General features: G+C 51.3%; 52 protein-coding genes and 1 pseudogene (1 of these 53 only partly in view). 46 read left to right on the top strand and 7 right to left on the bottom strand.

Annotation, left to right across the window (positions count from 1 at the left end; translation table 11 throughout):
* The 17 genes from brxL to NOS26_RS08020 all read left to right on the top strand — a co-directional run.
* Positions 1 to 1,269: the 3' portion of a BREX system Lon protease-like protein BrxL gene (brxL, locus tag NOS26_RS07940; RefSeq protein WP_255917523.1), read on the top strand. The gene continues 174 nt to the left of window position 1, outside the view; 1,269 of the gene's 1,443 nt are visible here — the last part of the coding sequence; its start codon lies beyond the left edge, outside the window; it ends in the stop codon at positions 1,267 to 1,269.
* A gap of 2 nt (positions 1,270 to 1,271) precedes the next feature.
* The gene (locus tag NOS26_RS07945; protein WP_255917524.1) at positions 1,272 to 1,469 is read left to right on the top strand and encodes a hypothetical protein; all 198 of its coding nucleotides are present in this window, start codon (positions 1,272 to 1,274) and stop codon (positions 1,467 to 1,469) included.
* A 14-nt stretch (positions 1,470 to 1,483) separates the two neighbouring features.
* The gene (locus tag NOS26_RS07950) at positions 1,484 to 2,599 is read left to right on the top strand and encodes a cysteine desulfurase family protein (RefSeq protein WP_255917525.1); all 1,116 of its coding nucleotides are present in this window, start codon (positions 1,484 to 1,486) and stop codon (positions 2,597 to 2,599) included.
* Between the two features lie 5 nt (positions 2,600 to 2,604).
* On the top strand, positions 2,605 to 2,826 hold the full coding sequence (locus NOS26_RS07955; RefSeq protein WP_255917526.1) for a hypothetical protein: 222 nt from the start codon (positions 2,605 to 2,607) through the stop codon (positions 2,824 to 2,826).
* 276 nt (positions 2,827 to 3,102) lie between these two features.
* Complete coding sequence (gene rplM / locus NOS26_RS07960) at positions 3,103 to 3,543, top strand: 50S ribosomal protein L13 (protein ID WP_255917527.1); 441 nt, start codon at positions 3,103 to 3,105, stop codon at positions 3,541 to 3,543.
* 22 nt (positions 3,544 to 3,565) lie between these two features.
* The gene (rpsI, locus tag NOS26_RS07965; protein WP_169013516.1) at positions 3,566 to 3,958 is read left to right on the top strand and encodes a 30S ribosomal protein S9; all 393 of its coding nucleotides are present in this window, start codon (positions 3,566 to 3,568) and stop codon (positions 3,956 to 3,958) included.
* Between the two features lie 275 nt (positions 3,959 to 4,233).
* The gene (locus tag NOS26_RS07970) at positions 4,234 to 4,554 is read left to right on the top strand and encodes a P-II family nitrogen regulator (protein ID WP_255917528.1); all 321 of its coding nucleotides are present in this window, start codon (positions 4,234 to 4,236) and stop codon (positions 4,552 to 4,554) included.
* Between the two features lie 31 nt (positions 4,555 to 4,585).
* Positions 4,586 to 5,479 carry a branched-chain amino acid ABC transporter permease gene (locus NOS26_RS07975; RefSeq protein ID WP_255917529.1) on the top strand — a complete coding sequence of 298 codons (894 nt, stop codon included), beginning with the start codon at positions 4,586 to 4,588 and terminating at the stop codon, positions 5,477 to 5,479.
* Positions 5,480 to 5,488: 9 nt separating this feature from the next.
* Positions 5,489 to 6,460, top strand: a complete 972-nt coding sequence (locus NOS26_RS07980; RefSeq protein WP_255917530.1) for a branched-chain amino acid ABC transporter permease — start codon at positions 5,489 to 5,491, stop codon at positions 6,458 to 6,460.
* Positions 6,435 to 7,202 carry an ABC transporter ATP-binding protein gene (locus tag NOS26_RS07985; RefSeq protein ID WP_255917531.1) on the top strand — a complete coding sequence of 256 codons (768 nt, stop codon included), beginning with the start codon at positions 6,435 to 6,437 and terminating at the stop codon, positions 7,200 to 7,202. Before NOS26_RS07980 ends, NOS26_RS07985 begins: the two co-directional genes overlap by 26 nt.
* A gap of 11 nt (positions 7,203 to 7,213) precedes the next feature.
* On the top strand, positions 7,214 to 7,918 hold the full coding sequence (locus NOS26_RS07990; RefSeq protein WP_255917532.1) for an ABC transporter ATP-binding protein: 705 nt from the start codon (positions 7,214 to 7,216) through the stop codon (positions 7,916 to 7,918).
* Positions 7,919 to 7,961: 43 nt separating this feature from the next.
* The gene (locus tag NOS26_RS07995; protein WP_255917533.1) at positions 7,962 to 9,134 is read left to right on the top strand and encodes an ABC transporter substrate-binding protein; all 1,173 of its coding nucleotides are present in this window, start codon (positions 7,962 to 7,964) and stop codon (positions 9,132 to 9,134) included.
* Between the two features lie 168 nt (positions 9,135 to 9,302).
* A complete protein-coding gene (locus tag NOS26_RS08000; protein ID WP_255917534.1) occupies positions 9,303 to 10,376 on the top strand; it encodes a PucR family transcriptional regulator in 1,074 nt (357 codons plus the stop codon).
* 154 nt (positions 10,377 to 10,530) lie between these two features.
* Positions 10,531 to 11,853, top strand: a complete 1,323-nt coding sequence (locus NOS26_RS08005) for an aminotransferase class III-fold pyridoxal phosphate-dependent enzyme (RefSeq protein ID WP_255917535.1) — start codon at positions 10,531 to 10,533, stop codon at positions 11,851 to 11,853.
* A 188-nt stretch (positions 11,854 to 12,041) separates the two neighbouring features.
* A complete protein-coding gene (locus NOS26_RS08010; protein WP_255917536.1) occupies positions 12,042 to 13,139 on the top strand; it encodes an iron-containing alcohol dehydrogenase family protein in 1,098 nt (365 codons plus the stop codon).
* A 201-nt stretch (positions 13,140 to 13,340) separates the two neighbouring features.
* On the top strand, positions 13,341 to 15,530 hold the full coding sequence (locus NOS26_RS08015; protein ID WP_255917537.1) for a DUF3656 domain-containing protein: 2,190 nt from the start codon (positions 13,341 to 13,343) through the stop codon (positions 15,528 to 15,530).
* 20 nt (positions 15,531 to 15,550) lie between these two features.
* Complete coding sequence (locus NOS26_RS08020; protein ID WP_255917538.1) at positions 15,551 to 17,914, top strand: endonuclease MutS2; 2,364 nt, start codon at positions 15,551 to 15,553, stop codon at positions 17,912 to 17,914.
* Positions 17,915 to 18,190: 276 nt separating this feature from the next.
* On the opposite strand, the gene NOS26_RS08025 is transcribed toward NOS26_RS08020, so the two are convergent.
* A complete protein-coding gene (locus tag NOS26_RS08025) occupies positions 18,191 to 19,117 on the bottom strand; it encodes a hypothetical protein (protein ID WP_255917539.1) in 927 nt (308 codons plus the stop codon).
* 212 nt (positions 19,118 to 19,329) lie between these two features.
* Here NOS26_RS08025 and NOS26_RS08030 point away from each other — a divergent pair, with 212 nt between their 5' ends.
* The 14 genes from NOS26_RS08030 (at position 19,330) to NOS26_RS08095 (ending at position 31,352) form a co-directional block, all read left to right on the top strand.
* Positions 19,330 to 19,893, top strand: coding sequence for a sulfite exporter TauE/SafE family protein (locus tag NOS26_RS08030; RefSeq protein ID WP_255917540.1), 564 nt, complete (start codon positions 19,330 to 19,332; stop codon positions 19,891 to 19,893).
* Between the two features lie 62 nt (positions 19,894 to 19,955).
* Complete coding sequence (locus NOS26_RS08035; RefSeq protein ID WP_255917541.1) at positions 19,956 to 20,345, top strand: nuclear transport factor 2 family protein; 390 nt, start codon at positions 19,956 to 19,958, stop codon at positions 20,343 to 20,345.
* 381 nt (positions 20,346 to 20,726) lie between these two features.
* Complete coding sequence (locus tag NOS26_RS08040; RefSeq protein WP_169013509.1) at positions 20,727 to 21,365, top strand: NAD(P)-dependent oxidoreductase; 639 nt, start codon at positions 20,727 to 20,729, stop codon at positions 21,363 to 21,365.
* 31 nt (positions 21,366 to 21,396) lie between these two features.
* On the top strand, positions 21,397 to 22,290 hold the full coding sequence (locus NOS26_RS08045; protein WP_255917542.1) for a Sir2 silent information regulator family NAD-dependent deacetylase: 894 nt from the start codon (positions 21,397 to 21,399) through the stop codon (positions 22,288 to 22,290).
* A 741-nt stretch (positions 22,291 to 23,031) separates the two neighbouring features.
* Positions 23,032 to 24,951 (top strand): tetracycline resistance ribosomal protection protein Tet(W), encoded by a 1,920-nt coding sequence (tet(W), locus tag NOS26_RS08050; RefSeq protein ID WP_002586627.1) that lies wholly within the window; start codon positions 23,032 to 23,034, stop codon positions 24,949 to 24,951.
* Between the two features lie 50 nt (positions 24,952 to 25,001).
* Positions 25,002 to 25,769 carry a class I SAM-dependent methyltransferase gene (locus tag NOS26_RS08055; protein WP_002586626.1) on the top strand — a complete coding sequence of 256 codons (768 nt, stop codon included), beginning with the start codon at positions 25,002 to 25,004 and terminating at the stop codon, positions 25,767 to 25,769.
* Between the two features lie 171 nt (positions 25,770 to 25,940).
* Complete coding sequence (locus NOS26_RS08060) at positions 25,941 to 26,363, top strand: sigma-70 family RNA polymerase sigma factor (protein ID WP_002586616.1); 423 nt, start codon at positions 25,941 to 25,943, stop codon at positions 26,361 to 26,363.
* Positions 26,356 to 26,568, top strand: a complete 213-nt coding sequence (locus NOS26_RS08065) for a helix-turn-helix domain-containing protein (protein ID WP_002586615.1) — start codon at positions 26,356 to 26,358, stop codon at positions 26,566 to 26,568. The genes NOS26_RS08060 and NOS26_RS08065 overlap by 8 nt, the downstream gene beginning before the upstream one ends.
* Positions 26,569 to 27,065: 497 nt before the next feature.
* Positions 27,066 to 27,464 carry a plasmid mobilization relaxosome protein MobC gene (mobC, locus tag NOS26_RS08070; RefSeq protein ID WP_002596229.1) on the top strand — a complete coding sequence of 133 codons (399 nt, stop codon included), beginning with the start codon at positions 27,066 to 27,068 and terminating at the stop codon, positions 27,462 to 27,464.
* On the top strand, positions 27,436 to 29,061 hold the full coding sequence (locus NOS26_RS08075) for a relaxase/mobilization nuclease domain-containing protein (protein WP_002596230.1): 1,626 nt from the start codon (positions 27,436 to 27,438) through the stop codon (positions 29,059 to 29,061). The genes mobC and NOS26_RS08075 overlap by 29 nt, the downstream gene beginning before the upstream one ends.
* Complete coding sequence (locus tag NOS26_RS08080; RefSeq protein WP_002596231.1) at positions 29,051 to 29,437, top strand: cysteine-rich VLP domain-containing protein; 387 nt, start codon at positions 29,051 to 29,053, stop codon at positions 29,435 to 29,437. Before NOS26_RS08075 ends, NOS26_RS08080 begins: the two co-directional genes overlap by 11 nt.
* A gap of 72 nt (positions 29,438 to 29,509) precedes the next feature.
* Positions 29,510 to 30,304, top strand: a complete 795-nt coding sequence (locus NOS26_RS08085) for a replication initiator protein A (protein ID WP_006356266.1) — start codon at positions 29,510 to 29,512, stop codon at positions 30,302 to 30,304.
* The gene (locus NOS26_RS08090) at positions 30,301 to 31,143 is read left to right on the top strand and encodes an ATP-binding protein (protein WP_002596233.1); all 843 of its coding nucleotides are present in this window, start codon (positions 30,301 to 30,303) and stop codon (positions 31,141 to 31,143) included. Before NOS26_RS08085 ends, NOS26_RS08090 begins: the two co-directional genes overlap by 4 nt.
* 14 nt (positions 31,144 to 31,157) lie before the next feature.
* Positions 31,158 to 31,352, top strand: a complete 195-nt coding sequence (locus NOS26_RS08095; RefSeq protein WP_002596234.1) for a transposon-encoded TnpW family protein — start codon at positions 31,158 to 31,160, stop codon at positions 31,350 to 31,352.
* Between the two features lie 64 nt (positions 31,353 to 31,416).
* Here NOS26_RS08095 and NOS26_RS08100 read toward each other — a convergent pair whose 3' ends face one another.
* Complete coding sequence (locus tag NOS26_RS08100) at positions 31,417 to 31,617, bottom strand: hypothetical protein (RefSeq protein WP_002596235.1); 201 nt, start codon at positions 31,615 to 31,617, stop codon at positions 31,417 to 31,419.
* Between the two features lie 225 nt (positions 31,618 to 31,842).
* Here NOS26_RS08100 and NOS26_RS08105 point away from each other — a divergent pair, with 225 nt between their 5' ends.
* Together NOS26_RS08105 and NOS26_RS08110 are read left to right on the top strand one after the other, a co-directional pair.
* Entirely contained in the window at positions 31,843 to 33,459 is a 1,617-nt protein-coding gene (locus NOS26_RS08105; RefSeq protein WP_002596236.1) for a recombinase family protein, read from the top strand.
* A 117-nt stretch (positions 33,460 to 33,576) separates the two neighbouring features.
* Positions 33,577 to 34,257, top strand: a pseudogene (locus NOS26_RS08110) (protein-ADP-ribose hydrolase); the annotation flags it as partial.
* A 68-nt stretch (positions 34,258 to 34,325) separates the two neighbouring features.
* Here NOS26_RS08110 and NOS26_RS08115 read toward each other — a convergent pair.
* The 3 genes from NOS26_RS08115 to NOS26_RS08125 all read right to left on the bottom strand — a co-directional run bounded on the left by NOS26_RS08115 (position 34,326) and on the right by NOS26_RS08125 (position 37,125).
* Positions 34,326 to 35,663, bottom strand: a complete 1,338-nt coding sequence (locus NOS26_RS08115) for an S-layer homology domain-containing protein (protein ID WP_255917543.1) — start codon at positions 35,661 to 35,663, stop codon at positions 34,326 to 34,328.
* Positions 35,664 to 35,896: 233 nt separating this feature from the next.
* Positions 35,897 to 36,619 (bottom strand): NAD-dependent protein deacylase, encoded by a 723-nt coding sequence (locus NOS26_RS08120; protein ID WP_255917544.1) that lies wholly within the window; start codon positions 36,617 to 36,619, stop codon positions 35,897 to 35,899.
* Between the two features lie 14 nt (positions 36,620 to 36,633).
* Positions 36,634 to 37,125 (bottom strand): HD domain-containing protein, encoded by a 492-nt coding sequence (locus tag NOS26_RS08125; protein ID WP_255917545.1) that lies wholly within the window; start codon positions 37,123 to 37,125, stop codon positions 36,634 to 36,636.
* 169 nt (positions 37,126 to 37,294) lie between these two features.
* Between NOS26_RS08125 and NOS26_RS08130 the strand changes: the two genes are divergently transcribed.
* The 3 genes from NOS26_RS08130 to sstT all read left to right on the top strand — a co-directional run bounded on the left by NOS26_RS08130 (position 37,295) and on the right by sstT (position 43,334).
* The gene (locus NOS26_RS08130) at positions 37,295 to 38,701 is read left to right on the top strand and encodes a sodium:alanine symporter family protein (protein ID WP_255917546.1); all 1,407 of its coding nucleotides are present in this window, start codon (positions 37,295 to 37,297) and stop codon (positions 38,699 to 38,701) included.
* A gap of 327 nt (positions 38,702 to 39,028) precedes the next feature.
* Complete coding sequence (ileS, locus tag NOS26_RS08135) at positions 39,029 to 41,824, top strand: isoleucine--tRNA ligase (protein WP_255917547.1); 2,796 nt, start codon at positions 39,029 to 39,031, stop codon at positions 41,822 to 41,824.
* 265 nt (positions 41,825 to 42,089) lie between these two features.
* Entirely contained in the window at positions 42,090 to 43,334 is a 1,245-nt protein-coding gene (gene sstT, locus NOS26_RS08140; protein WP_255917548.1) for a serine/threonine transporter SstT, read from the top strand.
* A 422-nt stretch (positions 43,335 to 43,756) separates the two neighbouring features.
* Here the strand turns inward: sstT and NOS26_RS08145 are convergent, their stop codons facing one another.
* Positions 43,757 to 43,966 (bottom strand): DUF1858 domain-containing protein, encoded by a 210-nt coding sequence (locus tag NOS26_RS08145; protein WP_169013501.1) that lies wholly within the window; start codon positions 43,964 to 43,966, stop codon positions 43,757 to 43,759.
* 82 nt (positions 43,967 to 44,048) lie between these two features.
* A complete protein-coding gene (locus NOS26_RS08150) occupies positions 44,049 to 45,368 on the bottom strand; it encodes a metallophosphoesterase family protein (RefSeq protein ID WP_255917549.1) in 1,320 nt (439 codons plus the stop codon).
* A gap of 509 nt (positions 45,369 to 45,877) precedes the next feature.
* Here NOS26_RS08150 and trpS point away from each other — a divergent pair.
* The 10 genes from trpS (at position 45,878) to NOS26_RS08200 (ending at position 57,443) form a co-directional block, all read left to right on the top strand.
* Positions 45,878 to 46,864 (top strand): tryptophan--tRNA ligase, encoded by a 987-nt coding sequence (gene trpS, locus NOS26_RS08155; protein WP_014016159.1) that lies wholly within the window; start codon positions 45,878 to 45,880, stop codon positions 46,862 to 46,864.
* Between the two features lie 245 nt (positions 46,865 to 47,109).
* Entirely contained in the window at positions 47,110 to 48,330 is a 1,221-nt protein-coding gene (locus NOS26_RS08160; RefSeq protein ID WP_014016160.1) for an aspartate aminotransferase family protein, read from the top strand.
* A gap of 85 nt (positions 48,331 to 48,415) precedes the next feature.
* The gene (locus NOS26_RS08165; protein WP_014016161.1) at positions 48,416 to 49,009 is read left to right on the top strand and encodes an AAA family ATPase; all 594 of its coding nucleotides are present in this window, start codon (positions 48,416 to 48,418) and stop codon (positions 49,007 to 49,009) included.
* Positions 49,010 to 49,022: 13 nt separating this feature from the next.
* On the top strand, positions 49,023 to 51,605 hold the full coding sequence (locus NOS26_RS08170) for an iron-containing alcohol dehydrogenase (RefSeq protein WP_255917550.1): 2,583 nt from the start codon (positions 49,023 to 49,025) through the stop codon (positions 51,603 to 51,605).
* Positions 51,606 to 51,761: 156 nt separating this feature from the next.
* Positions 51,762 to 52,163, top strand: coding sequence for a hypothetical protein (locus tag NOS26_RS08175; protein ID WP_014016163.1), 402 nt, complete (start codon positions 51,762 to 51,764; stop codon positions 52,161 to 52,163).
* A 14-nt stretch (positions 52,164 to 52,177) separates the two neighbouring features.
* Positions 52,178 to 53,488, top strand: a complete 1,311-nt coding sequence (locus NOS26_RS08180) for a nodulation protein NfeD (protein WP_072982509.1) — start codon at positions 52,178 to 52,180, stop codon at positions 53,486 to 53,488.
* 14 nt (positions 53,489 to 53,502) lie between these two features.
* Positions 53,503 to 54,543 (top strand): flotillin-like protein FloA, encoded by a 1,041-nt coding sequence (gene floA / locus NOS26_RS08185; protein WP_014016165.1) that lies wholly within the window; start codon positions 53,503 to 53,505, stop codon positions 54,541 to 54,543.
* Positions 54,544 to 54,552: 9 nt separating this feature from the next.
* Complete coding sequence (locus tag NOS26_RS08190) at positions 54,553 to 54,951, top strand: hypothetical protein (RefSeq protein WP_054336957.1); 399 nt, start codon at positions 54,553 to 54,555, stop codon at positions 54,949 to 54,951.
* A gap of 16 nt (positions 54,952 to 54,967) precedes the next feature.
* Complete coding sequence (locus NOS26_RS08195) at positions 54,968 to 55,699, top strand: alpha/beta fold hydrolase (RefSeq protein ID WP_014016167.1); 732 nt, start codon at positions 54,968 to 54,970, stop codon at positions 55,697 to 55,699.
* Positions 55,700 to 55,955: 256 nt separating this feature from the next.
* Positions 55,956 to 57,443: an amino acid permease gene (locus NOS26_RS08200; RefSeq protein ID WP_072982511.1), complete on the top strand. Its 1,488-nt coding sequence runs from the start codon at positions 55,956 to 55,958 to the stop codon at positions 57,441 to 57,443.
* The last annotated feature ends 228 nt before the right edge of the window (positions 57,444 to 57,671 follow it).

Consider the following 57,671-nt stretch of genomic DNA (forward strand, 5'->3'; position numbering starts at 1 on the left):
CAATATCTTCCAAAAAAGGATGAATGGCTGCGCATCAAAAACCAAATCACCTATGAAAATGAACGGGTTAAAATACTTACAAAAATAAGTGTGGATATAGATATCAAGACTGGAGAAATTTCCTTTGCCCTTCCGGATTTTGATTTGACTCATAAGGAAACTATTATAGAACCGATTGTCTGGGAACGATATAAAGATGAACTTACCCAGAGTCAGGAGACATGGGGAATTGTTGAACTTGGTTATAGGTTTCCAGATGATACGGCGAGACCTAAAATATCTGGTAAAATTAAGATGACAGGCTTCACCAGTTTTCGCCCTTACATTGCTGATCTTGACTATTACAAAGATGCTCGTTCTGAATTTTCAGTTTCGGAATGGATCGATGTCTTACTCGGGGCAATTGATTATAATGCAAATGGGTATAAAGATGAAAACGAGAAGTTGGCTATGTTGACACGTTTGCTGCCATTTTTGGAAAAAAGATTGAACTTGCTTGAACTGGCTCCTAAAGGCACAGGAAAGTCTTATGTATTCGGTAATATTAGCAAGTATGGTCTTTTGACGGATGGTGGTAAAATTACTCGTGCAAAAATGTTCTATGACACTGCCCGTCATACTCCTGGATTCGTTGTTGGAACAGATTACGTTGCCATTGATGAGGTGAAACTTGTAACATTTAATGATGTTAATGAAATGCGCTCTATTATGCAAGGTTACATGGAAAGAGGACACTTCAATATCGGTGGGTATGAAGGGGAATCTTCTGCTGGAATTGTTCTTCTTGGAAATATTTCTATAGACAATATGGATGAATATAAGAGCATGTTTTCAGAACTGCCATCATTATTTCAGGAAAGTGCACTTGTTGACAGAATTCATGGGTTTATCAAGGGCTGGGACATTCCAAAGATGAGTGATAGCTTGAAAGTCTGTGGCTGGGCTCTGAATACGGAGTATTTTTGTACTGTAATGCATATGCTTCGAGACGATGCCAGTTACCGTGCTATTGTAGATGAACTTGTAGAAGTTTCTGGAAACGCTTATGTGCGACATACAGAAGCTGTAAAGAGAATTGCAACTGCATACCTCAAGTTACTCTTTCCGAATGTTAAGACCGTTAATGATGTGAATCGACGGGATTTCAATCGGTACTGCCTTCGTCCGGCTATTGATATGCGAAAGATTATATGGCGTCAGCTTTCTATTCTTGATTCAGAATATAAGAACGATGACAAGCAGATGCCGTCATTTACTATAAAGGGGTAGTTATGAATTATGAATGCATTGTTTGCGGCAAAAAAAAATTAGATAAAAATACAATTGGAATTAATAAAAAGCTGTTGGGGAAAGAAATCGAAAATTTTTATTGCATGGATTGCCTTGCAGATTATCTGGAATGTACGGTAGATGATTTAAATGATAAAATTGAAGAATTCAAAGATGAGGGATGCACTCTCTTTGAGTAGGGAGATGGAACTTTATGATTTATGCTGATAATGCTGCTACAACTAAATTATGTGAACAAGCTTTCGATGCTATGAAGCCTTATCTCCTTGATCAATATGGAAATGCTTCTCAGCCGTATGTGTTTTCTAGAGCATCGAAAAAAGCACTTCGTTCAGCTCGTGAATCAATTGCCGAATGTATTGGGTCTCTTCCAGAAGAAATTTATTTTACTTCTGGCGGTACAGAAAGTGATAACTGGGTTATTAAATCGTCGTTATTTATGGGAAAAAGAAAAAATGGGGTTCTTACATCCTCTATAGAGCATCATGCGATACTCAATTCGTGTCGAACGGTGGAAGAACTTGGAATCCCCGTTGCTTATATTCCTGTAGACACAGAAGGTGTTTTGCATCCTTCTGCGTTGGAAAGTAAGATATCTGCTAACACGGGCATTGTATCAATTATGTATGCAAATAATGAAATTGGGACAATTGAACCGATTCATGAACTGGCCCGTATTGCACACCACTATGGAAGTGTTTTTCATACTGATGCGGTACAGGCTATGGGGCATGTACCGATTAATGTTCATGATGAGGGCATTGACCTACTTTCTGCCTCAGCGCATAAATTTAATGGGCCCAAGGGCATTGGCTTTTTATATATGAAAAAAGGGATAAATTTGCATCCTTATGCTGACGGTGGATCTCAGGAAATGGGATATCGCGCCGGGACGGAAAATGTGCCAGCAATTGTAGGGATGGCAGTAGCTCTTAAGAAAAATATAGATCAAATGGCGGAAAAGAAGAAACGGCTTTTGTTGATAGAAAAAACTTTTTTAACCGCACTTCATGAATTTGATCTTGATTTTATACGTAATGGAGCTAGTCGCCATCTTCCAGGGAATGTAAATATTTCTTTTTATAAAGCTGATGGAGAAATGTTGTTACATCGTTTGGATTTAAAAGGCATTTGCGTTTCAACAGGTTCGGCTTGCGATTCGGTTAATACACAAATTAGTCATGTTCTGCAAGCTATTAATACTCCAAAAGATTATGCAGAAGGAACTATTAGAGTTACATTTGGTGCGGATAATACTGAAAAAGATGCTATTGAAATAGCAAAAGCGATAAAGGCGATATTAAAGTGAGAAAAATGCCTATCGTTGATAAGGAAAAAATAATAAGGATAAATGAAGAAAAGGGTGACATAATGGCAGAGAAAACACGGGAAAAAACAAAAGTATTCCAGATTCGAATTGAAGAAAAACTGTTAAATGAATTTAACGAGGTAGCAGAGACGTATTGTGTTAACAAATCGGCATTGATACGTTCGTGGATAGAGCGGTATGTTGATCAGCATCGCAAGGCTGAGTGATGCTAAAAAATATTCAGAAAAGCAACCCCTCAGACCGCCTGCGGCGGCCAGCTCCCCTATTATGGGAGCCTTTCTAGGCGCTCCTGCGCCTTACTATTCTGAGTCTGTTGCAGCGGTACGCTGCATCTGAGTCTGAGTTTAAAAAAAGTGCTTGACAAGACATTTCCAAATCTGTAAAATAAATAAGTAAGCTTTTCACTTGGACTCCACTTAGCCCCGGAGAAAGAGCACCAAAAGCTTGGTCAGTTAGTTAAATTCAGGGAGGAATTACACAGCATGAAAACTACATTTATGGCTAATGCAGGCAACATCGAACGCAAATGGTTTGTTGTTGATGCTGAAGGCCAGACATTAGGCCGTCTTGCTGCCGAAGTAGCTAAAATTCTTCGGGGAAAACATAAACCTACTTTTACCCCGCATGTTGATACAGGCGATTATGTAATCGTAGTAAACGCAGCAAAAGTTAAATTAACTGGTAAGAAAATGATCCAGAAAAACTATTTCCATCATTCCGGTTATCCCGGTGGAGCAAAATTCACTCAGGCCGGCCATATGCTCGAAGCACATCCGGAACGCGTTGTAGAAATGGCAGTTCGCGGCATGCTCCCGAAAAACAAATTGGGTGAACAGATGTATCGCAAACTGAACGTTTATGCAGGTGCTGAACATCCGCATCAGGCACAGAAACCTGAAGTTTTGAAGTTAAACATTCGCTAATTAATACCGGGAGGAAGATTTCATGGCAGTAGCACAGTACTACGGCACTGGCCGTAGAAAGACATCCGTTGCTAGAGTTCGTCTGGTTCCGGGTCAGGGTAAAATCACAGTTAATAAAAAAGAATTGAACGAATATTTCGGTCGTAAAACACTGGAATTGGTTATTCGTCAGCCGCTCGTACTTACTGGCGTAAACGAACAGTATGACGTCATCGCTGACGTTAAAGGCGGCGGCCCGTCCGGCCAGGCCGGCGCAATCCGTCACGGCATCAGCCGTGCCCTTTTGGAAGTCGACGGCGATTTCCGTCAGGCTCTCAAAAAAGCTGGTTTCCTCACACGCGACCCGCGTGAAAAAGAACGCCGTAAATACGGTCTCAAGAAAGCTCGTAAGGCTTCCCAGTTCTCGAAACGTTAATCTTTTTTCAAGAGATTTTCGAAAAACCTATGCAATTAAAAGTCGCATGAACATTATCGTTCATGCGACTTTTTTTGATATAAATATACAAATTATTCTTTGTGCAAATGTATAAAAAAGATGAGCGTTTTATATATTGAAGTCATAGGTTATACGTTTTATACTGTAGCTATCAAAACAAAAGCAGCGCCGCTTACAATAGAAGGTAAACGGCGCTGCTTTTGTTTTATAAATAAAAATGATTATACGGTTATTAAAAGTCAGGGGTGAGATACATGATTGAAATTAAAGCCATCATAAGGCGGGAACGCCTGCAGATTGTGAAAGAAAAACTGGCAGAAAAAGGATTTTATGGATTGACTCATTGGCATGTTATGGGACGCGGTAAGCAGCGCGGTGTACGGATTGAAGGCGTCCAGTACGACGAACTGCCGAAAGAAATGCTTTATATTGTTGTTCATGACGAACATAAGACGGAAGTGCTGATGACGATTATTCATGCAGCTCGACTGAATCAGCGGGGCAATCCTGGTGATGGCCGTATTTTTATCAATAAGTTGGAAGAAGGATACACGATCAGCGACCAGCTGCTTTAATTATCATCGATTTAAAAAGGGGGCAGTCATTATGGATGGAAATTTTGCATTACAGTTTGGACAGCAGTTAATCAACGGGATTTCCCTGGGCAGCATCTATGCATTGATTGCCTTAGGATATACGATGGTTTACGGTATTATGAAGCTGATTAACTTTGCGCATGGCGATATCTATATGGTCGGTGCTTACGCTGGTTTTTTTGCAGCGACAGCAACGAATTTACCTTTTATTGCCTGTATTATTTGCGCGATGGCAGTTACGGGGGTATTAGGCATCGTTATCGAACGGTTGGCTTACAAACCTCTGCGGCACAGTCCTAAGATTGCTATTTTGACGACAGCGATTGGGGTCAGCCTTTTTTTGGAATATACGACGATGCTGATCCTCTCACCGCAGCCGCGGACATTCCCGCAGTTAATCAATAATACCATTTATAATTTTGGCGGCCTTGTGATTTCCCTGCAGCAGATTATTATTCTGGTGACGGCCGTTATCTTGATGATTTTTTTGACCTATGTCGTTAATTATACCAAGATGGGTAAAGCGATGCGGGCTGTTTCTTACGATCCCGATGCAGCTCAGCTTATGGGTATCAATGTCGATAGAATTGTTTCCTTTACGTTCTTCATTGGCTCGAGCCTGGCGGGGGCTGCCGGGGTGCTGGTAGGAATTTATTACAATTCCATTGAACCGTTGATGGGTATCATGCCGGGCATGAAAGCTTTCATTGCGGCGGTACTGGGCGGTATCGGCATTATTCCCGGTGCTATGACCGGCGGTATTATTCTTGGCATTGTGGAAGCACTGGTCAGCGGTTTCATTTCTTCGACTTTCCGTGATGCTGCAGCCTTTGCTATTTTGATTATCATTTTGCTGATTAAACCTACGGGCCTTTTAGGTAAAAATGAACGTGAGAAAGTGTAGGTGATCATCATGATAAAAAGCTTAAGAAAAGAAGATGCTTTATACTTTGTGATTTCTGTCGCTGTCTTTGCGATTCTTCAATTCCTCATGTCAGAACGCATCGTATCTTCGTTTTGGCGCCTTAATATCACTGTTATTTGCCTGAACGTTATTTTAGCATCCAGCCTGAATCTCATCAACGGTATCACTGGTCAATTTTCCTTAGGTCATGCCGGCCTGATGGCTGTTGGGGCTTATGTATCTGCTGTTTTTACTCTTTTCCTGCATACACCGTTCCTTGTAAGCCTTATTGCCGGAGCGGGTGCAGCGGGGCTTTTGGGGTTCCTGATTGGCGTACCGACGTTGCGGCTGGAAGGTGATTATCTTGCTATCGCTACGCTGGGGATGGGGGAAATTATCCGCATCTTTATTTTAAACATACCGCAGGTCGGAGGTGCTTCGGGTTTATCAGGGATTCCCAATGAAACGACGTTCCCCTGGTTATTCTTTAGTATGATCGTCACTTTGTTTGTTATCAAGAATATCCTTCACTCCAATAAAGGCCGGGCCTGCCTGGCTGTCAGGGAAAACTCCATTGCCGCTGAAGCAATGGGCATTGATATTACGAAGACGAAGGTCTTTGCTTTTACGATTGCTTCTATTTTTGCCGGCCTGGCAGGAGCGCTATTTTCCCATTATTTCGGCATTGCTCATCCGTCCAGCTTTACCTTCATGAGATCTTTCGACATCATGACCATGGTCGTGCTCGGCGGCTTGGGAAGCATTTCAGGATCTATTGTCGGCGCTGTGATTTTGACATTCATCACGGCTGCCATGCAGAGCTATCCGGAATACCGCATGATTGTTTATGCCCTGCTTCTGATTGCGCTTATGCTCTATCGTCCGAATGGGATTTTCGGAAGTCATGAAGTAGCGGCACTGATTTTGGGAAAATGGCAGAAACGAGGTGAAAAAAATGGCACAATTGCTGAAAACAAGTAATGTTTCTAAATTCTTTGGCGGTATTAAAGCCGTACAGAATTTTGATATCCATTTGGATGAAGGCGAAATGGTCGGCCTCATTGGTCCAAATGGGGCCGGCAAGACGACAGCATTCAATCTCCTGACCGGCGTCTATCAGCCGACAACAGGAAGCATCCTTTTCGACGGTGTGGATTTAGTCGGCATGAAACCGCATATGATTACGCAGCAGGGCATTGCCAGGACGTTCCAGAATATCCGCCTCTTTGACAATCTGACGGTTTTGGATAATGTTAAAATCGCCTTTAATTACCGTATCAAATATAATTTGGCGGAAACAATCCTGCGCATTGGCCGCTATGGGAAAGAAGAAAAAGAAATAGAAGAAGAAGCGATGAATATCTTGAAGATATTTAAATTGGAAGATAAAAAAGACGAATTAGCCAAGAATCTTCCTTACGGTAAGCAGCGTCATCTGGAAATCGCCAGAGCCTTGGCAGCAAAGCCGAAACTGCTGCTTCTCGATGAACCGGCTGCAGGCATGAACCCGCAGGAAACCCAGAATTTGATGAAAATGATTGAATGGATCCGGGAAAAGTTCCATTTGACGATATTGCTCATCGAACACGATATGGCACTGGTCATGGGGATTTGCGAACGGATTTATGTTTTGGAATTCGGCAAGATCCTGGCTGAGGGAATCCCTGATGAAATCAAATCCAATGCGGAAGTCATCAAGGCTTATCTGGGGGAAGAGGTGTAAGACTTATGAGCATGCTGGAATTAAAGGATATCAATGTCTATTATGGTGCTATCCATGCAATACGGGATATGACATTATCCGTAGAAGAAGGACAGATTGTAAGTTTAATCGGTGCAAACGGAGCCGGCAAGACGACGACACTGCGGACTATTTCCGGGCTGCTGCGTACGAAAACAGGTTCGATAGAATTCATGAATGAACCGATTACCAAGAAAAATGCTGAAGATATTGTACGCAGAGGGATTTCACACTGTCCGGAAGGACGGCGGATTTTCGCCAATATGTCAGTACAGGAAAATTTGGAAATGGGTGCCTTTACGCGCAAGGATAAAAAGGAAATCGCTGATTCTTTGGAAGTTGTATACCAGCATTTTCCGCGTCTGAAAGAACGGATGAAGCAGATGGCAGGTACACTGTCCGGCGGTGAACAGCAGATGCTGGCCATGGGAAGGGCTTTGATGAGCCGGCCGAAACTGCTTCTTCTTGATGAACCCTCCATGGGGCTGGCTCCGATTTTGGTAAAAGAAATTTTCAGTATCATTGAAGAAATCCATAAATTGGGGACGACGGTACTCTTGGTAGAGCAGAATGCTCGTATGGCCTTAGCGATTTCTGACTATTCTTATGTATTAGAGACAGGTTCGATTTACCTTAAAGGCGAAGCGAAACAGCTGATTGCCAGTGAAGAAATCCGCAAAGCTTACTTAGGCGGTTAACATAAATACCAATTTTAAAGAAGGGCTAAGAGGGGGAATTGTTATGACTGGAAAATCGATTAGAAGATGTCTTGCAGCTGCTTTGGTAGTTATGTCTGCTGCTGTTTTGTTGACTGGATGCGGCGGTTCAGGTGCCGACAGTAATACCATAAAAATCGGCGGCAATTTTGAATTGTCAGGGAATAACGCTTCCTATGGCTCGTCTGCTAAAAACGGCATGGAAATGGCCGTCAAAGAAATTAATGATAACGGTGGGCTTTTAGGTAAAAAGTTGGAAATTGTCACGGCTGATAACCGCAGCGAAGCGACAGAAGCTGCTAATGCCATGCAGAAACTGCTCGACAGCGATGTAAAATTTATTATCGGTCCCGATACGTCCAGCGGCAGCCTGGCTTGTGTCAGTACAGCCGATAAAGAAAAAGTTCCCATGATTACGCCGTACGGTACGAATCCGGATATTACGGTAGATCCAACGTCGAAACAGGTCCATCCTTATGTGTTCCGGACGGCCTTCATCGATACTTTCCAAGGCAAAGTCATGGCCGATTTTGCAGCTTCGAATTTAAAAGCGAAGACAGCCGCTGTCTATGTCGATAACTCGAGCGATTATGCCAAGGGGCTGCAGAAATTCTTTGCCGATGAATTTGAAGCAAAAGGCGGCAAAATCGTATCTCAGGAAGCATATTTGCAGAAAGATACAGACTTTAAAGCTGCGCTTACTAAAATAAAAGCGGCTAATCCGGATATCATCTTCGTCCCCGGTTATTATCAGGAAGTCGGGATGATTGTCAAACAGGCTCGTGAAATGGGCCTTACCCAGCCCATTATCGGCGGTGATGGCTGGGACAGCACCAAGTTGATTGAAATTGCCGGTGCAGATAACCTGAATAACTGCTACTTTGGCAATCACTATGCTGTTGATGATACTTCGGATGAAGTAAAAACGTTTGTTGGCAACTATCAGAAAGCTTATAATGTCAAACCGGACGCCCCGGCTGCTTTAGCCTACGACAGTGTCATGATTCTGGCCCAGGCGATTAAAGACGCCAACAGCGCGGATCCGGATAAAGTAAAAGATGCTTTGGCTAAAATCAATAGTCTGAAAGCTGTTACTGGGACGATTACCTATGATGAACACCATGACCCGATTAAATCGGCAGTTATCCTGACTTTTAAGGCTGGGAAACAGTCCTTTGTTACGAAAATCGAACCGTAATTCGTACAAAAGACAGTAACTGAGATTGCTGGAATAGGGGATTTGTATTATGCTCATAATATAAATCTCCTATTTCTGTTGTGTTCTTTCAGAGTATAAGGGAAAGGTCGTGATGGCGTGGCTGTAACAGTAGAATATTTATATAAAAAGAGCAGTCGTTTATATGAAATGAAGCTCATTGCCGGTGAAGCCGGCCTCAATCGCCAGGTCGAATGGATTCATCTCATTGAAGGCATACAGCCGGCATCCTTTCTCCATGGCGGGGAAATTGTATTTTTGACAGGTGTCAGCTGTGAAGGGAATGAGTGGTTTCGAGCGTATATAGAAAAAGTATTTTGCTGTCGATGTGCTGGTGTCGTTGTCAACATCGGTCCGTATATCAAACGCATACCGGCAGAAATTATTGACTTTTGCAACACCCAGGGGCTGCCGCTCTTTACGATTCCCTGGGAAGTCCATTTAGTGGACGTAACTCGCTATATGTGCCGTTTCCTTATTGATGATGAAAAGAAAAAACAGAGCATTATCGATGCGCTTCAGGAAATTTTATTGTTTCCGGGACAGTGCCAGAATGCCTGTGCTATCTTAGAGAATCATGGCTTTAGTATTAGCGGCGAATTTCGCGTCATCGTTATCCGCAGTGAGAAAATGGATGACAGTGAGGAAATACTGACTTTTTTAAAAATCTGGGACAGCCAGCTTGTTGCCATCTCTTACCATAATGATATTGTGGTCATTCAAAGCGGGAAAAAACTGGAAGCGGATGAAAAAAAAGCCATGCAGATTTTCCAATATTTGACGGACAAGGGACTTCGCATTTTTGTCAGTGTAGGCAGTGTTGTCCGTCAGATTTCAAATCTGTCGCTCAGTTACCACCAGGCTTCCGCCATTAATATTCTGGCGAAAAGGGAGGAAAAAGGCGTTGTATATTATGAAAAATTGGGAGTCTATAAGCTGCTGATAAATGGAACGCCGAGATCTGTTCTTGAAGCTTTTTATGAAGAAACATTGGGTCCGCTGGAAGAATATGATAACTCTCATACGTCGAATTTGATGGAGACACTGTACTATTATCTGGAACACGAGTGCAGCATCAAGAAGACGGCAGATCATGAAGTAGTTCATCGGAATACGATTCTCTATAAGTTCAATAAAATCGAGCAGATTTTAGGAATATCTATCAATGATGAAGAAGATAAGTTAGCCATTCTGATGGCTTTTAAGATTCGTCGGCTCTTATGACTTCCTTTGTGCAAACATACAAAAATATTGATGATTTTGCGAATTGAAACACTTTGTTCCGCATTATATAATAGGCACAACAAAAGAAAGCAATGATGCTCGTAAAAGAGAACCATTGCTTTTTTATTTTTATAAAAAGAAGGAGATGCGTACTATGACAGGTGCAGAAATTAAAGAAATGGATTTAACATATAATCTTCATTCCTGGGCAAAACAGGGAAATCTGAATCCCTTGGTCATTACTAAAGCGGACGGCATCTATCTCTGGGATGCCGACGGTAAACAGTATATGGATATGTCTTCAGAACTGGTCAATTCCAATGTTGGTCACGGCAATCAGGATATCATCCAGGCTATTAAAGAACAGGCCGATAAATTTTGCTTCCTGTCACCGGCTTTTGCTGTCGAACCGCGGGCGAAGTTAGCCAAAATGGTTATCGACAGGATGCCGGATAATATGGGGAAAGTCTTCTTTACCAACGGCGGTGCTGATGCCAATGAAAATGCCGTCAAGATTGCCCGACTCTATACGGGCCGCTATAAGATCATGAGCCGCTACCGCAGCTATCACGGTTCTTCCTTCGGGGCCGGCAATGTTTCCGGTGAACCGCGCCGTTATGCTGTTGAACCGGGCATTCCAGGTTTCATCAAATTCTTTGATCCCTATTTATACCGCGAAGCCGTTTCTTTCGACAGTGAAGAAGAAGCGACGAAGTTCTACATGACTAAGCTGCGCGAACAGGTAATTTATGAAAATCCTGATACGATTGCCGCCATTATTTTGGAAACGATTACCGGTTCGAACGGCATCATCATTCCGCCTAAAGGGTATCTGCAGGGAGTTCGCAAAATCTGTGATGAATTCGGCATCATGATGATTTGTGATGAAGTCATGGCCGGCTGGTGCCGTACGGGGAAGATGTTTGCCTTTGAAAATTTTGATGTCAAACCAGATATCGCTTCCTTTGCCAAGGGCATTACCTGTGGCTATGTACAGCTCGGCGGTGTTGCCGTTTCCAAAAAAATCGCATCGTTCTTTGATGATCATGTACTTTCCTGCGGCCTGACTTACAGCGGCCATCCATTAGCCTGCGCAGCTGGTATTGCCTGCCTGAATTATTATGATAAAGTAAATATCCTGGACCATGTCAATGAAATGGGGAAAATCATGGGGGATATTGAAGAAACGATGAAGATGCAGCATGCCTGTGTTGGAGATGTTCGTTATATTGGTCTTTGGTCTGCCTTGGAATTAGTGAAGGATAAAGTGACGAAAGAACCATTAGTGCCGTTTGGTAAAGATCCGGAAGGAGTCATGCCGATGATCATCAAAAAGTTGATTGCCAAGGGATTTTATACGTATTCTCATGAAAATATGATTATCGTTGCACCACCGCTGATTATTACGGAAGAACAGCTGCGGAAGGCAATGAGTATTCTCGATGAAGTCCTGACGGAAGTTGACGGGATGATTTAATATCATAAATCGTACCTGCTGTAAAATAGGCGTGCTCGAAAATGCAGTGCCTCTGGGATGAAGATTTTTCACAGAGCCGCTTGTATTCTTCGGACACGCCTATTTGCTTTTCTCTTGCCCGCAAACATGATAGAATATAATATATTGCGGTGATAGGTTGGAGTTCTGATTCAAAAGGGGGAATCTGTATGTTTACGTATTTTATGCCGACGAAGGTCTTTTTTGGCAAGGGTTGTGTTGCTCAGTCCGGCGATGTGTTGGCGGATCTTGGCCGCAAGGCGCTGCTGGTGACGGGGCGTCATTCGGCGAAGGTCAATGGCTCCCAGGCGGCGGTGACGGAAAAGCTGGATGAATTGGGGATTTCTTGGTTCCTTTTTGATGAAGTGGAAAATAATCCCTCCATCGCGACGATCCGCAAGGCGGCTTCTTTTGCCCTGGAAAAGGATGTGGATTTCGTCATCGGTATCGGCGGCGGCTCGCCTATGGATGCGGCCAAGGCGATTGCCCTGCTCTGCACGAATGACCTCGATGATGCTCAGATTTTCACGGGTCCGTACTGTAAGCCCCTGCCCATCGTAGCCGTGCCGACAACGTCCGGTACGGGCAGCGAAGTGACGAAAGTCAGTGTCCTCACGAATCCCCATGCCGGGACGAAGCAGTCCATCAACACGCCGCTCATTTTCCCGGTTTATGCCTTTGCGGACCCGGCCTTTACGGAAAGCGTGCCGGAACGGGTCACTGTCGATACGGCCATCGACGCGTTGTCCCATGCCATTGAAGGCTATATGGCCAATACGTCGACGCCCATGAGCGATGTCTGGGCGGAAGAAGCGATGCGCTTCCTCGGTGTCCACCTGACGGATCTCAAAGGGGATGTCCCCTATGTGGTCCGCGAAGACCTGCTCTACGGTTCGACTTTGGCAGGGATTACGATTGCCCAGACCGGGACGACCATGGTCCACAGCATGGGCTATATGCTGACCTATTACAAGGGCCTGAGCCACGGCCGGGCCAATGGTCTGCTTCTGCCGGCCTATATGAAGCTCATGGAAGAAACGATGCCGGACAAGACAGAAAAAGTCTGGGCTCTCCTTGGCGTCGCCGGCCTCGATGACTTCACGGCCCTCATGCAGGATTTGATGGGCGATAAGGTCGGCTTGAGCGATGAAGAAATCGATAAATTCGTGACCATGACCATGCCGACGAACGGCGTCAAGAAGACACCGTATCCGGTCACGGCGGAATTGCTCACTCATATTTACCAGCAATTGGCAGGGAACCGTTAACGTTGCGAGTTTGAAGTTGAAAGTTTGATGTTTGATGTTTGATGTGGAAGAGGTTAAATTTCAATCCATTGCCTCAAACGTCAAACATCAAACCTCAAACATAAAAGAGAAGGGGAACGCCATGATGGTATATTGCATTCATGTGACAGTCCCTACGAATCACGAACCACGAACCACTATTATTATCACAGGAGGAATTTCATGGCAGAATTATTAGCCCCGGCAGGCTCTTTAGAAAATGTACTCACCGCCATTGACGCCGGTGCCGATGCCGTTTATTTTGGCGGGAAAGGCTTCAATGCCCGCAAATTTGCTCATAATCTCGACGATGCCGAAATCGGCCAGGCTGTCCGGACGGCTCATTTATTTGGCGTCAAAGTTTATGTCACCGTCAACATCCTTATGGCTGACACGGAATTAGAGGCTTTGTCTGCGTATTTGCAACGCCTCGATGCGTTTGGTGTCGACGGCATCATCGTCCAGGACCTGGCCGTTGCCGTCCTGGCCCGCAAGGTGGCGCCCAATCTGCCCCTGCATGGCAGTACGCAGATGACCGTTGCCGACTTGGACGGCGTCCGCTTTTTGGAAGCCAACGGCTTTACGCAGGCCGTCCTTTCGCGGGAACTGTCGGCCGATGAAATTAAAACGATTTGTGCCCAGTCGTCGATTCCTATCGAAGTCTTCATCCACGGCGCGTCGTGTATGGCCTATTCCGGCCAGTGCCTGATGAGCAGCTTCCTCGGCGGCCGCAGCGGCAACCGCGGTGCCTGTGCCCAGCCCTGCCGCCAGCCGTATACGCTGCTCTGCGACGGGGAACCTGTCATGAAACACGAAGCCTATGTCCTCAGCCTGAAGGATCTGCGGGCCCTCGACTATATCGATGACCTCCTCGATGCGGGCGTCACGTCCTTTAAAATCGAAGGGCGCATGAAAGGCGATACGTACGTGCGTACCGTCGTCCAGGCCTACCGCAAGGCCATCGACGCCCATTACCAGAGCCCCCAGGGCCGCAGGAAAGCCCATGCCGAAGCGGCAGCGCTCTTAGAAGAAGCCTTCAACCGGACGTACCAGGCCGATTTCCTGGCCGGGACGGTGAGCCGCCGCACGTTGACGGAACACAACCCGTCGGGACGTCAGAAAGCGGCAGATATCGCCGGCGGCCTGACGCGCAAGTTGACAGTGTACGCCCATGTCGATACGGCAGACGACGGCAATCTTCGCCTCACGGCCTGGGATGAAAGCGGCCACACGGCCGTGGTCACGGCTGATTTTGTGCCCGAAGCGGCCCGCCAGCGGCCGGCGACGGCGGAATATATCAAAGGCCAGCTCGGCCGTCTGGGTGATACGCCTTTTACCCTGGCCGACGTGACGGTCTGGGATGAAACGAAGATGATCCCGGCCAGCGTCCTCAACGGCCTGCGCCGTCAGGCCGTACAGGCCTTGACGGACACCATCCTGGCGGAATATCCGCGCCCGGCGGCCGGCAAAGCGCCGCAGGATACGTTTAGAGAAATGCCGGAAAAATCGGAAACGATGCAGCTCGTCGTGCGCTGTGACAGCGTCGACGGCGTAGCGGCCGCAGCGGACAACGGTGCTGACGTCATCATCTTCGGCGGCGAATCGTACCACCATCATCCCTTTGGCACGCAGAGCTGGCAGGCTGCCGTACGGGCTGCCCATGACCAGGGCGCACAGCTTTGGGCCGGGACGCCGCGCATCGTCCGGGAAAACCAGCGCCAGGCCGTCCAGAGCGAACTGGAACGGGCGATTGCTGCCGGTATCGACGGCGTCTATGCCGGGGCCATGGGCATCTTTGCCATGCTGCGCGACGTGAACAGCGATTTGCCTGTACGGGCTGACTGGTCCCTCAATATTTTCAACAGCAAAGCCTCTGCTGCCTATGCCGCACTGGGCTGCACGGGCATCACGGCCTCAGTGGAAGCGATGCTGCGCCAGATGCGGGACATGGCCCGCAGGACGCCTTGTCCTATCGAAGCCGTCGTCCAGGGGCGGGTGGAAATGATGGTCACCGAATCGTGCGTCATTTCTTCCTTTGCCGGCAAGGGCCGCAAAGAAGGCTGCCCCGGCGTCTGTGCCCATGGTGCCTATGAACTGCGCGACCGGCGGGATGAAACGTTCCCTGTCGTGACGGACCAGTACTGCCGCAATCACATCCTCAACAGCCGTGACCTCGATTTGGCGCCGTATTTTAAGGAACTGCAGCGCGCAGGCCTTGCGGCTGTTCGCATCGAAGGTCGGGGCCGCAGCCCGCACTGGCTGAAAGAGCAGGTCAGCCGTTACCGCCGCCTCTGCGATGGGACGGAAACGATGCTCTTAGGGAAGGAAGACCAGACGGTGACGCGGGGCCATTTCTTCCACGGAATTTTATAATAATAGGAGTAATATGATTTATGAATAAAAGAAGTATGCGGATTTTGGGATTCTATCAGGTCCAGAATATGCTGGTCCGCCTGGCACCGTCCCGTTTGTCCAAGGAAATCGCCCGCCGCCTGAGACCGGTGAACGACAGCGAAGTCATTGAACGGAATCTGACTGATACAGAAGAAGCCGTCCGCTGTATGCAGACGGAAACGAGTACGCCCTTCGGCGGCATCGTCGATATCCGGCCGTCTCTGGAAAAGGCTAAGCGCGAAGTGACCCTTGATTCGCATGAATGTATCGATATCTGGAATAATCTTCAGTATTATGGGGAAATCCGGTCTTTCTTTGCCGACCGTGGCGCCGAATATACTCAGCTGGCCGAACAGGCAGACGTTATCGGCGATTTTTCCCAGTTGTCCCATTCTTTCGCGACGGTCTTCGACAACAATCGCCAAATACGGGACAATGCGTCGCCGGAATTGATGCGCCTGCGCAGCCGCATCGTCGAACTGGAACGGCAGACCAAGCGCTACGTCAATAATGTCTTGCAGAATAAGGAATACCAGAAGTATTTCCAAGATGCCCTGGTCACCGTGCGCAACAACCGCTATGTCATTCCTATCAAGCAGGAGTACCGCCATGCTTTTCCGGGTATCGTCCATGATACGTCGGCCAGTGGCTCGACGCTCTATGTCGAACCGTTGGCCATCGTCAATGCCAATAACGACTTGCAAGCTGCACGCATTGGCGAAACGAAGGAAATCGAACGCATTTTCCGCCGTCTGACAGCGAAAGTACAGCAGCAGTACCATGATTTATATGACAGTACAAAGTGTGTGGGCCAGCTGGAATTTGCCTTTGCCAAAGCGCAGTTAGCCTTGAAGATGAAAGCCTGCCGTCCGGCTGTTTCTAAGACGCGGGAAATCAAGCTCATCCAGGCCCGACATCCTCTTATCGACGCCAAACACGTCGTGCCGAATACCATTGTCATCGGCGGCGATTATCGCATCCTCCTCATTACGGGCTCCAATACCGGTGGTAAAACCGTTTCCATGAAGACCTTGGGCCTTTTGGTCCTCATGCATCAAGCCGGCCTGTTCATTCCTGTCAGCGAATCGTCGGAACTGCCCGTCTTCCGCGACGTCTTTTCCGATATCGGCGACGAACAGGACATTTCCCAGAACTTGAGTACTTTTTCCAGCCATATGAAGCAGCTCATCTACATCCTCAAGCACTGCGGCCCGGACGACCTCATCCTGGCAGACGAACTCGGTTCCGGCACGGACCCGGCCGAAGGCAGTGCCATCGCCATTGCCATTCTCGATGCCTTTTACCAGAAAGGGTCGTATGTCATGGTCACGACCCATTACAACGACCTCAAGAACTATGCCTATAATACGCCGGGCATCGAAAACGGCCACGTCGAATTCGATATGGAAACACTGAAACCGACGTATAAATTGCGCATCGGTTCGGCCGGCAGTTCTCATGCTTTCAGCATCAGCGAACGCCTGGGCATGCCCAAGGACATCCTGGAAAAAGCAAAAGACCTGCGCAGCAAGGCGCAGGACATGGATATGGAAAAAGTCCTGACCCAGCTCAATGCACAGGCCAAAAAGATGGATGAAGAACAGGCGGAACTAGAATACCGCCTGCGTGAAGCGCGGAAACTGGAAGACGATCTGCGCAAAGAAAAGGATAAGGTCACGTCCAAGCGGCAGGATATCATCGACGCCAGCCGCCGCGATGCCGTCGACCTCAAGCGCAACCTCCGCGTCGAAGCGGAAAAGATTATCCGTGAACTGAAGGCCCAGTCTAAAGAGGGGACGGACCGGGAAAAGGCCAAGGCCATCGACAAGGCTCGCCGGGCTATCCAGCAGATTTCCCTGCCTGAAGCCGAAAAGCCTCAGCGCGACCCCATCGACTTGTCGAAGCTGAAAGTCGGCCAGCAGGTCTTCGTCAATAACCTGGACAGTGTCGGCACGGTCGAAGACATCGGTAGCAAACAGCTCACCGTCTCCGTCCGGGGCATGACGGTCCGCGTCAAGTTCAAAGATGTCAGCGCGCCGTACCTGGACGAATTGAAGAAAGAAAAACAGGCCGAAAAGAAAGCGGCTGCCGCTTCGTCATACCGGCCTATCCGCACGTCCAGCATAGCGACGGAGTTGAACATCATCGGCAAGACTTTCAGCGAAGCCCTGCCGGAAGTCGAACGCTTCCTGGATCAGGCCTTGGCTGCCGGTTTCAGCCCGGTCAAAATCATCCACGGCAAGGGCAGCGGTGCCCTGCGTCGTCAGATCCACGCCTTCCTCGACGACCAGCCATTCGTCAAGAAATACCAGCTCGACGACGTAGACGGCGGCGGTGCCGGTGTCACCCTGGTCTATTTCTAAGGGAAGTGGGGGGCTGTCGCACGAAGGTTTTTGCCATCATGCGTGGTCCCTTTCTTGGTAGAGTTTGTAGTTTGTAGTATGGAGTTTGTAGTTTGTAGGGGTCGCCCGTGGGCGACCCGTTAGGAATTTGGGTGATTCTTCTAGCAAACCGACTGGGAAATCGTACATATTTCCAGAGCGGTCTCTCCACGTGCGAGCCCCTACAGAAAAAGGGCTTGTCGCACCTGCGGCAAGCCTTTTTTATCATTTCTTGAATTTTAACATGCGCTCACCTTCTTAGTGCTGATACAGGAAGGAGGCCGTCATGGCCAGGTACGATTCGCCCTGGTAATTCGGGAAGGCTTCTTTGACGCGCTGCTGAAATTCGTCTTTGGTCTGGCAGGTATTGGCCAGTTCCTGTACTTTCTGTAAATACTGGATTTTCTGGGCTACGGCTTCCTGGCCTTCCGGTTTGTAGTGACCGGTCAGGATGAGGTCGTAGCCTTTTTGCTGATAGCCTTTCAGGGTCTGGATATCCTGGGCAATCTGCTGGCGGCTGGCCAGGATGTTATGGACGTCGGAGCCCATCATGTGGAGATAGACGGCATTGATCTGCGGGATTTCTACGCTGTATGCGTCGTCGCCGGCGTCGATGATGTGGAAGCGGATGCCAGCCAGGGTGATATCTTTACCGGCTGTGAGTTTCTTGGCTTTCGTCGGCATGGACGTGTCGGCAGCGGAGCCGAAGGCTTTTTCCAGGTTGCCGACGATGGCGTAGACACCGCCGCCAGGCTGCCAGCTCTGCAGGGCATGGGGCGTAGCGTAGATGGGATGCTTGCCATACGTAGCATAGCCATTGGGATGATAGGCCATGAGTTCAGCGACGACCGGTTTATCGAGGGTCTTGACGAACTGGCTCCATTCGTCGATGTTATTGGTCAAAATCGTCGATTCCAGGAGGACGACTCCGTCCTTGCTTTCCAAGGCGTAACATTCGTCGCTGAGCGGGTCGTTGGTCGCATAAGCATACATCTTGATGTTACCGTAATCATAGGTCGTCACCGTGCCGATAGCCAGTTTCTGGACCGATACGGCCGGAGCGGCCTGTTTCTGCTGTACCACTGCAGCCGGAGATGCGGCTTGTACCGGAGACGGAGCGGCAAAGGCAGCGCCCAAGGGCAGGGATAAGGATAAGGCGAGAGATAGAAGAACAGCTTTTTTCATAGGGAAGACCTCCTATAAATGAACGATAACTCTTTAATGTAACTATTAATATTACAATAAAAACTATAGCACTTTTCGCATGTAATGTCAAGAGTTACATAATGGGGGAAATGCCTTGACAACCATTGATGTAATAATAAAAATTACAATTAAGCACGGGAAAGGGACTGATCCCGCATGGATTGCTTGGCAGAGCAGAAGGGAGTTATCTTATGATTTTTTTAGCGATGATTGTGTTAGGGGTCATGATTGGTTTTCTCGGTGCCAGTGTTTCCAACCTCATGCCGGCCGATATCCTGTCCGTCATGACGGCGGTCATGCTCATGGTTTCTGGCTTCATCCTCTATATCCGCCTTTATCATGACGGCTGGCTGTCCCGTCATTTCCCCGTACGCCAGACGCTGCTGACTGGGCGCAAACTCTATCTGTACGGTGCGATTACAGGCCTTATCGTCGGCTTCCTTTCCAGTGCTTTCGGCATCGGTGCGGCGGCTTTCATCCAGATTGCCTTGATGGTCGTCTTCGGTATCTCCCTTCTCCGGGCTATCGGGACCTGCATGATGATCGTCCTGCCCATTTCTGCCGCCGGCGGCCTCAGTTACCTCTTCAACGGCCGCCTGGACTTGCTGATTTTTATCCAGACCTTATGCGGCTTAGGTTTTGGGGCTTATATCGGTGCCCAATTCACCCATCTGGCTCCCAAAGGGCTGTTGCAATTCGCCCTGGTCCTCGTGCCCGTCCTCAGCGGTATCATCATGCTGGTTTTTAGCCGGTAACCGCTTATCTTCGACAGGATGATTTTGTTGTGTTATAGTAGAGAAAAAATGGAGGTTTTATCATGACAGATCAAGAACAAATCAAACAATTAGTAGACCGTTATATCCAGGCTATCCATACGCAGGATAAGGACGAATTTCTGTCTTTATGGACGGGGAGCGATGCCGATACGATGATTTCCATTACCCGCGTCTTTTCCGGAGACCAGGCCATTTATCAGGAATTTTTGATCGACCTCGTCCAGCAGTGCTATTCCAATATCGACCTGTACAGTGACAGCCTGACGTGCCACCTCATCGACGACCAGACGGCTATCGTCATCTTTGCCTACCATACACAGTGTACCCTGCGCGAAACGGGCGAAGACTACGGCATCGAAGGCCTGGAAACACAGGTCCTGCGCAAGATAAGCGGCGAATGGAAACTCCAGCACGTCCATTATTCCAAATGATGTTTGACGTTTGATGTATGATGTTTGAAGCGATGGCTTTAAATTTAAAGCTATCCGCTAGTATGGAGTTTGTAGGGGTCGCCCGTGGGCGACCCGTTATGGATTTTGGTGATTCTTCTAGCAAACTGGCTGGGGAATCGTACATATTCTGGAGCGGGCGCCCCACGTGGCGCCCCTACAGAAAAAGGAGCTGTCTTCATACGACAGCTCCTTTTTTTTGTAATAAAAAAGGTTACACTAATTTCTCCCAAGGGATTGACGGGTATTGTTGTAATATGATATATTACAACAATAGTAATTGTAACCAAAGCAATTACTATTAGAAGTACTTACATTTCGATATATATTTGCATTGCGCTGTGCGCAGAAAGGTAGGTCATTATGAATAAGAAAATCGCTGTTGTTGCTGCTGGTGGTCGTGTTTCTCGTCAAGTTATTTCCGAAGCGGTCCGCCGCGGTTTCGATGTGACGGCTTTTGGCCGCAAGGCAGAAAACATGACGGATGCCCAGTATTATGTACAGAAAGATATTCTTGATTTGACGGCAGCTGATTTAGCTGGTTTCGATGCTGTCGTCGACGGCTTTGGCGCCTGGACACCGGAAACATTATCTGGTCATTCGACGACGACGGAACATCTCTGCCAGATTCTCAGCGGCAGCCCTGTTCGCCTGCTCATCGTCGGCGGGGCTGGTTCGCTCTTTATCAATAAAGAACACACGGCTGTCCTGGCCGAAGCACCGGATTTTCCGGACGCTTTCAAACCTTTGGCATCGGCAATGGCTCAGGCCCTGTTGAAATTGCGCCAGCACGACGATGTCAAATGGACTTACATCAGCCCGGCTGCGGACTTCCAGGCCGATGGCGAACGGACGGGGAAATACATCCTGGGCGGCGAAGAATTGACCTTGAACAGCCGTAACGAATCGATTATTTCCTATGCTGACTATGCCATCGCCATGGTCGACGAAATCGAAAAAGGCCATCACATCAATCAGCGCATCAGCGTCGTCAGGGCCTAAGTTTTCATTGTTATTGAAGGAGGTGCTGGAAATGGAAGGGATTCAACAGTTACGACAGGCTTTGCAGGATTCAGCGGCTGTCATCATCGGCGCCGGTTCGGGCCTTTCGACGGCAGCCGGCCTGACCTATTCTGGTGAACGGTTCCGCCGGTATTTCTCGGATTTTATCAGGAAATACGGCATCCGCGACATGTATTCCGGCGGTTTTTTCCCCTTTGCCGATGCCCGTGAATACTGGGCCTGGTGGAGCCGGGCCATTTACATCAACCGCTACGTCCCGGCACCGACTGATGTCTACCGCCGTTTATATGACCTAGTGCAGGACAAGGATTACTTCGTCTTGACGACCAATGTGGACCATCAATTTCAGAAAGCCGGCTTTGCCAAGCAGCGCTTGTTCTATACGCAAGGGGACTACGGCCTGTTCCAGGCCAGACATCCCGTGACGGCCAGGACCTATGATAATGAGGCGGTCATCGTCGCCATGATGGAGGCGCAGGGCTTCGTCTATGACTCACATCACTGCTTCACGCCGCCGGAAAAGGGGACCGTATCCATGCAGGTCCCGACGGAGCTCCTGCCCCGCAGCCCCGAAGACGGCCAGGACCTGGTGCCCAATTTGCGTTGTGACGACACGTTCGTCGAAGATGCTGGCTGGAAGGCGGCGGCTCGCCGGTATCAGCAATTCTTGCAGGACCACCAGCAAGGACGCATGCTCTACCTGGAGTTAGGTGTTGGCATGAATACGCCGGGAATCATCAAGATTCCTTTTTGGCAGTACATCCAGGCTAATCCGCAGGCCATCTACGCCTGCGTCAATGCCAGTGATGCCCGCAGTCCGGAATGGATCCGCCGGCAGGCCATCGGCATCGAAGGGGATATCGCCGATGTACTCACTGCCTTAGAAAGGGGGAGAGAGTCGTGAACCGTCATGAACAACTTGCTTTTTTGATTCACCAGCTTCAGCAGGAAATGCCGGAATACGCCGCTTATGACATTCCCGATGACAATGCTCATGTACGGTAAGGAAGCAAGCAACCGAAAACAAGAGATAGACCGCCAGCACTACACTATTCCGAACCAAAGACCAAAAGATAAGCATTGTGGGAAAATCTAAACTTTTGGATTTTCCTACAATGCCAACTACGGCGGAATCCCTCCCACTCCTTATATCTTTCTGTATACATTGAATTTGTATTTAGTAAAATGCAGACAACACCACGGATCGGCTTTTGGTTGGACAATTCCAACCAAACACCACAGCAGACAGCAGAAAACATTCTGAACGCTAGGAAGCCGGTATGATTGTTACATATAAGGGGAAGAAAAATTTCTTTTAGGTACTTGCTTTCCTAAAACTGATGTGATACAATGATTTAATCCAGAAAAGGAGTAAAAAATATGCGGCAAGGTATTCTTAAATAAAACTATAATCAAATAGTGGGAACAAAGGATTATGATAGCTCCTTTTGTAGGGGCTTAGTTTTTTGTACCCAATTTAAGAATACTTTTGCCTTATCAATTTTGACATATCCCCAAAAACAGCAATCACAAACAGGTGTATGCTGTATATGTGTATGTCCGCAACTTATAATCCCCAGTGGTAAAAGTATTTTACTGCTGGGGATTTTTATGCCCTTTGGGGCTGTAAAGGGAGGACAATCACATGAAAATAATCAATATTGGAATTCTTGCCCATGTAGACGCTGGAAAGACGACCTTGACGGAGAGCCTGCTATATGCCAGCGGAGCCATTTCAGAACCGGGGAGCGTCGAAAAAGGGACAACGAGGACGGACACCATGTTTTTGGAGCGGCAGCGTGGGATTACCATTCAAGCGGCAGTCACTTCCTTCCAGTGGCACAGATGTAAAGTTAACATTGTGGATACGCCCGGCCACATGGATTTTTTGGCGGAGGTGTACCGCTCTTTGGCTGTTTTAGATGGGGCCATCTTGGTGATCTCCGCTAAAGATGGCGTGCAGGCCCAGACCCGTATTCTGTTCCATGCCCTGCGGAAAATGAACATTCCCACCGTTATCTTTATCAACAAGATCGACCAGGCTGGCGTTGATTTGCAGAGCGTGGTTCAGTCTGTTCGGGATAAGCTCTCCGCCGATATTATCATCAAGCAGACGGTGTCGCTGTCCCCGGAAATAGTCCTGGAGGAAAATACCGACATAGAAGCATGGGATGCGGTCATCGAAAATAACGATGAATTATTGGAAAAGTATATCGCAGGAGAACCAATCAGCCGGGAAAAACTTGCGCGGGAGGAACAGCAGCGGGTTCAAGACGCCTCCCTGTTCCCAGTCTATCATGGCAGCGCCAAAAATGGCCTTGGCATTCAACCGTTGATGGATGCGGTGACAGGGCTGTTCCAACCGATTGGGGAACAGGGGGGCGCCGCCCTATGCGGCAGCGTTTTCAAGGTTGAGTACACCGATTGCGGCCAGCGGCGTGTCTATCTACGGTTATACAGCGGAACGCTGCGCCTGCGGGATACGGTGGCCCTGGCCGGGAGAGAAAAGCTGAAAATCACAGAGATGCGTATTCCATCCAAAGGGGAAATTGTTCGGACAGACACCGCTTATCAGGGTGAAATTGTTATCCTTCCCAGCGACAGCGTGAGGTTAAACGATGTATTAGGGGACCAAACCCGGCTCCCTCGTAAAAGGTGGCGCGAGGACCCCCTCCCCATGCTGCGGACGACGATTGCGCCGAAAACGGCAGCGCAAAGAGAACGGCTGCTGGACGCTCTTACGCAACTTGCGGATACTGACCCGCTTTTGCGTTGCGAAGTGGATTCCATCACCCATGAGATCATTCTTTCTTTTTTGGGCCGGGTGCAGTTGGAGGTTGTTTCCGCTTTGCTGTCGGAAAAATACAAGCTTGAAACAGTGGTAAAGGAACCCTCCGTCATTTATATGGAGCGGCCGCTCAAAGCAGCCAGCCACACCATCCATATCGAGGTGCCGCCCAACCCGTTTTGGGCATCCATAGGACTGTCTGTTACACCACTCTCGCTTGGCTCCGGTGTACAATACGAGAGCCGGGTTTCGCTGGGATACTTGAACCAGAGTTTTCAAAACGCTGTCAGGGATGGTATCCGTTACGGGCTGGAGCAGGGCTTGTTCGGCTGGAACGTAACGGACTGTAAGATTTGCTTTGAATACGGGCTTTATTACAGTCCGGTCAGCACGCCGGCGGACTTCCGCTCATTGGCCCCGATTGTATTGGAACAGGCATTGAAGGAATCGGGGACGCAGCTGCTGGAACCTTATCTCTCCTTCATCCTCTATGCGCCCCAGGAATACCTTTCCAGGGCTTATCATGATGCACCGAAATACTGTGCCACCATCGAAACGGCCCAGGTAAAAAAGGATGAAGTTGTCTTTACTGGCGAGATTCCCGCCCGCTGTATACAGGCATACCGTACTGATCTGGCCTTTTACACCAACGGGCGGAGCGTATGCCTTACAGAGCTGAAAGGATATCAGGCCGCTGTCGGTCAGCCGGTCATCCAGCCCCGCCGTCCAAACAGCCGCCTGGACAAGGTGCGCCATATGTTTCAGAAGGTAATGTAAAGATACATAATCGTCAAGACGGCAACAATCAGAAGTTATGGAGGGTAACAATGGAATATAGTAAGGAAGATTTAATGGAAGCAAAAAAGCAAATTTGGGGAGTGGGAGAGAACATGGGAACAGAGGAAAGTAAAAAAATCTGGGAGGAGAACGCACAATTTTGGGATAATGCAATGGGTGACGAATCTAATGAATTTCACAGAGAGGTAGTGCGTCCCAAAGTAACGGAACTTCTATCTCCTAATCCTGCGGATTACATTTTGGATATTGCGTGTGGCAATGGAAATTATTCTTCGTATCTTGCACAAAGAGGCGCTTCGGTTGTCGCTTTTGATTACAGCAAAAAAATGATAGAATTGGCTAAAAGACGGCAATCACAATATGCAAAACAAATTGAATTTTGTGTGGCGGATGCGACCGATAGAAAAAGTATATTAGAATTAAAAAGAAATCGAGCCTTTACGAAAGCAGTTTCTAATATGGCAATTATGGATATTACGGATATTGAACCACTTCTTATGGCTGTTTATGAACTGTTGCAGGAAAGCGGAATTTTTGTCTTTGCAACGCAACACCCTTGTTTTGTCACGTTGACTGAAAAATATATGACACCGCACAGTTACTATGATATAGCGATTGAAGGGCAACCGAAAGAGCAGATTTATTATCATCGTTCCATACAAGATATTTTTAACCTTTGTTTTAGAGCTGGATTTGTCATTGATGGATTTTATGAAGAATGTTTTAAAACCAACAAAGAAATTCCTATGGTAATGATAGTAAGGCTTAAGAAGGTAAAACGTGATAGCTTAAAATAAATTCAAGTTTGTCGGGTAAATAGCAAACCCAGCCGAGCCAGTCAACGGTCAAGATGAACGGCGCATATGCGCAGCCGTTGACAGCCCCGCCCGCCTTTGCTGGTAGGCAATCAAGGGGCGACAGCAAGAAGTGCCACCGCCCCGCACTATTATTCAGAAAGGGGAATTTCCATGACCGACCAGATAGCCTATCAAGAATATATCCAGCGCAGGTACAACGCCTTTTGCAAGACTGTTATCCGCTGTGCCGCCTTGGACAAGATTTTGAAGCTTAAACGGCAATGGGAACGGCAAGTTTCCCTTGACTATCTGATGAACGAGAAGTTTGTCCAGTTTGCCGCGTCGGAGCCGGACGAGGAATACCCATTTACCGTCTGCGGTCAGACCGTCCTGCTCTGCAACGCCGCCCTTGCCGACGCGATCTCTGTTTTGCCGGAGCAGACGCGGGAAGAAATCCTGCGCTATTACTTTCTGCGCCAGCCGCAGCGCGTGATCGGCGCGTGTATTGGCCGGTCACGCAGCACAGCGGGGCGGCATATCCAGCTTGCCTTGCAGCGGCTACGCGAAGAAATGGGGGTGAGCCGGTATGAGTAGACTTCTCCCCTATGAAACAATCCTCAAAGCCCGTGAGGGCGACCCAGAAGCCGTGAACGCTGTCCTGCTCCACTACGCCGGATATATCCGCTATTTCTCAAAAGTGAACGGGCAGGTCAACGCCGAGGTGGAGGACTATGTAAAGCAGCGGTTAATTGACTGTCAATTCAAGTTCCGGCTTGACGAACCACCGGACAAGTCATAAAAACTGAATACCAGCCGCCACCGACGCGGCCAGCGAAAGCAGTAAGTCTTGAAAAAGATTTACTGCTTTTTTTGTTGTCCGGCTCCGCTCCCGGCCATTTTGCCCCCTGCCGGTTGTAGTAGTAAGCGAGGAGGGAATTTTTCTGCCCTGGTGTTTGGCATTTGGAGCATTTACCCGTAGTAGAGGGCAAAGAGAAAGGATTTCTCCAACACCGGGTAGAAACCACTGCGTCCGGTGTCATTTTAGCGAAAGCGGGCAGGAATGCCCTTTACAGGATTAGTAGTAGCAGAAAAAGAGAAACAAACTTTTGTGGTTGCAGTTTTCCAAAAAAGTGGCGGACGGAAGTGAGAGAAAGTTTGCAGTCACGGAGAGCAAGTTTCTACCACGGTGCCAAAATCCGCAATTCTGCAGTTTTGCCCCTCGCGGGAAACTTGTTGGGGAGTGCCTTCCCCAAACCCTGCTCATGCGCCCTTACGGGCGAGAAAGGAGGTCACACCATGCGAAAGAAATACAACACGCCCCACCGCAGCCGCGTTGTGAAAACCCGGCTGTCCGAAGATGAGTATGCCGACTTCACAGCGCGGCTTGCGCCCTATGGTATCAGCCAGTCCGAATTTCTCCGGCAGGCGATACGGCGGGCGACCATACGCCCGGTTGTCCATGTGTCGTCGGTCAATGACGAGTTGCTTTCCGCTGTCGGGAAGCTGACAGCCGAGTACGGCAGGATCGGCGGCAACCTCAATCAGATTGCCCGGTATCTGAACGAATACGGCGTACCCTACAACACCCTTTCCGGCGAGGTACGCGCCGCCATATCCGACCTTGCCGTCCTCAAGTATGAAGTCCTCAAGAAAGTAGGTGACGCGGTTGGCAACACTCAAGCATATCAACTCTAAAAACGCCGACTACGGAGCCGCCGAGCAATATCTTCTCTTTGAGCATGACGAGTTTACCATGAAGCCCGTCCTTGATGAAACCGGCAGGCTTATCCCCCGCGAGGACTACCGGCTGTCCACGCTGAACTGCGACGGGGAGGATTTTGCCGTTGCGTGTATGCGGGCCAATCTCCGCTATCAGAAAAACCAGCGGCGGGAAGATGTGAAAAGCCACCACTACATCATCAGCTTTGACCCGCGGGACGGGCCGGACAACGGCCTGACCGTAGACCGGGCGCAGGCGTTGGGGGAACAATTCTGTAAAGAGCATTTTCCCGGCCACCAGGCCCTTGTCTGCACCCACCCGGACGGGCATAACCACAGCGGCAACATTCATGTGCATATCGTCATAAACAGCCTGCGGATTGAGGAAGTGCCGTTCCTGCCCTACATGGACAGGCCGGCCGATACGAAAGTCGGCTGCAAGCACCGATGTACCGACGCTGCCCTGCGCTACTTCAAATCCGAAGTCATGGAGATGTGCCACCGGGAGGGGCTTTATCAAATCGACCTCTTGAACGGCAGCAAGAACCGCGTCACCGACCGGGAGTATTGGGCGCAGAAAAAGGGACAGGCCGCGCTGGACAAGCAGAACGCCCCCATGATTGCCGATAGTATCACGCCCCGGCAGACCAAGTTTGAAACGAACAAGGAGAAGCTGCGGCAGACCCTACGGAAAGCCCTTGCCACCGCCGCCAGCTTTGACGAGTTTTCCTCTCTGTTGCTGCAGGAGGGTGTGACCGTCAAGGAGAGCCGGGGGCGGCTTTCCTACCTCACGCCGGACAGGACAAAGCCAATTACCGCCCGGAAGCTGGGCGACGATTTTGACCGCGCCGCTGTCTTTGCCGTTTTAGAGCAAAACGCCGCCAGAGCAGCCGAAGCGCCAGCCAGATCCCCCGATCCCCCACGCACCATAAAAGACCGCTTGCAGGTTGCCAGAGCCGAGATAGCCGCCCCGAAACAGGACGGAGTGCAGCGGCTTGTGGACATTGAGCAGAAAATGGCCGAGGGCAAAGGCCGGGGCTATGAACGCTGGGCGAAGATACACAATCTGAAGCAGGCCGCCAAAACGCTGTCCGTCTACCAGCAATACGGCTTTACTTCCCCGGAGCAGTTAGAAGCCGCCGTTGACACCGCCTATCAGAAAATGCGCCAGACCAGCGGCGAACTGAAAGCACTGGAAACGAAGCTGCAAGGGAAAAAGAAGTTGCAGCGGCAGGTGTTGGCCTACGCCCAGACCAAGGCCGCCCGCGACGGGCTGCGGGCACAGAAATCCGAGAAAGCCCGCGCCGCATACCGGCAGGCCCATGAGAGCGATTTTATCATAGCCGACGCAGCAGCCCGGTATTTCAAGGCGCATGGCATTACCAAGCTGCCCGCCCGGAAAGCGTTGCAGGCCGAGATCGAGCAGCTTATCTCCGAGAAAGACGGCCTGTATAACACCTATCACGAACAGAAACAGCGGTTCAAGGAGTTGCAGACCGTCAAGCGGAACATCGACCAGATTTTGCGCCGGGACGAGCCGCACCGCAGAAAGGAGCAGAGCCATGAGCGATAACCTGCCCCACATGGACTACCGCCAGCACCGGCGGGCGCGGCGGCTGGTACATGAGTGCTGTAACTACGATGAGGGGAACTGCCTGCTATTGGACGACGGGGAGCCTTGCGTGTGCGTCCAGAGCATTTCCTTTTCCCTCATGTGCCACTGGTTCCGTGTGGCTGTCCTGCCCCTTGACGGGGAGCTGGCCGCAGCCCTCTTGTGCCGGGGAAGCCGGAAACGGTGTGCCGTCTGCGGGGCGGCCTTTGTCCCCAAATCCAACCGGGGAAAATACTGCCCCGACTGCGCCGGGCGCATGAAGAAAATCAAAGCCGCCGAGAGAAAGCGGAAACAAAGGCAGAGATGTCACGCTTTAGAGCCTTTCAAACCCGCATAAATCAAGGCTTTTTTCGTGGGTGTCAAAGGGTACGCGATACATTTATCCTTTTCCCCCGGAAACGGCGTTTTAATGCGTGACAATACGCCAAAATCAACCCGAACACAGGGAGGTGATCCTATCGCTGATTATATCAGGGCAGACACGCGGCTGCCCGCCTATCTGCCGTATCCCCGTTTCCTGCTGAAAATGGAGATTTCACAGACCGCCAAGCTGCTGTATTCGCTGCTGTTAGACCGTTCCACCCTCTCCCAGAAAAACAAGTGGCTGGACGACGAGGGCAGGATTTATATTATCTATCCCATCGCGGAGATAGCAGAAATACTGGATAAAGGCAGCACCACCATCAAGGGGGCGCTTAATGAACTGGACACGGCGGGGCTGTTGGAACGGGAACGGGGCGGCTTCTCCGCACCGAACCGGCTTTATGTCAAAGTACCGCCAGTGCCACAGGTACAGTTTTCAGACCAACTGATGGCCGGAAGTCCGCCCCTCATAGAGCCGGAAAACCGTCCTACTGATGGTCAGAAAACCGACCTTATGATGGTCGGAAAACCGTCCCCTAACCAAACTACTATAAACAACCTTACAGAGAGCCAAACAAAGGGAGTGAGTGGGGGGCCGTCCGCGCCCTATGGCCGATATGGAAATATTTTTCTGTCACAGACCGAATACGACGAGTTGCAGGCAGAGTACCCTGACAGGCTGGAACGGTTCATCGAGGAAATGAGCCGCTACCTTGCCGCCAACGGGAAAAGCTACCAGAACTATGCCGCCGCCCTGCGGATATGGGCGGGGAACGACAAAAAGGAAGCCCCTAAAAAGGGCATACCAGACTACTCATGCAAGGAGGGCGAGAGTTTATGAAGAATGAAATCAACGCGGTTTTGGAGAATATGACGACCACCATCCCGGAGCCGGAGGACTACACCGGCGAGGACGGTTTACTGTACTGCGGCAAGTGCCGCAAGCCGAAAGAAGCCTATTTTGCGCCGGATAAGGCCGCTATCTTCGGGCGCGACCGCCACCCGGCAGAGTGCGACTGCCAGAGAACCGCCCGCGAGGAACGGGAAGCCGCCGAAAAGCGGCGCAGACACCTTGACACCGTGGAAGAACTGAAACGCCGGGGCTTTACCGACCCCACCATGCGGGACTGGACTTTCGAGAACGACAACGGCAGGAACCCGCAGACCGGGCTTGCCCGCCGGTATGTGGAGCATTGGGAAGATATGCGGACAGACAATATCGGCTGCCTGTTCTGGGGCGGCGTAGGCACCGGCAAAAGCTACCTTGCAGGCTGTATCGCAAACGCCCTCATGGAGAAAGAAATCCCCGTCCGCATGACGAACTTTGCTCTTATCCTCAATGACCTTGCCGCCAGCTTTGAGGGGCGCAACGAGTACATTTCCCGCCTTTGTCGTTATCCGCTGCTGATCCTTGACGACTTCGGCATGGAACGCGGGACGGAATACGGGCTGGAACAGGTGTTCAATGTGATTGACAGCCGTTACCGCAGCGGCAAGCCGCTGATCGTCACGACCAACCTTACGCTGGACGACCTGCACAACCCGGAGGACACCGCCCATTCCCGGATTTATGACCGCCTGCTTTCCATGTGCGTCCCGGTACGCTTTACCGGCGACAACTTCCGGCAGGAAACCGCCAAGCGGAAAATGGAGAGCATGAAGAAACTGATTACCGACTGAAAGGAGTATTGCCTATGGCAGATAACAAGCAGCACGACACCCGCACCACCCGCCGCCCTGACTGTGTGACGGAAATCCGCATGGGCAATTCCGTCCTTGTCGTGTCCGGCTATTTCAAGAAAGACACCACAACCACAGCCGCCGACAAAATGGCGCGGGTACTGGAAGCGGAAGCCGCTGCTACACAGGAGCCGACTTATCCGGCGTGAACCGGGGCATGGAAAAGCGGCCATGCCAGGGAGCATGACCGCTGGAACGAAAATCGGAAGTGCTTTAGCAATTCTTAATCTCATTCTCTATAAAATAATTTGCAATTTCAAAGGCTTTTATTCTTCTCTTTGCCAATGTGATTTGTGATTTATAACGCTCGGAATTATCCTTTGATTCAAATGTTTTTACTGTTTCTCTTAGCTTGTGCAGAGTTGAATCAATTTGCCTTTTGGCCGCGGTTAATTCATCTATTGTATACTTCATGTTTTCTCCTTTAACTTCTGATTTTTTTGTTAAATCAGAGTATACCACGGAGTTATGAACTTTTCTACTGCAAATATGGGACGACAACCCATACCATAAAAATCGGAAAATTGAAAAGCTGTAAAGAAGCAAATTTAACGCTTTTGCCGCTGTACAGCCCCCGCCGTTCCGTGGTACAATGAAACCACGGAATAGTGGGGCTGGCTGTCGGAAACGGAGGATTTTATGTTAAGACAAGCCACCCAAAACCTCATTACCGCCCTTTATCCGAGATTGTCCCACGAGGATGAATTGCAAGGCGAGAGTAATTCCATATCGAACCAAAAAAGGATACTCGAAACCTACGCAAAACAGAACGGCTTTACCAATCTGCGCTGGTACACCGACGACGGTTTTTCCGGCGCGAACTTCCAGCGGCCCGGATTTCAAGCCATGCTTGCGGACATTGAAGCCGGGAAAGTGGGTACGGTCATCGTCAAGGACATGAGCCGGTTAGGGCGAAACTACTTGCAGGTAGGGTTTTACACGGAAATGCTGTTCCCTCAAAAGGGTGTGCGTTTTATCGCTGTCAACGATAATGTGGACAGTGCCAGCGAGGGCATGGACAACGATTTTACCCCGCTGCGAAATCTGTTCAATGAATGGCTGGTGAGAGATACGAGCAAGAAAATCAAGGCAGTGAAAAAGTCAAAAGGCATGAGCGGCAAGCCTGTTACCAGCAAGCCGGTTTACGGCTATGTGATGGACGAGGACGAGAATTTTATTATAGACGAGGAAGCCGCCCCGGTGGTGCAGCAGATTTACCAGCTTTGCCTTGCCGGGAACGGCCCGACCAAGATTGCCCGTATGCTGACGGAGCAGCAAATCCCCACGCCGGGGACGCTGGAATATCAGCGGACAGGCAGCACCCGCCGTTATCACCCAGGCTATGAGTGCAAATGGGCGACCAACACCGTCGTTCATATCCTCGAAAACCGAGAGTACACCGGATGTCTGGTGAACTTCAAAACGGAAAAGCCTTCTTATAAGGTCAAGCACAGCATAGAGAACCCCGTCGAGAAGCAGGCCATTTTCGAGAACCACCATGAGCCGATCATCGACAAGGAAACATGGGAACGGGTGCAGGAGTTACGCAAACAGCGCAAACGCCCGAACCGCTACGATGAAGTGGGGCTGTTCTCCGGGATTTTGTTCTGCGCCGACTGCGGCCATGTGCTGTATCAGCAGCGGTATCAGAACAAAGACCGCAAACAGGACTGCTACATCTGCGGCAGCTACAAGAAGCGCACCCGCAACTGTACGGCGCACTTTATCCGCACCGATCTGTTGACCGCTGGTGTCCTGGCAAATCTCCGGCAAGTGACCGAATACGCAGCCAAGCATGAGAGCCGGTTTGTGAAACTACTTGTCCAGCAGAACGAGATCGGCGGCAAGCGAAAGACCGCCGCAGCCATCAAGCAGCTTGAACAGGCGCAGGAACGCATTTCTGAAATCAGCCGCATTATCAAGCGGCTGTATGAGGACAATGTAAACGGCAAAATCAGCGATGAGCGTTTCATGGAACTGTCGGCTGACTACGAAGCCGAGCAAGCGGAGCTGAAAAAGAGAGCCGCCGCCCTGCAAGCCGAACTGGACAAGTCACAGGCAGCTACCGTCAACGCCGAGAAATTTATGGGCATTGTCCGCAAGCACCTTGCCTTTGAAGAACTGACCCCCACTCTCTTGCGGGAAATGATCGAGAAAATTGTGGTGCATGAGTGCAGCTATGATGAGAACGGCACCCGCAGGCAGGACATTGAGATTTATTACAGCTTTGTCGGCAAGATTGACTTGCCCGAATAACCGCCCGACCTATCCGACACAATGGCCAAGTGTCGGATAGGAACGGCAAAATTTTTTGCACTTCTATTGCTTCTTTATCACACATAAGCAGATGGTCAGGGGTTCCAGCTCTACCGGGCCTTGTGCAACGTCCGCCAGCCAGGGAAACACGTGCCGTCGCCGCAGTTCCTAGCTGCCGAAGCGGCTGTCCTCCAGGGACTGACGCGGGAAAAAGGGATTACCGATGGCCGCTATCTGCCGGCCATTCCTAGCCATGAGCATCTGCATCTCTGGCAAGGAGATATTACGACGCTGGCTGTCGATGCCATCGTCAATGCCGCTAATGACCAGCTCCTGGGCTGCTTTCGACCGCTCCACTCGTGTATCGACAATATGATCCATACTATGGCCGGCGTGGCTTTGCGGGAACGATGTTTTACTATCATGCAGGCCCAGGGCCATGCTGAGGCGACGGGCCAGGCGAAAATCACGCCGGCTTACAACCTGCCCTGCCGCTACGTCCTGCATACCGTCGGACCTATCGTCCGGGGTGCTTTGACGCAACAGGCCCAAGGCCAGCTGGCTTCGTGCTACCGGAGCTGCCTCGACTTGGCCGCTGCCAAAGGCTGTCGGTCCCTGGCCTTCTGCTGTATCTCGACGGGTGTCTTTGGTTTCCCTAAAAAAGAAGCGGCCCACATTGCCGTAAACACCGTATCGCAGTGGTTGCGGCAACATGAGCCGGTAGAAGTCGTCTTCAACGTCTTTACTGAGGAAGACCAGATAATATATGAACGAGAACTAACAGCAGAGTTGCCGTAGGTCGTTCATCGTTTGTCGAAGTAAGGGCGCCACGAGCTACGAATCACGGGCCTTACAGGTGTCCCCGGCTAGAACAGCATCTGGAAGTGGATGCGGGTCATTTCGTGGGGATCTTCGCTGCCGGTCTTGGCCTGGCTGGCAAAGGACTGCATGACGCTGAATTTCAGGTTCTTGGCGACGATGTAGTCGACGCCGATACCCCAACTGCGCTGGTTGTCCATGTCACTGGAGAAGCGCCATGTGAAAGGATTGCCACCCATGAAGGCCCCGTCGTCGATGTCGAGGTATTCCAGCCACGTATCCCAGCTGCCAGGCTGATGGAAGTCGGCTTTGCCATACTGGAGAGTTCCCATCCAGGCGTCGCCGTAGTCCTGGCCGTCGACGTTTTGGAAGCCGTCGTTGAAGCCGATGTGTTCGTAGTTGGCCAAGGCGCTCCATTTGCCGTAGTTGCCGCGGACGAAGTAGCCGGCGATGTATTTGGCGAAGAATTCCGGTGCCAAATCGTTGGTCTTATGCAGGCGGTTGTAGTAGAAACCGGCTTCGGAACGGGCTGCTTTGCCGCCGCCGAAGAAGGCGTCGATTTCGCCATATCCTGTTTCCAGGCCAGACGTACTGAAGGCGTTGGAATAGGCTTGGGAAGCGTGGATGGTATCGACGCCGGGCTTCTTGCCGTCTTTGAATTTGCCGTAGCCTGTGGTGACAGCCAGCTTGTCGTTGTGATAGCGCAGTTCGGCGCCGTCGAGGGCATCGAAGTACTGCAAGCCATAGGCGTCGCGGCCGATGCGGTAGACGTCATTGCGGCCGACGCTGAGTTCCCAGTTCTTGCTGCCGAAGTTATAGTCCACTTTGGCCAAGTCGACATAGGGGTTGTTGCCTTCGTCAGACGCAGCGCCGTTGCTGGCGAAGGGGCGGAAGCCCGTGCTGACGCCAGCTGTGACTTTAGTGCGGTCATTGACCTGGCCTTGGGCACGGATGCGGAAGCGCGTATCCCAGGAGCTGTCGTTCTTTTTGTTTCCGTTCTGGTAACGGTAGCGGACAAAGACGTCACCGAAGACGCGGGTGTTGCCGACGCGGTTTTCCAGGTTGGTCACGCGGACGCCGAGGTTGTTCAGCTCATCGGCATATTCGTCAGCCAGCTTGTTGATCAGGGCCCGCTGTTCGACAGAGGCTTTGTCCATATGGGCCATGGCTTTGGCGACCATTTCAGCGGCTTCATAGCGGGTGATGTTGCGATGGCCCTGGAAATACTGACCGTCGACGCCTTGGATGATGCCAGCGTCGGCCAGTTCGACGACGGACTTGTAAGCCCAGCTGTCAGACGGGACATCGACAAAGGGATTGGCTGCCAGAGCCGGGAGGGAACAGACAGCAACCAGGACTGCCGCAGCAAAAACTTTCTTTTTCACGAAATAAAAACCTTCTTTCCTTTGAGACATGCAGAAAATCTGAATAATATACAAATTTAAGTATACTATAAAATTTGTAAGCATATCACGAATGCAAAGAAGGTTTAGAAAAATGTTATAATTAAATGTTTGATGTAATAGGGGTAAATTTATGCCCCCATCACTTCAAACTTCAAACTTACAACTTCAAACTCAAGCAATGCATTTAGAATGCGTGTATAGATAAACGGTGATTAGAGTTCCACGTGGCTGAAGACTTCACCAATCGGGTCGTGGAGCACCAGGTCGGCTACGCTGTCCATGTCCGTACTGGATTTGTTGATCAAGACCAGTTTATGGCCGCGGTAGTAACGGACCAGACCGGCTGCGGGATAGACGACGAGGCTCGTGCCGCCGATGATGAGCATGTCGGCGTGGCTGATGTAGTACAGGGACTGTTCGATGACGTCGTTGTCCAGGCCTTCTTCATAGAGGACGACGTCAGGCTTGATGATTCCGCCGCAGACGTCGCACTTGGGGATGCCTGTGGAATTCTTCATGTATTCGGCGTCGAAGAACTTGTTGCAGTGCATGCAGAAGTTGCGATGAACGCTGCCGTGCAGTTCCAAGACGTTCTGGCTGCCCGCTTTCTGGTGCAGGCCGTCGATGTTCTGGGTGACGATGGCTTTCAATTTGCCTGCTTTTTCCAGTTCGGCCAGTTTGATGTGGGCCATGTTAGGCTGAGCGTCGAGGGCCAGCATCTTGTCGCGGTAGAAGCGGTAGAATTCTTCCGTGTTATCCATAAAGAAAGAATGGCTGAGAATCGTTTCGGGCGGGTATTGGTAGTGCTGGTTGTACAGGCCGTCAGTGCTGCGGAAATCGGGGATGCCGCTTTCCGTCGAGACGCCGGCGCCGCCGAAGAAGACGATGTTATCTGAATTTTTTACCATATCGACGAATTTTTCAATATCTGTCATCGTAAGGACTCCTTTCACACAGGATACGTATCTTTTAATAATTGCAGACCCGACGGGGTGCGGAAGACTTTATCCCTGAAGTGGATAATGGTTTCCGGTTTCAGCTGGTCTTCATAGGCATTGACTAAGAAATCGGCTTCTAAAAGTATCTGGTAGTCCAATCCGTCGACGCCGGTGTAGGTGTGATGGTGGGCAATGAGGAAGCAGACCCGGTCGATGAGCTTTTGGTCGGCTCCCAGTTCTTCCAAGATAGCCCTGGCCGGAGCAGGGCCTTCGATTTCTTGATATTTTCCTGACGAAGAACCGTATTTTTCTTCGGCTGCATGGATGCCGATGTCGTGGAGGACGGCGGCTGTGCGCAAGATGTCCTGTTGGTCTGCTGGCAGTCCTTCTAGGCGGCCAATGGTGTCGGCGTAAGCATAGACCTTGAGAAAGTGGTGGATGCGCCGGGCATCGCCGTGATCAAAGGCGATGGCTTTTTGTATTACTTGTTCAATAGATGTCATGGGAATCCCTGCCTTTCCTTTTCATTATACTACAGGGGCGGGAGGATAGGAACGGGGTAGGACCATTCCTCCATAACCTATTGACAAATTATCATAGAATCCTTTATCATTTTTAAAGAAGTCCTTTATTTATTTTATACTTTTTGTTTTATAGTAAGGATGTGATTCTATGATTATGGCTGTCCTGAACTATCTCGATGATGTCCTTTATTATCCTATTTTAATGGTCATCCTCATCGCAGCCGGCCTTATTTTTTCCTGGAAGACGCGCTGTGTCCAGCTGCGCCTGTTCCCGGAGAGTATCCGTGTCGTCATGGAAAAACCGACAGAAGCCGGGAAAGTATCGTCTTTCCAGGCCCTTATGGTTTCGACGGCGTCCCGTGTCGGTACGGGCAATATCATCGGCGTATCGACGGCAATCTGCCTGGGTGGTCCCGGCGCTGTCTTCTGGATGTGGCTCCTAGCCATCATCGGCGGGGCGACGGCCTTTATTGAAAGTACGTTGGCCCAGATTTACAAGCGTCGCAATCCTTTAGGCCACAGTTACGGCGGTCCGGCCTATTACATTGAAACGGCTATGCATCAGCGCTGGCTCGGCGTCCTCTTTGCCTTTGCTTTGATCGTGACGTATGCTGGCGGCTTCAATCTGCTCTGTTCGTTCAATATGCAGTCGACGTTCCTCGTCTACAGTTTCTACGATCCGACGACGACGCCGTGGATCATCGGCGCTGTCTTTGCAGCCCTCGTCGCGTACTGCCTGATTGGCGGCGGTCAGCGCATCATCAAGGTCACATCTATCCTGGTGCCGGTCATGGGCGGCGTCTATATCCTGGCAGCCCTCATCGTCATCGTCTTCCACATTACCAGCCTGCCTCAGGTTTTCGCCATGATCTTTGCCGATGCCTTTGATTTCCAGTCCATTCTCGGCGGCATTTCTGGTTCCTGCATGATTTATGGTATCAAGCGCGGCCTCTATTCCAATGAAGCCGGTATCGGTTCGGCACCGAATGCGGCAGCCGCAGCCGATGTCAGCCATCCTGTCAAACAGGGCCTGGTCCAGATGCTGTCGGTCTTCATCGACACCATCTTGGTCTGCAGTGCTACGGCTTTCATGGGCCTCTTTTCGGGCGTGCCCATTACTAAGGAAGTGGCTGGTGCTGCTTACGTCCAGCATGCAGCGACAGCCGTCTTCGGTGGTTTCGGCCCGCTCTTGATTACGATTTGTATGCTCCTCTTCGGCTTCTCTACGCTCATCGGCAACTTGTTCTACGTCGATAACTGCATCCGCTTCATCCACAAGGGCGCTCCGTCCCACGGCTTCGTCAACACCTTCCGCATTGTCTGCGTCCTCGTCGTCTTCGTCGGCGCCGGCATGTCCATGGCCGCTGTCTGGGATATTGCCGATATCCTCATGGCTGTCATGTGCTTCATCAACATCCCGGCCTGCTTCATCCTGGGCAATACGGCTGTCAAAGCCATGCGTGATTACCAGCAGCAGAAGAAAGAAGGTAAGAATCCGGTCTTCAAGGCGGCTTCTATCGGCATTGACGAAAGTACGGTCCAATATTGGAAGTAATCCTCTTGACAAATGGGGGAGAAGCCTTTACAATACGTCTATGTACAAGTAATTATTAGTTGTCATAAAAATGAAAAGCGATGAACAAGACGGCCAGTGTCGTCTGTGCCTTTTCAGCGAACCGGGGATAGTGAGAGCTCGGCAAAGGCCGTATGCTGGCGGATCACTTGGGAGCTGCAGCTGCGAACCAGCTGCCGGGTCGCGTCGTTACTGCGCGTCAAAGTGGCTGCTCCGGCAGTCAATAGGGTGGTACCACGGTGATTACGTCTTCGTCCCTTTTGGGACGGAGACGTTATTTTTTTTCACAGATTCAGAGGAGGAAACATAATGGATTACGGTAAGACTTTACATCTGCCTCAGACCGATTTCCCCATGCGCGGCAACTTGCCGAAACGGGAACCGGACTTTTTGAAATTCTGGCAGGACAACAAGATTTATGAAAAACGCTTGAAGAAACGGGACGGTGCTCCTAAGTTCATTCTTCACGACGGTCCTCCGTATGCCAATGGCAAGATTCACATCGGCCATGCATTGAATAAAGTATTAAAAGATATTATCCTCAAATACAAGACGCAGCAGGGCTGCTACACGAAATACGTTCCCGGCTGGGATACGCACGGCCTTCCTATCGAACATGCCGTCATCAAAGATACGGGCTTGAACCGCCACGAAATGGCACCGCTCGACTTGCGCGCCAAATGCCGTGACTACGCCTTGGCCCGCGTAGAAGAACAGAAGAAAGACTTTGTCCGCCTCGGCGTCCTCGGTGATTGGGACCATCCGTACCTGACCTTGCGCAAACCCGTCGAAGTCGCTCAGATCGGTGTCTTTGGCGAAATGGCCAAGAAAGGCTATATCTACAAAGGCCTGAAGACCGTTTACTGGTGCCCGCACTGCGAAACGGCCCTGGCTGAAGCTGAAATCGAATACAAGGACGATAAGTCCTTCTCTATTTACGTTAAATTCAAGTCCGTCGACCTGAACTGCCATATGCCGAAAGGCGCTGACCCGGACAAAGTCTTCGCCCTCATTTGGACGACGACGCCTTGGACCATTCCTTGTAACGTTGCCATCAGTGCCAACGAAAACTTTGAATACGTCTGGGTCCGCATCGGCGATGAATACCTTCTCATGGCTAAAGACTTGGTCGAACCGACTATGAAAGCTGGCAAAGTCGAAGACTACGAAGTCCTGCCGGACGTCATGACAGGCAAGCAGCTCGAAGGCTTGGTCTTCAAGCATCCTTTCTACGACCGCAAGGTTCCCATCATCCTCGGCGACCACGTCACGCTCGAAGCTGGTACCGGCCTCGTCCATACCGCTCCGGACCATGGCCAGGACGACTTTGATGTCTGCAAGAAATATGCTGCTTGGGGTCTCAAACCGCTGGGTACTGTCGACGGCACAGGCCGTTATACCGACAAGGTTCCTGGTTTTGAAGGTCAGTTTGTCTTCGATACGAACGTACCGGTCATCAAAAAATTAGCTGAACTGGGTGCCCTTTTTGCCAAGAGCACTTTCCGCCATCAGTATCCGCACTGCTGGCGCTGCAAGGAACCGATCATCTACCGCGCTACGGAACAGTGGTTTGCTTCGGTTGACGGTTTCCGCCAGAAAGCACTCGACGCAATCGATACGGTCAAATGGATTCCGTCCTGGGGCCACGACCGCATTTACAACATGATTCACGACCGCGGTGACTGGTGCATTTCCCGTCAGCGTGTCTGGGGCGTGCCTATTCCTATCTTCTACTGCGAAGACTGCGGGGAACACATCATCAACGACGAAACCATCGCTCATCTGCAGAAGATGTTTGCTAAAGAAGGGTCCGATACGTGGTGGATGCACGACGTAAAGGAACTCATGCCGGAAGGCTATAAATGCCCGCACTGCGGCGGCACCCATTTCCGCAAGGAAACGGATATCATGGACGTCTGGTTCGACAGCGGCTGCACCCATCAGGGCGTACTGAAAAACGATCCGGACCTCGATTATCCCTGCGAAATGTACCTGGAAGGTTCGGACCAGCATCGCGGCTGGTTCAACAGCTCCCTGCTCACGTCGGTTGCTGTCAACGGCTATGCACCGTATAAATCGGTCTTGACTCACGGCTTCACTGTCGACGGCGAAGGCCGCAAGATGAGTAAATCTGTCGGCAACACCGTTGCTCCGCAGGAAGTCATCGAAAAATACGGGGCTGACGTCCTCCGCCTGTGGGTATCGTCGGCTGATTATCAGGGTGATATCCGCTTGTCGCCGAAGATCTTGAAGCAGCTCTCCGACGTTTACCGCAAAATCCGCAATACTTTCCGTTACCTCCTGGGCAACCTGGCCGACTTTGATCCGGCTAAGGATATGATTGCTTACCAGGATATGACGGACCTCGATAAATGGGCTCTCCTGCGCTTGGAACAGGTCTTTGAAGAAGTCACCGATGCTTATGAAAACTACCAGTTCCACGTCATGTACCATGCAATCCACAACTTCTGCACCGTCGACTTGAGCGCCATGTACCTGGATGTCATCAAAGACCGTCTGTATACGGAAAAGGCTGATTCCCATATCCGCCGCAGTGCCCAGTCGGCCATGTACATCATCCTCGATACGCTGGTCAAAATCGTCGCACCGGTCCTGTCCTTCACGGCAGAAGAAGTATGGCAGAACATGCCGGCTGTCGAAGGCAAGGAAGAAAGTGTCCTCCTCACGGATTGGCCGAAGGCTCATAAAGAATATCTTGACGCCGACCTCGATGCCCGCTGGGCTCAGTTCTTGTCGTACCGCCGCGATTTGACACGTGTCCTCGAAGGCGCTCGTAAAGAACACAAGATCGGCCATGCCCTCGACGCTGCTGTCACTATCTATGCCGATGGCGAAGATTACGATTTCCTCAGCCAGTGGCAGGACAAGCTGGCTACGCTGCTCATCGTCAGTGAAGCCAAACTGGTCAAAGGCGAAGCTCCGGCTGATGCTGTTGCCGGTGAAGATCACGGCGATATGAAAGTCGTCGTCGCCCCGTCGACAGCTGAAAAATGCGAACGCTGCTGGATCCACAGCGATACAGTCGGCTCTGACCCCAATCACCCGACCCTCTGCGCCCGCTGCGCCGCTGTATTAAGTGAATAAAAGTTTGATATAAAAACACAAAGGACTGTGCCATGATGGTTGAAACCTTCATGGCACAGTCTTTTTGTGTTAAACATCAAACGTCAAACATCAAACCCTGAACATCAAAGACAAAGAAAACATGAGCGATAACAAAAAGCTTTACAAGAGTTTTCTTTTTTTTATTGAAAATTTATGGATTTTGCTTTATAATAAACAAGTGTATTCATGTATTATACATTTGTAACATGGAATCATTGATATTTTAGGGTAGGAGGTTTTCTTTATGCATAGTTTATGGAATGCATTGAACCGCATCAGCCTGATTAAGCAGATCATCATCGGCTTGATCATCGGTATCGCCGTGGCCATGGCTTTCCCTGCAGCTGGGAAGGAATTGGCTTTGCTCGGCGTCATTTTCGTCGGTGCCTTGAAAGGGATTGCGCCGGTCCTGGTCTTTGTCCTGGTCTCTGCTGCCTTGAGCCGCAAACAGGAAGATCACGAATCGAACATCAAAGATGTCATCATCCTGTATCTTATCGGTACCTTTTTAGCGGCTTTCTTCGCCGTCATGATCAGTTTCGTCTTCCCGCTGACGCTGCAGCTTGACGTATCGGCTGCCAGCAATAAGGCGCCTGAAGGCATTGCCGAAGTCTTGACGACGCTCCTCAAGAACATCGTCGACAACCCGGTTCATGCACTGATGACGGGGAACTACATCGGTATCCTCGGCTGGGCCTGCCTGTTCGGCGTAGCTGTCCGCCGCGTTTCCGAAGCGTCGAAAGCCGTCCTCGATGATTGTGCAGATGCTGTTACGACTTGCGTTCAGTGGATCATCCGCCTGGCCCCGTTCGGCATCATGGGCCTCGTAGCTGATTCCGTTTCGTCCAATGGTATCGGCGCCCTCATTGGCTATGCTAAACTGCTCTGTCTCCTCTTAGGGACGATGCTGCTCTTTGCCTTTGTCGTCAACCCGATTATCGTCTATGCCAAGATCCACCGCAATCCGTATCCGCTGGTCTGGAAATGCATCAAGACGTCTGGGGTCACGGCCTTCTTTACGCGCAGTTCTGCCGCTAATATCCCTGTCAACCTGTCCTTGGCGAAAGAACTCGGTGTCAATCCCGATACGTATACCGTTACGATTCCCCTCGGCGCAACGATTAACATGTCCGGCGCCGCTATCACTATTTCCATCATGACCTTGGCCGCTGTCCATACCTTAGGGATTGCCGTCGACTTCCCGACAGCCCTCCTGCTCAGCGTCCTCTCGGCCATCGGTGCCTGCGGGGCTTCCGGCGTTGCCGGCGGCTCTCTGCTGCTGATCCCCATGGCCTGCAGCCTCTTCGGCATCTCCAATGATATCGCCATGCAGGTTGTCGGCGTCGGCTTCATCATCGGTGTCCTCCAGGACTCGACGGAAACGGCCCTCAACTCGTCGACAGATATCCTCTTCACAGCCGCTGCCGACTTCGCCCAGCGCGGTTATCCCGAACACCTGGGCGGCCACGAAGTAAGCCATCAAGGGTAGGAACGCCCATGTAGGGGACGCCCAGAGGGCGTCCCGCCGTCCGCCGTTCGCATGTAGGGGCGCCACGTGGGGCGCCCGCCATAGATTATAATGAATAACGCAATTCGCCGTTCGCAAAAGGACCCTCGCATGACGATATTCATCATGCGAGGGTCTTTTTGTGTCAAAAGCAACCTCTCAGACCGCCTTCGGCGGCCAGCTCCCCTATGAGGGGAGCCGCTAGCCACGAACCACGAGCCACTAAAAAAGGGACTGTCGCATGAAGGTTTCTGTCATCATGCGAGGGTCTTTTTATGTCAAAAGCAACCTCTCAGACCGCCTTCGGCGGCCAGCTCCCCTATAAGGGGAGCCGCTAGCCGCGAACCACGAACCACGAGCCACTAAAAAAGCGTTGTCCGTCAGGACAACGCTTTTTTCCACCCTTATTTTCCGCTATCAGCGATGCAGTCATTGAGGTCGGCGACGAGGGCGTCGACGTCGATGCCGTGAGCACCAGCGCCCTGGCCGATGGTTTCAAAGTGAGCAGCCATGCAGCCAATGCAGCCGAGACCGTACTGCTGGAAGATTTCAATGATCTGCGGATATTTCTGAACGGCTTCAATGATACCCGTGTCTTTTGTAATCTGTGCCATTATCTGTATTCCTCCTTGTCAAATCGTATCCGTACTGTTTTGAAGGAACGTCCGGATTGCATTTATTATATCATATTTTTTTTCATTTGTGCGAGGAAATGCGCTTTTCCTCTAAGAGTTGTCCGTCTGGCAGGAAGCTGCGGAAGGTCAAGTCGTCTTCGCTGGCTTCTAAGGTCATGTAATTGTCCGTTTCTGGCTGGGGTGCAATGTATTCATCGAGGCTGTGCTGCTTCCACAGGCCCGGATACTGGACGTTGCCGGCGACGCCAGTGATGAGGTACAAGGGACCCGATTCATCGCGCTGGAAGTTCTTGATATGACCGCGGTCACGGTACGTGTGGAGGTGGGCCGAGAGGACGGCATCGACGCCATACTGGTCGAAGAGGGGCATCCACAGCCGGCCTTCTGGTGAGAAGCCTTCTTCCCTCGGTTCTGGGCGGTTGGCAAAGCCATATTGCAAGGGGTCCTTGTGCATGAGGACGATTTTCCACTTCTTCGTCGTCTTGGCCATGTCGTCCTTGAACCAGGCGACTTCATCTTCATCGAGGCTGGGCTCGAAATCGGCCAGTTCCTGGGACTGTGTGTTGAGGACGACGAAGTGGACGTCACCGTAATCGAAGGAATAAAACTGGTTCTGGTATTTTTCCATATCGATATGAGGCAGGGCGAAAAGGTGCAGGTAGGCTTCGGGCATGCGGACTTTCCAGTCCTTATTGTACGTTTCGTGGTTTCCCAGGAGAGGGACGACGGGGATGCGGGCAATCATGTCGCTGACGACGTCGAACCAGGTATTCCACTGGTAATGGTCCTGGCCGTTGTCGACGAGGTCCCCCATGTTGATGAAGAACTGCGCGTCCTGGTTGCGCTGCCATGCCGGCTGGGCCGTAGCCGCCCAGACACTGTAATCGCTGGACTGGGAATCTGGGAAGATGAGGGCTTTGAAGTCGCTGCCTTGAGCCGTATGGAAAGGCTGCCAGCTGCTGCGCTTGTCGCCGGCGCCGACGCGGTATTCATAGGCCGTACCCGGTTCCAGGTCGGTGACGGTGGCCGTGTGGATATACGTCGTCACGCCGTCATCGCTGAAGGCGTCACTGGACGCGGGCAGCTGCATGAGCGTATCGTCGTCGCCAGCCTTGCGGTATTCCATGACGGGCTTATCTTCTTCATAGTCCGACTGCCACATGAAGGTCCGCGACGTCGTGCTGTCTGCTGTGATGACTTGGCGGATATTCGAGGCATCGACGGCCTCTGTCGACAGATAATGGGCGGCGGCAGCCTTGGTAGCTTTGACGCCTTGTTTGGCGACGGTTTTCGTGCCCGGCAGCCAGGTATAGGCACTGACTGCGGCGACGACAGCGACGGCGAGGACGGTAGCGGCAATTTTTTTATATTTTCCTTTCATCGTTTTACTCCTTTTTTACTTAATTTGAAGTTTGATGTGGAAGGGATACTTTAAAGCCACAACAGTTGGCTATAACTGTAGTATAGCAGGACGAGAATCTGCTTTCAATACTTAGGATAATGCCTATAAAAAATGCTTTGTCATAAAGAAAATGTATGTCTGACAGAGAAAAACTTGACAAGTCCTGATCAGCGATATAAGATAAATGCAGTAAAAAGATAAAGAACGTCGATGAACGGGAGCAAGTACCGTCATGACACCCTTGACAGCGAGCCGGTGGCAGTGGAAGTCCGGCGAAGAGGACATGTGCGGGAATGGGCCTGGGAGATGCGGGCTGAACGCGAGTAGGCACCGCCGGAACTTCTGCCGTTATCTGAGAAGAATGCATCTACGTGTGCATATGAGCCGGGCAGTTTTGCCAACCAGGGTGGTACCGCGGAAATGACTTTCCTTTCGTCCCTAATATGAGGGATGGAAGGATTTTTTTTTTGAATAGGGAGGAATCCATTATGTCTGTTATTTTTTCTGGTATTCAGCCGAGCGGCAATCTGACCTTAGGGAACTATTTAGGCGCCCTTCGTAATTTCTCGAAGATCCAGGATGGCAACGAATGTTATTACTGCGTCGTCAACCAGCATGCTATCACGGTCCCGCAGGACCCAGCCCTCTTGCATCAGCGCACACGGCAGCTGGCTGCTATCTATCTGGCTTCCGGCCTGGATCCGGAAAAATCGACGCTCTTCGTCCAGTCAGAAGTCCCGGAACACGCACTCCTGGGCTGGATGATGATTACTTTGTCTTATGTCGGTGAATTGGAACGCATGACCCAGTACAAGGATAAGGCTTCCAAACGGGGCGACTCCATCCCGGCCGGCCTGTTGACCTATCCGCCCCTCATGGCTGCGGACATCCTCTTGTACCAGACCAACTTCGTCCCCGTCGGCGATGACCAGAAGCAGCACATGGAAATTACCCGCAATCTGGCTCAGCGCTTCAACCGCCTCTACGGCGAAGTCTTCACCATTCCGGACATCTACCTTGGCCAGGACGGTACGCGTGTCATGAGCCTTCAGGAACCGACCAAGAAGATGAGTAAATCCGACGATAACACGACGGCGACGATTTATCTCCTCGATGAACCGAAGGCTATCGAAAAGAAAATCAAACGGGCCCAGACGGATAGCGAAAACTCCGTTCATTACGATAAGGAAAACAAACCGGGCATTTCCAATCTCATCGAAATCTTCTCGGCCCTGACTGACCAAACCCACGAACAGGTCGAAGCGGCCTATGCCGGCAAGGGCTACGGCGCCTTCAAGAAAGACGTCGCCGATGCCGTCATTTCGACGCTGGAACCGATTCAGCAGCGCTACCGCCAGCTCGTCGACGATCCCGAATTGGATGCTATCCTTGATAAAGGCGCTGCTAAAGCACATGCCAAGGCCAGCGTGACCTACGAAAAAGCCGCCAAGGCCATGGGCTTGTTCCGCAAGTAAAACGATTCCGCTTAAATTTGAAAGAGAATAAGATTTGTAATTTATAAAAATAAAAGCAAATAACATGTTGACAAAGAAAGTATAAAGTATTACACTATATCCAACAAAGAAAATAGTGGAGACAAGAGGCAAGGGAGCCTGATGGAACATCAGATTCCCTTGCCTCTGTTTTTATTTGGGGATTTCTTTGTTCGTTCTTTAGTTATCATTTTTTTATAAAATCATCAGTTTAGGGGGAGTTACGAATGAGATTACGCGATGTAGGATTGACCAAAGAAGAAATCAAAGCCAAAGTAGACAAGTACATGATTGAAACGTACGAACGCTTCGATATGATCGCCGAACGCGGCAAGGGCATGTACGTCTACGATGAAAACGGGACACCGTACCTTGATTTCTACGCTGGTATCGCCGTCAACAGCGCCGGCAGCTGTAACGATAAAGTCGTCTTGGCCGTCATCGACCAGTGCATGGATATCATGCAGACTTTCAATTATCCGTACACAGTTCCGCAGGCCCTGCTGGCTGAAAAAATCTGCACGACTATCGGCATGGACAAGATTTTCTTCCAGAATTCTGGTGCAGAAGCTAACGAAGCCATGATTAAGATGGCCCGTAAATACGGCGTTGAACACTTTGGTCCCAACAAATACGAAATCATCACGGCAAAAGAATCCTTCCACGGCCGTACCTTTGGTTCCATGAGTGCTACTGGCCAGCCGGACAATGCCTGCCAAATCGGTTTCGGTGCCATGACGCCGGGCTTCAAATATGCTGAATTCAACAATTTGAAAGCCTTTGAAGATGCCATCACGGAAAACACGATCGGTATCATGGTCGAACCGGTACAGGGCGAAGGCGGTGTCCATCCGGCAACGAAAGAATTCCTCACAGGCCTGCGTAAACTGTGCGATGAAAAAGGCCTGCTCCTCCTCCTCGATGAAGTACAGAGCGGCTGGTGCCGTACGGGTGCTGTCATGTCTTACATGAACTACGGCATCAAACCGGATATTGTTTCTATGGCAAAAGCCTTGGGCGGCGGCATGCCGATTGCAGCTATCTGCGCTCGGGAAGATGTCTCTAAAGCCTTCACCATGGGTTCCCACGGCAGTACCTTCGGCGGCCATCCGGTCTGCTGCGCCGCTGCCTTGGCAGAAGTCAATGAACTCCTGGACAAAGACCTGGCTGGTAACGCCAAGAAGATGGGGGCATACTTCTTGGAACAGGCCCGGGAAAAACTGCCGCATCTGAAGGAAGCCCGCGGCCAGGGCTGCTTCTTGGGGCTTGAATTTGACGACAAGATCAACAGCGTCGACTTGAAGCATAAATGCTTCGACAAACACATGCTGTCGACGGCTATCGGCGACCACGTCCTGCGCCTGGTTCCGCCGCTGATCCTCCAGAAGGAACACGTCGACAAGGCCATTGCCATCATCAAGGAATCGGTCGAAGAATTGGCAAAATAAGTAATCACTACTGAGGGGTAGGAAAAGGTGTCTGCCAGAATTGAGGGGTTGGCAGGCACCTTTTCTAAAAAAAGGGGGGAACGAAATGAAACATTTCGTCATTACCGTGGGATGTGAATTTGGCAGCGGCGGCCCGGAAATCGGCAAGATGCTGGCTAAGTCGCTGGGAATCGAATACTACGACCGGGATCTCGTAGATAAAGTCGTGGAAAAAATCGGCGTAGAAAAACATCTCGTAGAAGAAGCAGATAACAAGAATTTCGTTCCATATGGCATCGAAACATCGTTGGGAACGCGCTATGCGAATTTGTCCAACAAAGTCATTTACACGCAGTTCGACGTCATCCGCAAGATGGCAAAGACATCGTGCGTCATCATCGGCCGGTGCAGCGACTACATCCTGAAGGGGCAGGAAAATGTCGTCAACGTTTTCATTTATGCACCGACAGAAGTACGCATCAAGACCATCATGGAAAAGATGAACTTATCCGAACGCCACGCGGCAGAAGTCATCCGTGATTATGACAATGCTCTCCATAGACGGTATAAATACATTACCGGGACCTATCGCGGTGACCGTCACAACCGCCATCTGCTGGTCGACAGCAGCGTCCTGGGCTGGGAAAAGACGGCGAAGTTCATCAAATCTTTCGTCGAAATGCGTTTTGAAGAGACTTGAGGGGGTATGAAAGATGGCGACAAAAAAGTCTGATTTTGATAAAGTCCTGAGTGCTTGGGACGTCCTGGTCATCGCCTTCGGGGCTATGATAGGCTGGGGCTGGGTCGTATCGACGGGCGACTGGATCATGCAAGGCGGCGTCTTAGGCGCCATGCTGGGGTTTGCCATTGGCGGCGTCATGATTTTCTTCGTCGGCCTGACCTATGCCGAACTGACGTCGGCTATGCCGCAGTGCGGCGGTGAACATGTCTTCAGTTATAAGGCCATGGGGCCGCTTGGTTCTTTTGTTTGTACCTGGATGATCGTTTTAGGGTATGTCGGCGTCGTCTGTTTCGAAGCCTGCGCCCTGCCGACCATCGTAGCTTATATTTATCCTGATTTCCTGGCAGGCTATCTGTATACCGTTGCCGGTTTCGATATTTACGCTTCCTGGCTGGCCGTAGCCATTCTGGTTTCTGTCTTCATTACGGCCATCAATATCATCGGGACCAAGACGGCAGCTATTTTGCAGACTATCCTGACGGTCATCATCGGTGGCGTCGGTATCCTGCTCATCGCAGCTTCGGCCCTTACGGGTACGGTATCGAACCTCGAAGGCCAGCTGTTCATGGGAGCTACGACGACGGATATGGTCAAAGGGACCCTGGCCGTTGCCGTTATGACGCCGTTCTATTTCATCGGCTTCGACGTCATCCCGCAGGCAGCGGAAGAAATTTCTGTATCTTTGCAGAAAATCGGTCGTATCCTTATCTTGTCCATTATTCTGGCTGTCCTCTTCTATGCGCTCATCATCTTCGGCGTCGGCTATGTCATGAATAATGCAGAAATTGCCGTTGCCATGAAAGGCGTCGGCGGCCTAGTTACGGCCGATGCCATGGCGGTCGCTTTTGGCAGCTCTATCATGGCTAAGGTCCTCATTATCGGCGGCCTCTGCGGCATCATCACCAGCTGGAATTCTTTCCTTATCGGCGGCAGCCGTGCCATGTACTCCATGGCTGAATCGTATATGATTCCGCGGATTTTTGCCAAATTACACGACAAATATAAGACGCCTGTCAATGCGCTCTTGCTCATCGGCCTCTTGTCTATCATCGCGCCGTTCTTCGGCAAGAAGATGCTGGTCTGGGTCGTCGATGCGGGCAACTTCGGCTGCTGCGTCGCCTACTGCATGGTCGCTATTTCCTTTGTCATCCTTCGTAAAAAGGCATCGGATATGGCTCGTCCTTATAAGGTCAGTCATTATAAACTGGTCGGGGCGCTGGCTATCCTCATGTCGGGCTTCATGGTCGTCATGTATGTCGTCCCTGGTTCCGGGGCTACCTTGGTTCCTCAGGAATGGGGCATGGTCCTCGGCTGGTCTATCCTGGGCGTCCTCTTTGGCCTCTATTGCAAGGCTAAATATGGCAGCAAGTTCGCCACTCATATTGATGTCGCCCTGGATAATGAAGATGTCGAAGAAGCCGGCGACCTGGCTTTCGGTCAGGCTATGGCCGCAGCCCTTCAGAATGTCGAATCGGATGCGCCGGTTACGTATGTATCGCAGCCACTCAGTTTTTCCTTCTCCATGCCAGTGTCCGTCGTCTTCGGTGCCGGTAAGCGTCACATGGCCGGAGAACTGTTGAAATCTTATGGGACAAAGGCCTTAGTCGTCACTGATTCGGCAACGAACGGACGGGACCTGGTCCGTGAAGTCGAAAAGAGCTTGAAAGATGCCGGTATCTCTGTGGCCCGTTTTGCCCACGTCACGGGGAAATCCCTGGATATTACGGCTGATTCAGCCGTCGATGAAATCAAGAAGAACGGCAGTGACTTCATCGTCGCTATCGGCGGCAATACCGTCATGGAAGGGGCCAAGATGATTGCCCGTGCCGCTGCCAGCACCCTGGGTCAGGCAATCCTGCCGCTGACCTTCGTGCCGACGAACTATCATACCGGTGCCTGCTTCGATGCATCCCTGCCCGACGGCAGCCGCGACCAGGCCCTGCTGGCCAAAGTCGTCATCGTCGATCCGGAATGTATGACCGGCATGAGCCAGAAAGAACGGGCCGTCTCGGGCTTTGCCGCCCTCAGCGAATGCATCAGTGCCTATACGGCAGCCGATGCCCAGCCGCTGACCGATGCCATGGCCCTCTACGCCATCGACATCTTGAACGATAAGCTGGCCGGCGTCTGCACCGATCATGCCGATAAAGGAGCTTGGGAAAAAGTCGTCCTGGCCGGCGTCATCGGCAGCATGGTCGCTGCAGAAACGGGCAGTCAGGTAGCCAAAGGACTGGCGCAAGCCGTCGCCAAGACCTCCTTCCCGGCTGACGAAGTGCTCTTGGCAGCTATCGTCCCGGTCGTCATCGATGCTAAAGCAGGGAAGGATCCCTTCCTCTATGGTAAACTGGCCCGCACGATGGGCGGCTTTACATCCGATGACTGTGCAGCCCGCCTTTGCTATCTGGCCAAGGCCCTGCACCTCGACCTGCGCATTGCCGACATGGGCGTCCATGAAGACGACATCGCCACCATGGCCGAAGCCTATATCGGTGAGGAAGCAGCCGAAGCCGTCCAGGAAAAAGCCGCTGCCATGGAAGCTGCATTTGATTCGTGAAAATAGTTTGTAGTAAAAAAGGAGCTGTCGCACATGCGACAGCCCCTTTTTTCATATAACCAAAAGATTTTCTTTTTACCAGCAGGAGTTTGACAAGGCTGTGTAGAATATCTTAAGATAAACTAGTTATATCATAGTTGCTTGGAGGTAGTCATTATGACACTCAGTTTATTTTGGTCGCGTTATACGCTGGAACTTCGGGAACAGCATTTGCGCGACGTCGATGAACTTTATCATTATCTCATTGCCCGGGAACGATGGAACTGGTTCCTGGCCAAGATTCCCGAACAGGCTCAGATCCAGATACTCCGGGGCCACAACCACGGGGAGGACTCCTGGACGTGCCGCAAGTGGCTCGACCACATGCTGGACTGGATCAAGGAAAACAAACCGCCTGCCGTCTATGATGCCGTCATCGACAAGATTCATATGATTGAAGACAAGCCTATTGAGGAACTGGAAAAACAGGCTGCCCGGAACATTTCGCCGGAAGAATTGGAAAAACTCCAGCGTGCCGGTTATTTTCAATGTATCGAGGCGCCGAAAAAAAGTGAATGAAAGCAGGTGAGGGAATGACCTTTCTATTACGCATGATAACAGCTGCTGTCTTGTTCTTTTCCCTGGCAGCCGCCGCACCGGCTGCTGTCGTGCAGGCCGATTCCGTCCGCGTCCTGCCGATTTCCGGCGATATCGACGGCAGCCAGGCCGCCTTCATCCAGCGCGGTCTGCGCCAGGCCGCCGAAGAAGGGGATACGGCTGTCGTCATTACCATCAACACCTTGGGAGGCCGCGTGGACAGCGCCCTCAAGATCCGCGATATGCTCATGGCTTCCGACGTCCCGACCATCGCCTATGTCACGTCGCGGGCCTGGTCGGCCGGGGCTCTCATCGCCTTGTCGTGCCGCCATATCATCATGGCGCCGGGCAGCAGTATCGGCGCGGCCGAACCGATTCCCAACACGGAAAAGAACATCGCCGCCTTAAAGGCTGAGTTCAGCGCGACAGCCGCCCAGAATGGCCATAATCCCGGTGTCGCCGAAGCCATGGTCGACAAATCCCAGGGCTATCCCGATTATGCCGAACCGGGGAAGGTACTGGCCTTATCTGACGGCCAGGCCAAGGAACTGAACGTGTCCGATGGCTCAGCCGATACGCTGTCCGAAGCCCTGGCCCTGTACAGCCTGGGCGATGCGCCATTGACGTACGTCGATAAGGATTGGCGCGACGACGTCGTCGGCATCTTGCAGAATCCCTATGTCCGGACCATCTTCGTCGCCTTGATCATCGCTGCCTTGCTGGCAGAAATCAAGATGGCCGGCATCGGCGCCGGCATCGCTACGGCCTTTGTCTTCGGCGGCCTGCTGCTCCTGTCGGGCAACGAGTCCCTGGCAGACGGCCTGAAAATCGTCGCCGCCTTTCTCGTCAGCCTGCTCTGCATCGGCCTGGAACTGGCGTCGCCCGGCGTCGGTATCTTCGGCCTGGCCGGCGTCGTCCTCTTGTTCGGCAGCCTGTTCTTCATGCTCGGGGCGACGTATGAAGCCGTCTACATCCTGGCCGGCGGGACGGTCCTGGCCATTATATTGTTTTATATTGTTGGCAAGCACCTGCCCAAGAGCCGGCTCTTTGAAAAATTGACCCTCAAGAACCGTTCGACGAAAGAAAAGGGATATACGGCCCAGGCCGACTACAGCAAATATCTCTATGAACGGGGCAAGACCATTACTATTCTGCGTCCGTCCGGCACGATCCGCATCGGCAAAGAACGGGTCGACGCCGTGGCCAATGGGACTTTCATCGGCCGCGATGTCATCGTCCGCGTCGTCAAAGTCGAAGGCAGCCGCGTCGTCGTCGAACCGGAACCGGAACGCCATCCCAAACCCTGAGAAGGAGGTATCTTATGTCTATCGTATCCTTTTTAGCCGTACCGATCATCATCATCGCCGCCGCTGTCATCGTCGTATCCTTGTTCCTGCACTTCGTGCCCATCGGCTTGTGGATCTCGGCCATGGCAGCCGGCGTCTCCGTAGGCATCGTCAACCTCATCGGCATGCGCCTGCGCCGGGTCATCCCGTCCAAGATCATCCTGCCCCTGGTCAAGGCCAATAAAGCCGGCCTCGACGTCAACGTCAATCAGCTGGAAGCCCATTACCTGGCCGGCGGTGACGTCGACCGCGTCGTCGACGCCCTCATCGCGGCCCATCGGGCGACGATGTCCCTGACCTTTGAACGGGCCTGCGCCATCGACCTGGCCGGCCGCGACGTCCTGGAAGCCGTCCAGATGAGCGTCAATCCGAAAGTCATCGAAACGCCGTTCATTTCGGCTGTCGCCCAGAACGGCATCGAACTGAAGGTCCGGGCCCGGGTCACGGTCCGCGCCAACATCGACCGCCTCGTCGGCGGCGCCGGTGAAGCGACGGTCATCGCCCGCGTCGGCGAAGGCATCGTTACCAGTGTCGGCTCGGCACGGGACCATTCTCAGGTCCTGGAAAATCCTGACGAAATCAGTAAGACCGTCCTCAGCAAGGGCCTCGACGCCGGGACGGCTTTTGAAATCTTGTCCATCGACATTGCCGATGTCGACGTAGGCCGCAACATCGGCGCCCGATTGCAGACCGACCAGGCCGAAGCGGACAAGCAGATCGCCCAGGCCAAGGCCGAAGAACGGCGGGCCATGGCTGTCGCCAAAGAGCAGGAAATGCAGGCTTATACCCAGGAAATGCAGGCCAAGGTCGTCGAAGCCCAGGCCGAAGTCCCCCTGGCCCTGGCCCAGGCCCTGCGCGAAGGCAAGTTGGGCGTCATGGACTATTATAATATGAAGAATATCATGGCCGATACGGAGATGCGGAATGCCGTCGCCCAGGCCGGCGTCCCCAAGACCCAGTCGGTCCCGACCGGGCAGGACAGTCATCACGACGACCGGGGTCCGGCCGGAAAGTAGGTGAGGTCCATGGATATGCTATGGCTCATCGTGGCCTTTGTCCTGATGGCGGCCTTGCCCGACATCTTGCGCCGCCGCCGGCACTATGCCAAACGGAAAGGCCCTATTCCTATACCGCCGCGGCGTAAGCCGGCACCGGCCAGGACGCCGGCTCCGGCCGAATCCGCAGAAGAAGCGGACCGGGAGGCTTCGATGACAGAAACGGCCGCTCCGGCGCAGGCACCCAGCGTGCCGGTTGCTATGCCAGTCCGACCGGCTGCGGTATCGCCCGTATCCGTGCCCCAGCGCGTCCGCCCGGCGGCCTGGAGCCAGCTGACGCCACAGGCGCGGGAGCTCTACGCCGGCTTTGTCTGGTCCGAAATATGGCAGGAACCGTTGGCTCACCGTCAGCGGTCAATTAAAAAATAGAGAGGATTTATCACAAATGATTCAAGAAAAAGAAGTAGGTATCAAGGGTATCCCCGGACTGGTCATCACGTCTGGGGAAAAAGCGAAAGGCGTCGTCTTGTTCTATCATGGCTGGTCGTCGCAGAAAGAATTTCAGGCCGTCCGCGGCCGCATCCTGGCCTCGTATGGCTACGATGTCGTCATTCCCGACGCCGTCAACCATGGCTGCCGCGGCACGCTGGACTATGAATCGAAGATCGTATACCCCGATTTCTGGCAGACCATTTTCCAGAACATGACGGAAGTCCCGCTCATGCTGGAATATATCCAGGAAAACTGGCCCGATACGCCCATTGCCGTCATGGGACATTCCATGGGCGGCTTCACGGCTCTCGGCGCCATGAGCTTGTTCAAGGAATTTAAGACGGCTGTCGTCATGAACGGTTCCGGCTGGTGGGATGAATCGGAACGGCGCTTCCGTGCGTCCCTGCACATTGAAAAGCCCCGGGCCTACCGCTTCATCCAGATGCAGTTCGCTGCCATGGATCCCTATACCCACATGGACCGTCTCAGCGGCCGATCCCTCTTGTCCCTCCGCGGCGGCGCCGACGATGTCGTCGATGGGGCTGCCCAGGAACTCTATCTGGAAAAACTGGCCCAGCGCGATGACGTCAAGACCCAGTCCATCGTCTACGATGACCTCGGCCATTTCGTCACGACCAATATGATGGGCGATGCCGTCAACTGGCTCCAGGCAGAGTTGCATTAAGGAAAAAAAGAAAATACTTTAAAATGACAAGAAGTAAAACCTTTTCCTATAAAAATAATTAAATAAATTACGGCAAAATACTTTACAAAATTTAAAAAGTGAGTATAATATACGTATAAACAAGAAACCGCAAGGACGCGGAAAGTAAGAAATCATTCATCGTTACGATAGAAATGATTTTCTCCCGTCCTTGCGGTTTTATATTTTTTATGGTTATCATTCATGTATCAGGGGATGTATAACAGGGGGGATAGGTATGTCAAAGAATATTTTCCGAACAAAAAGCATCAATCAGTTCCTATCGGAAACGAAACAAGACGGCGGCATGAACCGCGTCCTGGGGACGTTCGGCCTGACTATGTTGGGCATCGGCTGTATCGTTGGTACAGGGATTTTCGTCCTGACCGGGATTGCAGCGGCTAATTTTTCCGGGCCGGCCCTGGTCATTTCCTTCGTCATCGCAGCCCTGGCCTGTGGCTGTGCCGCGCTTTGTTATTCTGAATTCGCAGCCATGATTCCCGTAGCCGGCAGTGCTTACACCTACGGTTACGTTGCTTTAGGCGAATTTTGGGCCTGGGTCATCGGCTGGGATTTGATTTTGGAATATACCCTGGCGCTGAGCGCCGTTTCCATCGGCTGGTCCGGCTATTTCGGCAATATCCTGACGAATCTGGGTCTGGCCTTGCCGAAAGAGTTCATTACGGCACCGGAAGAAGGGGGCCTCATCAATTTGCCGGCCATGGCCATTATCTGGATCATCACTTTGATCAATATGAAGGGCATTACTCAGAGCTCCCTGGTCAATGACATCATCGTCGTCATCAAGCTGGCTGTCGTCGGCCTGTTCATCGCCCTCGGCGTCAGCCATGTCGACCCGGCTAACTGGACGCCTTTCATGCCCTATGGCTGGTCCGGTGTCTTCACCGGCGCTTCGGTCATCTTCTTTGCTTACATCGGCTTCGACGCCGTTTCGACGGCAGCTGAAGAAGTCAAGAATCCGCAGAAAGATTTGCCTCGCGGCATCATCTTATCGCTGGTCATCTGCACGGTCTTGTACATTGCCGTATCGGCTATCCTGACCGGCATGGTCCCGTACTTGCAGTTCAAGACGACGGCCGCTCCCGTTGCCTATGCTCTGCAGCTCGTCGGTTATCATTGGGGTGCCGCTGCCGTATCGGTCGGCGCTATCTGCGGCCTCACGTCGGTTCTCCTGGTCATGTGCCTCGGCCAGAGCCGTATCCTCTTCGTCATGTCCCGTGACGGCCTGCTGCCGCGCTTCTTCGGCCATATCAACCAGAAGACCAAGACGCCGGTCCGCAGTTCCTTGTTAGTCGCCGTCGTATCGTCCATCCTGGCCGGCCTCGTTCCTATCGGCGTCGTCGCCGAAATGGTCAATATCGGCACGTTAGGGGCTTTCATCATCGTCTCGGCGTCGGTCATCATCCTCCGCAAAAAGGCGCCGGACCGCGTCCGTCCGTTCCGTTGCCCCTTGGTTCCGCTCATTCCGATTTTGGCGATCCTCTTCTGCGGCGTCCTGGTCGTCATGCTGCCGACGATTACGCAGATCCGCTTCATCGTATGGCTGGCCATCGGCCTGGTCATCTACTTTGGCTATGGCTATAAGCACAGCATCATCACCAAAGCCCAGAAAGGTACCCTGACGGCTCCCGTTTCCGCGGCGGCTGAAGAACCGGCTCAGGCTCCGGCCCTTCACGAAGGAGCTCATTCCACTATTGAACACTGACGCATTCTATATATCGACAGAAAAAGACCCGCCCTCTCCCCTGGCCGGGCCTTTTTCTTGCCCTTGAAGCTAGCCGCCGGCCGTGATTTTTTTTGTAGCCTGCGTTCTTTTTCATCGCCTGTATGCGATTTCGTAGGGGCCGTCCCAAAGGGCGGCCCGCTCCAGAATATGTGTGATTTCCCAGACCGGACTACAGGGGCATCATTCCCATATCCGGCAGCATCAGCC

The organism is Megasphaera sp. SC8-1, from assembly GCF_024436295.1.
Taxonomy (GTDB): domain Bacteria; phylum Bacillota; class Negativicutes; order Veillonellales; family Megasphaeraceae; genus Megasphaera; species Megasphaera elsdenii.

Coding starts and splice junctions, on each gene's coding strand:
- NOS26_RS08055 (WP_002586626.1), top strand. CDS start 25,002: ATGGAATATAGTAAGGAAGATTTAATGGAAGCAAAAAAGCAAATTTGG.
- sstT (WP_255917548.1), top strand. CDS start 42,090: ATGCATAGTTTATGGAATGCATTGAACCGCATCAGCCTGATTAAGCAG.
- NOS26_RS08045 (WP_255917542.1), top strand. CDS start 21,397: ATGGAAGGGATTCAACAGTTACGACAGGCTTTGCAGGATTCAGCGGCT.
- NOS26_RS08025 (WP_255917539.1), bottom strand. CDS start 19,117: ATGAAAAAAGCTGTTCTTCTATCTCTCGCCTTATCCTTATCCCTGCCC.
- NOS26_RS08035 (WP_255917541.1), top strand. CDS start 19,956: ATGACAGATCAAGAACAAATCAAACAATTAGTAGACCGTTATATCCAG.
- NOS26_RS07945 (WP_255917524.1), top strand. CDS start 1,272: ATGAATTATGAATGCATTGTTTGCGGCAAAAAAAAATTAGATAAAAAT.
- NOS26_RS08200 (WP_072982511.1), top strand. CDS start 55,956: ATGTCAAAGAATATTTTCCGAACAAAAAGCATCAATCAGTTCCTATCG.
- NOS26_RS08060 (WP_002586616.1), top strand. CDS start 25,941: ATGACCGACCAGATAGCCTATCAAGAATATATCCAGCGCAGGTACAAC.
- floA (WP_014016165.1), top strand. CDS start 53,503: ATGTCTATCGTATCCTTTTTAGCCGTACCGATCATCATCATCGCCGCC.
- NOS26_RS07975 (WP_255917529.1), top strand. CDS start 4,586: ATGGATGGAAATTTTGCATTACAGTTTGGACAGCAGTTAATCAACGGG.
- NOS26_RS08000 (WP_255917534.1), top strand. CDS start 9,303: ATGAAGCTCATTGCCGGTGAAGCCGGCCTCAATCGCCAGGTCGAATGG.
- NOS26_RS08095 (WP_002596234.1), top strand. CDS start 31,158: ATGGCAGATAACAAGCAGCACGACACCCGCACCACCCGCCGCCCTGAC.
- NOS26_RS07970 (WP_255917528.1), top strand. CDS start 4,234: ATGATTGAAATTAAAGCCATCATAAGGCGGGAACGCCTGCAGATTGTG.
- NOS26_RS08145 (WP_169013501.1), bottom strand. CDS start 43,966: ATGGCACAGATTACAAAAGACACGGGTATCATTGAAGCCGTTCAGAAA.
- NOS26_RS07950 (WP_255917525.1), top strand. CDS start 1,484: ATGATTTATGCTGATAATGCTGCTACAACTAAATTATGTGAACAAGCT.
- NOS26_RS08190 (WP_054336957.1), top strand. CDS start 54,553: ATGGATATGCTATGGCTCATCGTGGCCTTTGTCCTGATGGCGGCCTTG.
- NOS26_RS08195 (WP_014016167.1), top strand. CDS start 54,968: ATGATTCAAGAAAAAGAAGTAGGTATCAAGGGTATCCCCGGACTGGTC.
- NOS26_RS08100 (WP_002596235.1), bottom strand. CDS start 31,617: ATGAAGTATACAATAGATGAATTAACCGCGGCCAAAAGGCAAATTGAT.
- rplM (WP_255917527.1), top strand. CDS start 3,103: ATGAAAACTACATTTATGGCTAATGCAGGCAACATCGAACGCAAATGG.
- NOS26_RS08020 (WP_255917538.1), top strand. CDS start 15,551: ATGAATAAAAGAAGTATGCGGATTTTGGGATTCTATCAGGTCCAGAAT.
- NOS26_RS08010 (WP_255917536.1), top strand. CDS start 12,042: ATGTTTACGTATTTTATGCCGACGAAGGTCTTTTTTGGCAAGGGTTGT.
- NOS26_RS08120 (WP_255917544.1), bottom strand. CDS start 36,619: ATGACAGATATTGAAAAATTCGTCGATATGGTAAAAAATTCAGATAAC.
- NOS26_RS07955 (WP_255917526.1), top strand. CDS start 2,605: ATGCCTATCGTTGATAAGGAAAAAATAATAAGGATAAATGAAGAAAAG.
- NOS26_RS08030 (WP_255917540.1), top strand. CDS start 19,330: ATGATTTTTTTAGCGATGATTGTGTTAGGGGTCATGATTGGTTTTCTC.
- NOS26_RS08080 (WP_002596231.1), top strand. CDS start 29,051: ATGAGCGATAACCTGCCCCACATGGACTACCGCCAGCACCGGCGGGCG.
- NOS26_RS08105 (WP_002596236.1), top strand. CDS start 31,843: ATGTTAAGACAAGCCACCCAAAACCTCATTACCGCCCTTTATCCGAGA.
- NOS26_RS07980 (WP_255917530.1), top strand. CDS start 5,489: ATGATAAAAAGCTTAAGAAAAGAAGATGCTTTATACTTTGTGATTTCT.
- NOS26_RS08085 (WP_006356266.1), top strand. CDS start 29,510: ATGCGTGACAATACGCCAAAATCAACCCGAACACAGGGAGGTGATCCT.
- NOS26_RS08015 (WP_255917537.1), top strand. CDS start 13,341: ATGGCAGAATTATTAGCCCCGGCAGGCTCTTTAGAAAATGTACTCACC.
- NOS26_RS07985 (WP_255917531.1), top strand. CDS start 6,435: ATGGCACAATTGCTGAAAACAAGTAATGTTTCTAAATTCTTTGGCGGT.
- trpS (WP_014016159.1), top strand. CDS start 45,878: ATGTCTGTTATTTTTTCTGGTATTCAGCCGAGCGGCAATCTGACCTTA.
- rpsI (WP_169013516.1), top strand. CDS start 3,566: ATGGCAGTAGCACAGTACTACGGCACTGGCCGTAGAAAGACATCCGTT.
- NOS26_RS07995 (WP_255917533.1), top strand. CDS start 7,962: ATGACTGGAAAATCGATTAGAAGATGTCTTGCAGCTGCTTTGGTAGTT.
- NOS26_RS08150 (WP_255917549.1), bottom strand. CDS start 45,368: ATGAAAGGAAAATATAAAAAAATTGCCGCTACCGTCCTCGCCGTCGCT.
- NOS26_RS07990 (WP_255917532.1), top strand. CDS start 7,214: ATGCTGGAATTAAAGGATATCAATGTCTATTATGGTGCTATCCATGCA.
- NOS26_RS08170 (WP_255917550.1), top strand. CDS start 49,023: ATGGCGACAAAAAAGTCTGATTTTGATAAAGTCCTGAGTGCTTGGGAC.
- NOS26_RS08065 (WP_002586615.1), top strand. CDS start 26,356: ATGAGTAGACTTCTCCCCTATGAAACAATCCTCAAAGCCCGTGAGGGC.
- NOS26_RS08040 (WP_169013509.1), top strand. CDS start 20,727: ATGAATAAGAAAATCGCTGTTGTTGCTGCTGGTGGTCGTGTTTCTCGT.
- NOS26_RS08130 (WP_255917546.1), top strand. CDS start 37,295: ATGATTATGGCTGTCCTGAACTATCTCGATGATGTCCTTTATTATCCT.
- NOS26_RS08175 (WP_014016163.1), top strand. CDS start 51,762: ATGACACTCAGTTTATTTTGGTCGCGTTATACGCTGGAACTTCGGGAA.
- ileS (WP_255917547.1), top strand. CDS start 39,029: ATGGATTACGGTAAGACTTTACATCTGCCTCAGACCGATTTCCCCATG.
- NOS26_RS08180 (WP_072982509.1), top strand. CDS start 52,178: ATGACCTTTCTATTACGCATGATAACAGCTGCTGTCTTGTTCTTTTCC.
- NOS26_RS08090 (WP_002596233.1), top strand. CDS start 30,301: ATGAAGAATGAAATCAACGCGGTTTTGGAGAATATGACGACCACCATC.
- NOS26_RS08165 (WP_014016161.1), top strand. CDS start 48,416: ATGAAACATTTCGTCATTACCGTGGGATGTGAATTTGGCAGCGGCGGC.
- NOS26_RS08125 (WP_255917545.1), bottom strand. CDS start 37,125: ATGACATCTATTGAACAAGTAATACAAAAAGCCATCGCCTTTGATCAC.
- NOS26_RS08005 (WP_255917535.1), top strand. CDS start 10,531: ATGACAGGTGCAGAAATTAAAGAAATGGATTTAACATATAATCTTCAT.
- mobC (WP_002596229.1), top strand. CDS start 27,066: ATGCGAAAGAAATACAACACGCCCCACCGCAGCCGCGTTGTGAAAACC.
- NOS26_RS08160 (WP_014016160.1), top strand. CDS start 47,110: ATGAGATTACGCGATGTAGGATTGACCAAAGAAGAAATCAAAGCCAAA.